Origin of the sequence: Barnesiella sp. An22, from assembly GCF_002159975.1 — a bacterium.
GTDB lineage: Bacteria > Bacteroidota > Bacteroidia > Bacteroidales > Barnesiellaceae > Barnesiella > Barnesiella merdigallinarum.
Window position 1 is genome coordinate 1 of record NZ_NFJR01000006.1, and the last position, 57,671, is coordinate 57,671.

Sequence of the window (57,671 nt, forward strand, 5' to 3'; positions counted from 1 at the left end):
AGTAAACCAGCCCTTCCCGGAGACTTCCTGCTCCGGTAAAAAGTAATGTGGTCATCTTTTTCTATAATAAAACAAAGAGACCGCCCAAAATCTCTTTTGGGTCGGCCTCACTCCAATCAAAGGAATAAGGTTAATTATTTCACTACCACCTTTTGCGAGCGGTTGCTCGTGCGCACCACATAGACTCCCGCATCGGCAAGCTGCACGGTAGCGGCGTGGCCCTCATAAACCAGCTGCCCCGTGGCCGTATAGACCCGGTAGTCCCCATCGATATTCTCTACATGCAGCGTGCGATTTACCACATAGATATTCACACCGATCGACTGGGTCTCTACACCGGTAGCGACAGCCTCAAACTCGGCTACCAAGTCAATCAACCCGGTGACAACCACCGTGCGCGGATTCTCGGTATTCCCGTCGTTCCACCGGGCAAAGCGGTAACCCTCCTGGGGAATAGCCGTCAGTATGGCCGTCACACCACCCATCGCATCGTCAATCGAGCTGACCGTCAACCGACCCGAGGCCGAGAACTCGGCCATGAGCGATACATCTTCGGTCACCGTAATCTGGCGTGGATTCTCCATGTTGCCGTCGCTCCACTGTACAAAGCAATAGCCACTGGCCGGTATGGCGGCCAAAGTAACCACGGTACCTTCGGCATACTCACCACCGCCCATGACGGACCCCATCGACTCGTCCGACGAATAGCCCTCGACCGTATACAAAGCTACACCCGTTTCCTGAATATCGGTGAAATTGCGCCAGTATTTGGCCGCCTGATATTTCGACTTACACCCGGCCGGTACATAGAGCGGCATACCGTAGTCGTCGAAGGTATTCGACCAAATCTCGGGCGGTGTAACCGCATGAATCGTTACCGTCTCCAACCGATTACACCCGGCAAAGACAGCCTCTTTTATACTTGCGACCGACTTGGGTATTATCACAGAAGTCAAACCAATCATATTCAAACAAAGAGAATCGGGAATCTGCTCCACACCGTCGCCAAAAGTAAATGATGTGATTGTATTTTTGCTGTCGCTAAAAGGTTCATTACAATCGACACAGGCTCGAGCATTCCAAGTAATCGTGGTCAAACCTGTACATCCCGAGAAGGCACTTACTCCAATACTCGTCACCGACTCGGGAATCGTAATAGCCGTTAAGCCACTCATTCCCGAACAAATCTTTTGAGGTATCTTCTCTACCTGATTCCCAAAAATAAACGTCGATATATTATCACAATCATTGAAAACATAAACAAAATTACTGCTTTTATAAGCCCGAGCATTCCACGTGACAGAGGTTAACCCCACACATCCCTCGAAAGCTCTACTACCGATAATAGTAACCAACTCAGGAATTGTAACCGTGGTCAAACCCGTACAGTTTTGAAATGAGCGATTTCCAATATTCGTTACAGATTGACCAATTGTAATTGCAGTCAAGCCCGTACAACCCGAGAATGCGTCATCTCCAATTTCCTCTACCTGATCGGGAATCGTGATTGAGGCTAATCCCGTACAGCCCGAAAATGCGTCATCACCAATCCACTCTACCTGATTGGGAATCGTAATTGAGGTCAAATTACAACACTGATAGAAGGCCTCATACCCGATACTCGTCACCGACTCGGGTAGCGTAATTGAGGTCAAGCCCGTACAACCCGAGAATGCGACATCTCCAATTTCCTCTACCTGATCGGGAATCGTGATTGAGGCTAATCCCGTACAGCCCGAGAAGGCTCCTCTACCTATACTCGTCACCGCCTCGGGTAGCGTAATTGTGGTTAATTCCTTACAGCCCAAGAAAGCATAATCACCGATACTCGTTAACGACTCGGATAGCGTAATTGTGGTTAACCCCGTACAACCTGAGAATGCATTGCTACCGATACTTGTTACCGACTCAGGTAGCGTAATTGAAGTCAGACCACTACAATCCTCAAAAGCCCTGCTACCAATACTCGTTAACGACTCGGGTAGCGTGATTGTGGTCAAACCACTCATTCCTTGACAAAGGTAATCGGGTATCTGCTCTACCTGGTCGCCAAAAGTAAAGGTCGTTATTCTTGTATAGTTATCGCCAAAAAGATTGCTAACGCTACTACATGCCCGGGCATTCCAAGTAACAGAGGTTAACCCCGTACAACCTGAGAATGCATTTCTACCAATACTCGTTAACGACTCGGGTAGCGTGATTGTGGTCAAACCCGTACAACCCTCAAAAGCACGATTACCGATACTCGTTAACGACTCAGGTAGCGTAATTGAAGTCAAGCCACTCATTCCTTGACAAAGGTAATCGGGTATCTGCTCTACGCTATCGCCAAAAGTAAAAGTCGTTATGGTATTATTATAGTTCTCGCCAAAAAGATAGTCTCCACTACCACAAGCACGAGCATTCCATACCATCGAAGTCAACCCTGTACAATCCACGAAAGCATAACTACCAATCCACCTTACTGACTCGGGTAGCGTAATTGAGGTTAACCTCGTACAGCTCGAGAAAGCATTATCATCGATAATCGTTACCGGATAAGTCTTTCCTTCATAAGTAACCGATGCCGGAATAACCACATCGCCCGAATAAGAGCCATTCGAAACATATCCACCCGATTCATTGGTAACCGTAACTTCCTCGCCATTGATTTCATAATAGATTCCATCTACTTGAAAATCATACGCACTTGCCGGGAATACACCCCATAAAGTGACCATGAACAGAAGCCACCCCGATAAATAAGATTTCATAGCATCATATTTTCTGTCACTCTGCCCCCTGGAGTAGACATTTAAAAAAACGAAAGCGTAGGGAACATTTTTACCCTCTTGAATCGAGTAATACGCTTTTATAGAATTATTTCGCAAAATTAAGGTATTAATTGCTAAAACAGGTCAACCGGGCGTGTTTTTTTCATTCTTTCGCAATAAGATGCAAATGATTCCTGTCGATATTCCGTGGATTCCGCATCACGGTGCGGAATGACTCTCCCCGTCACCCCGCACAACGATGCGGGGTCCAGGAGGTGAATGAGTGGGAAATGACTCCTGCATGTATACTTATTTGCCGGTATTTTCTGGATTCCGCATCACGGTGCGGAATGACTCGTCGTATCACCACTCCCCGAACAGGCGGAAGGCATTGGCCGTGGTAGCCGCCTCGACCTCGACAAGCGTCACGCCCAGAATATCGGCTATGCGCTGGGCCATGCGAGGCAGATACGACGGCTCATTGCGCTTGCCCCGGTAGGGCACGGGGGCCAGATAGGGAGCATCTGTCTCGAGCAGGAGGCGGTCGATGCCTACCTCGCGCACCATCTCTTCGAGGTGGGCGTTCTTGAAGGTGACGATGCCGTTTATACCGAAGTAGTAGTCGCCCAACGTGCGCAGGGTACGCACCTCGTCGGCCGTGCCAGTGAAGCTGTGGAATACCCCCCGGAACGACGGCACCCGCCCCGACTGCAACAGCGCCACCATCTCGGCAAAGGCATCGCGGCAGTGGATAATCACGGGCAGGTCGAGCTCGACGGCCCAACCCGTCTGCACGACAAAAGCCTCCTCCTGCTCCCGGGCGAACGTCTTGTCCCAATAGAGGTCGAGACCGATTTCGCCCACGGCACAATAGTCGCCGGCCAGCAGCAACCGGTGCGTCTGGTCGAGCCGCTCGCGATAGTCGGCATCGACCGAGGTGGGGTGCAACCCCATGGCCATGCGGCAATAGCCGGGGTAAAGGTCGTGGGTGGCCTGCATGGCCGCTACCGTATCGAGGTCGACATTGGGCAGTATCACCCGCTCCACACCTGCCTCGCGGGCACGGCGCACCACTTCAGCGCGGTCTTCGTCAAACTCTTCGAGATAAATATGGGTATGTGTATCAATCATTTTCGGGTCGTTTTTCGCCGCTCCGGTAATAGTAGACGATGCCGTAGGTCTGGCAGCGGGCCAACCGCTCGGCCGGCGGAAGTGCGGCATAATAGGCTTCCACCTGGTTCCAGAGGTTGAGAATGATTCGGTCGGCCTCCTCGCGCAGCACATCGAGCCCCGACTGCGAGCGGGTAGTGTTGAGCTTGTAGTTCTGCTGCTCGCGGTAGGCATCCTTGAAAATATCGTAGTGCACCGAAACCTTGGCAATCGTAGGGTTGTAGATGGGTGCCCCTCCGTGCGAAAGCCGCTCGCGCTCCCCCTCGATCAGGCGTTCGCCCCACATGAGGATATGCTTCTCGCTCGTGAGGTCGGGCACGGCAAAGTCGTCGGGGTCGAGGCCGTAGAAGAGCTTGTGCTCCTTGCGCACCTCGTTGCGGACCACCGCCAGGTTGAGCACCTGGATGAAGTGCGAGATGTAGAGCCGCGCCGTCTTCAGATGCTCCTGATACCGACGGTTGGCCTCGGCCTGGGCCGTATAGCAATACTGAAACTGCTCTACGGCACTCTTGAAGCGCCGCAACAGGACCCGCGCCTCGTTCAGGGTCTTGTACGAAGCCGCCTGATGCTCCACATCACAGGCGTGCTCCATCGCCACCGCCTTCTCGAGGGCGGCGATGCGGGCTTTGTCGGTATTGGGCAATCGGCGGTATGGCATGACGATACGGGGATTTCGGTAAAAAGGTGAATCAATGGTCTCGTTTGATAAGCGACCGGGCCAGGTCGTACAACGGCTGTTTGGCGGCCTCGGGCACGGCAATCTGCTGCAACGCCTCGATGGCCCGACGGCTGTAGTCGTCGACCTGTTGCAGACACAGTTCGCCCACGCCCAGACGGTTGTAGAGGGCGGTCACGGCCGCAATCTTCCCGGCCGGGTCGTAATCGGTAGCCGACAGCCAGCGCGACAGCTCCCCGGCATCGGTACCCTGGGCTCTGCGCTGGGCATTGATGAGCATGTAGGTCTTCTTGTTGTTGAGAATATCGCCGCCTATCTTCTTGCCGAAACGGGCCGGGTCGCCATAGACATCGAGCCAGTCGTCCTGCAACTGGAAGGCCAGCCCCAGCGATTCGCCGAAGCGGTAGATGCGGTCGGCATCGTCGGCCCCCGCGCCGCCTATGATGGCGCCAATCTTCAGGGCACCGCCCAGCAATACGGCCGTCTTGAGGCGTATCATCTCGATGTATTCGGCCTCGGTCACATCGTCGCGGCTTTCAAACTCCATGTCGAACTGCTGCCCCTCACAAATCTCGAGGGCCGTCTTCAGGAACCAGTCGATGACAGCCGCCGTGTGCGGAGCCGGTGTGCGGGCTATATAGCGGAAGGCGATAATCTGCATGGCATCGCCCGAGAGAATGGCCGTATTCTCGTCCCACACCTTGTGTACCGTAGGCTTGCCCCGGCGCACATCGGCCTTGTCCATCACGTCGTCATGCAGGAGGGTGAAGTTGTGAAACACCTCCAGCCCCACGGCGGCATCGATGGCCCGACGGCAATCGCCGCCAAACATCTCGCAGGCCAGCAACGCCAACAACGGGCGCACCCGCTTGCCCCCCAGCGACAATTCGTAACGCACCGGCGCATACAGCCCGTCGGGCGACGGGGCATACTCTATCTGAGACAGGGCACTCTCTATCGTGTCGAAATATTTTTGCAAACCTTCCATAAATTTTCTTTTCCGATTTTTGATGTTTTACATAGAATGGAGGTCAAATTTAATCATTTCTGTCGAGTCGAACAAGCGGGAGCCCGATAAGTTTACCCACAAACCGCCGGGGCGATATACTTTATTCTCCTTTTTTGCGTTATTAAACCGTGGGGAACCGCTTACCCCGGTTCCTTTACAGGAAGATAGAGGACGGCCCGAGACAGAAAATATTCGAAACCAGTTTCGATATTTCATTTTCCCCTCGCCTCTCGCTATCTTTGTTATACGAAAACAGGAGGCGGCCCTGTCAAACTTGAAAACAGGTTTTCCGTTTGCCTTGGCTCTCGCCTTTCACTATCTTTCCAGAAGAAAGGAGGCGGCTCGGCCCTGTCAAACTTGAAAAACAAGTTTTTCCGTTTGCCTCGGCTCTCGCCTTTCACTATCTTTCCAGAAGAAAGGAGGCGGCTCGGCCCTGTCAAACTTGAAAAACAAGTTTTTCCGTTTGCCTCGGCTCTCGCCTTTCACTATCTTTGCACGCCGAAAAGAATTATGAGATACGCGCTTCGATACATATCGGTACTGCTGGCACTGGTCATCTGCCTGACCGGGCGGGGACAGGAGGGGACAAGCTCGTTCGACTTCCTCAACATCCCCACCTCCACCCACGCCTACGCGCTGGGCGGCACCAACATATCGGTTATCGACGAAGACATCAACCTCGTCAACCAGAACCCCGCCCTGCTGGGGCCCGAATCGGACCTGCAACTGGGACTCAACTACATGAAGTATGTGGGCGGCATCAACCTGGCCGGGGTCACCTTCGGCAAGGCGGCCAGCGAACGCAGCGCCTGGGCGGCCGGTATCCAGTACTACGGCTACGGCAAGATGAAGAGCGCCGACGAGACGGGCGTCATCACCGGCGAGTTTTCGCCCAAAGACATCGTCTTCAACGGCATCTACTCGCACGACATCACCTCCACGCTGCGCGGCGGCGTCAACGCCAAGGTCATCTACTCCTCCTACGAGCAATACACCTCGTGGGCCCTGGCCGTAGATCTGGGCCTCAACTACTACAACGCCGACAACGACCTGTCGCTCTCGCTCGTGGCCCGCAACCTGGGAGGCCAGATCAAGCGCTACAACGAGACCTTCGAACGCATGCCCTTCGACCTGCAACTCGGTTACACCCAGAGTCTCGAGCATGCCCCCATACGCATCTCGGTCACGGCCCGCAACCTCACCCGCTGGAAGCTGCCCTACCCGACCATCGAGAACAGCGCCTACACCGGCAACTCCGATATTGTCGAGAAGAGCGGCTTTGCCGACAACCTCTTCCGCCACCTCATCTTCGGCGTGGAGTTCCTGCCCACCGACCGCCTCTACTTCGGGGTGGGATACAACTACAAGACCCGCACCGACATGAAGACGGCCAGCCGCAACTTCCTCTCGGGATTCAGCATCGGCGGCGGCATCAAGGTGCGCATGTTCGGCCTCGGCATAGCCCTGGCCCAGCAACACACGGGAGCCACCACCCTCATGGTGAACCTCTCGCTCAACCTCTTTGAATTCAAAAAATAGCAATCATCTATGGATAAACCTCGTATCACCATCGCCATCGACGGATTTTCGTCTTGCGGCAAAAGCACCATGGCCAAGGCCTTGGCCCGCCGCATCGGCTACATCTATATCGACAGCGGCGCCATGTACCGCGCCGTCACCCTCTACTGCCTCGACCACAACCTCATCGACGGCGACACCGTCGACACCGAAGCGCTGCGGTCGCGCATGGACGACATCCACATCGACTTCCGCCCCGACCCCGCCTCGGGCAAGACCCACACCTTCCTCAACGGCCGGGACGTGGAGCAGGAGATTCGCTCCATGCGGGTATCGGACAAGGTGAGCCCCGTGAGCGCCATCCCCTTCGTACGCACCGCCATGGTGGCCGCCCAGCAGAAGATGGGCGAACGCAAGGGCATCGTCATGGACGGCCGCGACATCGGTACCACCGTATTCCCCCACGCCGAGCTGAAGATATTCGTCACCGCCTCGGCCGAGACCCGCGCCCAACGCCGGGTCGACGAGCTGCAAGCCAAAGGCGTGGCCGTCGATTTCGACGAAGTGGTGGCCAACATCAACAAGCGCGACCACATAGACCAGACCCGCCAGGAGAGTCCCCTGCGCCGGGCCGATGACGCCATCCTGCTCGACAACTCGCACATGACCCTCGACGAGCAGGACGCCTGGCTGCTGGCCCGATACGAAGAGGCCGTAGCCAAACAACAATAACCCCCGACCCAAACGAAAGGAGAGAGACAAGATGGCACGCATAGAAATCGACGAACACTCGGGATTCTGCTTCGGAGTAGTCACCGCCATACGCAAGGCCGAGGAGGAGCTCGACCGCACCGGTCACCTCTACTGTCTGGGCGACATCGTCCACAACAGCAACGAGGTGGAGCGGCTCAAGGCCAAGGGGCTCATCACCATCGACCACGAGCAGCTCAAGCAACTGCACGACGTGAAGGTGCTGCTGCGCGCCCACGGCGAGCCTCCCGAAACCTACCGCATCGCCGCCGAGAACCACATCGAGATTATCGACGCCACCTGCCCCGTGGTGCTGCAACTGCAACGCAAGATAAAGACCGCCTACGACTCCAACCCGCCCGGCGAGGCCCAAATCGTCATCTACGGGAAAAACGGGCACGCCGAGGTGAACGGCCTGGTGGGCCAGACCCACGGCGAGGCCGTTGTCATCGAGGGCAGCAACGACCTCGACAAAATCGATCTCGACAAAAAGTTGCTCCTCTACTCGCAGACCACCAAGTCGGTCGAGGGCTTCCGCCACATCGTCGACGAAATCAAGCACTTGAAACCCGACGGCCGTTTCGAGTCGTTCGACACCATCTGCCGACAGGTAGCCAACCGCATCCCCAACATCCGCGAGTTTGCCCGGCGCCACGACCTCGTGCTCTTCGTCTGCGGCAAAAAGAGCTCCAACGGCCGCGTGCTCTTCGGCGAGTGCCTGCAGGTCAACCCCCAGTCGCACCTGGTCTCCGACCTCTCCGAAATCGACCCCGCCTGGCTCGAGGGGAAAGAGAGCATCGGCATCTGCGGCGCCACCTCAACCCCCCGCTGGCTGATGACCGAAGTGCAGGACTATGTAGCCCGCCTGCTCGACGGGAAAGAGAGCGGGAAAACTGCCGACAAATAAGACGCGAACCTCACAAGCAAATGACATTCTACCCCACCGAATAAAAAATCGGCCCGGGGGTAAACATTTATTTACAACTATCGTTAACTATTCAGCATCGGTAATTCGATTTTTATCTTTATCTTTGCCAACAACTAAACATTACAGGTTATGTCGCAAATTAAATGTATAGGTATTTTGACTTCCGGAGGCGATGCTCCCGGAATGAATGCGGCTATTCGCGCGGTAACCCGTGCAGCCATCTACAACGGATTTGAGGTAAAAGGTATTTACAGAGGTTACAAAGGTCTGATCACCGACGAAATAGCTCCTTTCAAAACGCAAAATGTAAGTAACATCATACAGCAGGGCGGTACCATCCTGAAGACAGCCCGCTGCCAGGAATTCAAAACTCCCGAAGGCCGTAAGATTGCCTACGACACCCTTGTCAAAGAGGGCATCGACGCACTTGTAGTCATCGGCGGCGACGGTACCCTCACCGGTGCCCGCATCTTTGCCACCGAATACAACTACCCCATCGTGGGTCTGCCCGGTACCATCGACAACGACCTCTTCGGTACCGACACCACCATCGGTTACGACACGGCTCTCAACACCATCATGGAGGCCGTCGACAAGATTCGCGACACGGCCACCTCGCACGAGCGCCTCTTCTTCATCGAGGTCATGGGCCGCGATGCCGGTTTCCTCGCCCTCAACGGTGCCATCGCTACCGGTGCCGAGGCTGCCATCATCCCCGAGATTTCGACCGAGGTCGACCAACTCGAAGAACTCATCAAAAACGGATTCCGCAAATCGAAAAACAGTAGTATCGTACTCGTGGCCGAAAGCCCCATCACGGGCGGTGCCATGCACCTGGCCGAGCGCGTACAGAAAGAGTATCCGCAATACGACGTGCGCGTTACCATTCTGGGCCACATCCAGCGCGGTGGTTCGCCCACGGCCCACGACCGCATCCTGGCCAGCCGCATGGGTGCCGCAGCCATCGACGCCCTGCTCGAGGACCAGCGCAACGTCATGATCGGTATCCGCAACAACGAAATCGAATACATCCCCTTCAACAAGGCTATCAAGAACGACAAGCCCATCGACCGCGAGCTGCTCAACACCCTGCGCAAGCTCTCGATCTGATACCGGGCAAGGAGCTTTAACAAAGATAAAACAAGCGAGAGAAAAGGAGGCCGGAACGCTGTCCTCCCCCTCTCACCCTCATCCATACCGAGGCCTGTCGGGCAACCGCCCGACGGGCCTTTGTTTTTGTGTGCCGCAAGACTGGTACCCATGGTGCACAACCGACTGAAGCCGATTCATCGGAGCCCCGCCCCTATCTGCCCCACCGCTGCCGACTTATCAAAATGGTACATTTTCATTCGGTTTGGGTATGAGACAATCGGTCCCGGTTTCCGTACTTTGCAACCGACAGCAAACCTGTAAAAGCGACGAGCCATGAGCCACTGTATCAAATCGTTTATCCAGAACCTGAATATCGTCATCGGGTGTACCATCGGATGCAGCTATTGCTATGCCCGCAACAATTGCCGGCGCTTCCATATCACGGACGACTTTTCCGTACCCGAATACATGAGCCGCAAGCTGCGGCTGCTCGACAATCCCCGCCCGCACAACTTCCTGCTCACCGGTATGAGCGACTTCTCCGACTGGCACCCCGAGTGGACCGACGAAATATTCGACCGCATAGCCCGTAATCCGCAGCACGCCTGCCTCTTCCTCACCAAACACCCCGAACGGATAAACTTCCACACCGACCTCGACAACGTATGGATGGGAGTCACCGTCACCTGCGAGGCCGAGAAGAGACGCATCGCCGACCTGCGCCGGCACATCGGGGCCCGTCACTACCACGTCACCTTCGAACCCCTCTTCGGCGACATACCCGACCTCGACCTCGAGGGCATCGACTGGGTGGTCATCGGTACCGAAACCGGGCGGCGCAAGGGAAAAATCGAGGCAAATCCCCAATGGATAGCCCACATTGCCAACCAGGCCAAAGCCTGCGGGATACCCCTGGTTATGAAGGAAGAACTCGTCCCGATCATTGGCGAAGAGAAGATGATTCAAGAATTACCGCAATCGTTTATACACCAAAGACTATGAACACAGAACCCGAAATCAGAGAAATCGAAGTACGCAGCATCATGACCCAGTCGACCCTCCCGGTCGGCGGCTATTCGGTCAATCCCTACGTAGGTTGCACCCATGCCTGCCGGTACTGCTACGCCTCCTTTATGAAACGGTTTACGAAACACCCCGAACCCTGGGGCTCGTTTCTCGACGTGAAAACATGGGACCCTATCAAGAACCCCGGCAAGTACAACGGCAGCCGCATCGTCATCGGCTCGGTGACCGACGGCTACAACCCGCAGGAGGCCACCTTCCGCCGCACGCGGCGCATCCTCGAGGAGCTGCGCGGCTGTACGGCCGAAATCATGGTCTGCACCAAATCCGACCTCGTCTTGCGCGACCTCGACCTGCTCAAGCAATTCCCCAAAACCACCGTATCGTGGTCGATCAATACACTGGACGAGGAGTTCAGGGCCGACATGGACCACGCCGCCACCATCGCCCGCCGCATCGAGGCCATGAAACAGACCTACGCCGCCGGCATCCGCACCGTCTGTTTCATCTCGCCTATCTTCCCGGGTATCACCGACGTGAAGGCCATCATCGAGCAAGTGAAAGATTTTGCCGACCTCATCTGGCTCGAGAACCTCAACCTGCGCGGACAGTTCAAAGGCAGCATCATGAGCTACATACGGGAGAAGTATCCCCACCTGCTGCCCCTCTACGAAGAGATTTACAACCGCAAGCGCACCGATTACTGGAAAGGTCTCGAGGCCGACATCGCCCAATATGCCCGCCAGCACGACTATCCCTACCGCATAAACGACCTGCCATACGGCCGCTCGCAACAGGGAAAACCGGTTATCGTCAACTATTTCTACCACGAGAAAATACGACTCGACAAGGGTAAATAACCGCCCGACTGTCACAGGCCGGACAACCACCGAACCACCCCTTACCAGGCAGGCATCCTCCTCATGGTAAGGGGTTTGTAGTATTCGGCAGGGATTTTAAGCAGAACCGCTCGGCAAAATATAAAATTTATTTGCATTTACAGTCGACATCCTTTATCTTTGTCTATCTCACTAAGATCTCAAAGTTATGGAACCGTCCGACCAAGCATACACCAACGAAGAGCAACTGATCGAAGATAAATTCCAGGAACTGCTCAATGGCTATCTCAACTCCAACCACCGCAAGAAAGTCGAGATTATCGAGCGTGCATTCAAGTTTGCCAAAGAGGCCCACAAGGGTATCCGCCGCCGTTCGGGCGAGCCTTACATCCTCCACCCCATTGCCGTGGCCCGCATCGTGAGCCAGGAGATAGGGCTGGGCTCCACCTCGATATGCGCCGCTCTGCTCCACGACGTGGTCGAAGACACGGAGTATACGGTCGAAGACATCGAAAACCACTTCGGCAAAAAGATAGCCTCGATTGTCGACGGGCTCACCAAGATTTCGGGCGGTATCTTCGGCGACCAGGCATCGGCCCAGGCCGAGAACTTCCGCCGGCTGCTGCTCACCATGTCGGAAGACATCCGCGTCATCCTCATCAAGATGGCCGACCGCCTGCACAACATGCGCACCCTCGGCTCCATGCTCCCCAGCAAGCAATACAAGATTGCCGGCGAAACGCTCTACATCTACGCTCCGCTGGCTCACCGCCTGGGACTCTTTGCCATCAAGACCGAACTCGAAGACCTCGCTTTCAAATATGAACACCCCGAGGCCTACAACCAGATAAAACAGAAGATTGCCGAGACCGAAGAGTCGCGCCAGCAAATCTACAACAACTTTGCCAAGCCCATCGTCGCCAAGCTCAAGGAGCTGGGATTCGACTTCGAGATGAAGGCCCGCGTCAAATCCATCTACTCCATCTGGAACAAGATGGAGTCGAAGCACATCCCCTTCGAGGAGGTCTATGACCTCTACGCCGTGCGCATCATCTTCAAGTGCCCCAACGAGGCCGACGAGAAGAAGGAGTGCTGGACCATCTACTCGGTCATCACCGACATCTACAAGCTGCATCCCGAGCGCACGCGCGACTGGGTGAGCCGCCCCAAGGCCAACGGCTACAAGGCCCTGCACCTCACCGTCATGGGCCCCGACGGCAACTGGATCGAGGTACAGATACGCAGCGAGAAGATGGACGAAATCGCCGAGCGCGGTTTCGCCGCCCACTGGAAGTACAAGGTAGGCAACTCCGACGAAGAGTCGGAGCTCGACATCTGGCTCAAGACCATCAAGGACATACTCGAGCACCCCGAACCCAACGCCATCGACTTCCTCGATACCATCAAGCTCAACCTCTTCAGTACCGAGATATTTGTCTTCACCCCCAAGGGCGACCTCATCACCCTGCCCAAGGATGCCACGGCCCTCGACCTGGCCTTCACCCTGCACTCCGACCTGGGGTTCCACTGCATCGCCGCCAAGGTGAACCACCGCCTCGTACCGCTGAGCCAGAAGCTGCACAGCGGCGACCAGGTCGAGATTCTTACCTCCAAGTCGCAGACTCCCAAGGAGGAGTGGCTCAACCTCGTCACCACCGCCAAAGCCCGCAGCCGACTCCTGGCCGCCCTGCGTAAGGACCGGCGCAAGATTATCGCCAAGGGCGAGGCCCAGCTGAAAGAGTTTCTCGAGAGCAACCACATCGAGCTCAACAACGAGCTGATGACCAAGATACTGAGCAATCTGGGGTTGCAACATCGCGACGACCTCCTCTTCAAGATCGGCAACGAAGAGATTACCCTCAACGAGAACATCAAGAAAATCATCAAGGGCAAGAGTCTGAACCCCTTCATGCGATACCTCAAGCTCTCGTTCGGCAACAGCAACAAGAACGAGCAACCCAAGGCTCCGGCCCCGCAACAGCCCACCATCGACCGCAAGCAGACCTATATCCTGCGCGACGAGAACGGCGTGAAGAACTACAAGGTGGCCGACTGCTGCTGCCCCATACCCGGCGACGATGTGCTGGGCTATGTCGAGGACGACGAGACGGTTGTGGTGCACAAGCGCGAGTGCCCCGTGGCCATGCGCCTCAAGTCGAGCTTCGGCCCCCGCCTGGTATCGACCCGGTGGGAGGCCAGCGAGGCACTCTCCTTCCCCGCCAAAATCGAGATACAGGGCATCGACCGCATGGGTATCCTCAACGAGATTACCCGCGTCATCTCCAACGAGTTGATGATCGATATGAGAGGCTTGTCCATACAAGCCAACGAAGGCGTGTTCAACGGCACGGTCAACATCATGGTGCACGACACCCGCGTAGTCGAGTCGCTGTGCAACAAGTTACGTAAAATCAAAGGCGTACAGAAGGCTGCACGCTGCAAAGAATAACCCCTTAAAATCATGGATCAATCCCGTATACAAAAGATTCTGTCGAGCAAACGCGTGCTGCAGTTTGTCTTTTTCATAGCCGCAGTTACCCTGGTAACCTATTTCTTCCCCGGCGAGGGGAAATTCCGCTACTCCTTCCAGGAGGGCAAGCCTTGGAAATACGGCCTGCTCACCGCCCCCTTCGACTTCCCCATCTACAAAGACGAGGCCGTCATCCAGCAAGAGAAAGACAGCATCATGCTCGGCTTTCAGCCGGTATTTTCATTCAACGAAGCCATAGGTGCCAAATCGACCGCCGACTTCGAGAAGTCGCTCACCAGCCGCCCCGGCCTCACCATTACGCCAGCCCTACGCCGAAACCTGGTACAAGCCCTGCGCGAAACCTACCACAAGGGCATCATCTCGTCCGACGACTACACCCGGCTGCAATCGGGAACCACCAAAGAGATACGCATCGTACAGAACAACGTAGCCCGCGAAATGCCCGTGGCCGAACTGCAGTCGCCCCGCGAAGCCTACGAGAACATCATCAACCGCTTCCCCGACTCCTATTCGCACCATGTGCTGCAAAACTGCAACCTCAACGACTACCTCAACACCAACATCACCTTCGACAGCATCACCACCGACCGGCTCAAGGATAACCTGCTGCAACGCATCGCCCTCTCCGACGGCATCGTGCAGGCCGGCGAACGCATCGTAGACCGGGGCGAAATCATCACCCCGCAAACCTACCGCATACTCAAGTCGCTCGAGACCGTATCGCTCAAGAAGAGTACCGGCAACGACCACCGGGGCTACACCATCGTGGGACAGATTATCGTCTTCGCCTGCCTCTTTGCCTTCTTCTACCTCTTCCTGGCCCTCTTCCGGCCCCAGACCTTCAACGAGATGCGCACCCTCGGGTTTATGATGATGCTCATCACGGGTATCTCGCTCATCGCCTTCTTCCTCTCCGAAGTGCGAGTTCAGGGCATATACCTCGTGCCCTTTGCCATCATACCCATCATTGTCGTCACCTTCTTCGACTCCCGCACGGCCCTCTACGTACACCTCATCACCGTACTCATCTGCGCCTTCACCGCCCCCTTTGCGCTCGAGTTCATCTTCCTGCAGCTCATCGTGGGCATGACCGCCATCGACAGCCTCAGCGACCTGTCGCGACGGTCGCAACTCATGCGCTGCGCCGTGCTCGTCTTCCTGGCCTACTGCTTTGCCTACGTAGGCTACACGCTCCTCTCCGAGGGCGACCTGTCGAAGATCAGCTACAACATGTTCATCTACTTCGGCATCAACTGCGTGTTCCTGCTCTTCGCCTACCTGCTCATCTACATCTTCGAGAAGACCTTCGGATTCATCTCTACCGTTACGCTGGTCGAGCTCTCCGACGTGAACAACCCCATACTGCGCCAGCTCTCCGAAGAGTGCCCCGGCACCTTCCAGCACTCGCTGCAGATCTCGAACCTGGCAGCCGAAGCGGCCAACAAAATCGGGGCCAAGGCCCAACTGGTACGTACCGGCGCCCTCTATCACGACATCGGCAAACTGAAGAACCCCGCCTTCTTCACCGAAAACCAGTCGGGATTCAACCCCCACACGCCCCTCTCGTTCGAGCAGAGCGCACAGATTGTCATCTCGCACGTCGTCGACGGCCTCAAGATGGCCGACAAACAGGGACTGCCCCAGGCCATCAAAGACTTCATCGCCACTCACCACGGCAAAGGCAAGGCCAAGTTCTTCTACAACTCCTACCGCAACAAATACCCCGACCGCCCCGTCGACGAGTCGAAATTTACCTATCCCGGTCCCAACCCCTTCACCAAGGAGACGGGTATCCTCATGATGGCCGATGCCGTCGAAGCCGCCTCGCGCAGCCTTAAGGAGTATACCAACGAGAGCATCTCGCAACTCGTCAACCGCATCATCGACTCGCAGATTGCCGACGGCCTGCTGCGCGATACGCCCCTCAGTTTCCGCGATGTGGAGACCATCAAGGCTACCTTCATCGAGAAGCTCAAGACCATCTACCACACCCGCATCAGCTACCCCGAGCTCAACAAGCCCGAGAAGCCTCGCGAGGAGAAGCCGGCCGAGAGTCCCGCCGAGGCCCCTGCTCCTGGAAACCCGACTCCCGAAAGCCAACCGGGGGCCGATACCCCTGCCACGAAATAAGGCAACTCACATAAACCCGAGACCTTTGCTCTCGGGCAAAAGGAAACCCGGCGTTTCTTCCGCCGGGTTTCCTTTTATCCACCTCTCCCGGGCAGAACCCGCTCAAGCCCCCTCGCCACCACCTTTTATTACCCTGCCATAAACCCGGGGGCTGGCGATATTTCTTTTGCAGAAAATAGCGAAAGAGATGGCGATTGTACAACACGACGAAACGATAACGGTTGAAGCCAACCGACTGAGAAATGAGAAACTGAAACGATACTATTCACCCGAAACCGGCGAGGGGAGCGACACAGGCGACCGCCGTCCGATACGGCTCGCCGACGCTCCGCTGCCCCTCCAGTATATCCCGGCTGCCATGTTCGACGAACCGCTGGTGCAGCAGCTTGCCCGGGCGGGCAGTCTGGCCGGACATCTGCGGCAGCAGGGGGTCGAGGTACCCGACGGCTGCTCCACCCCGGCGGTCGACGGCGAGAAAGAGGAGGGCGACCTCTCGCCCTTCGATACCCTCTGGCGCGAGTGGATACGGCTGCGCATCCGTTACGATTTCGAGTTCTGGGCCTTCTGCTTCGTGCGCATCAAAGACAAGCTGGGCGCCAACGACATCCCCTTCAGGCTCAACCGCCCGCAACGCCGCATCCTGGGCATGCTCGAGGCGATGCGCACACACGACCGCCCCATCCGCCTCATCCTCCTCAAGGCCCGCCAGTGGGGCGGCTCCACCCTCATACAGATTTACATGGCCTGGATACAGCTGGTGCACCGCCGCAACTGGAACAGCGTGATTTGCGCCCATATCAAGGAGTCGGCCGCCAACATCAAGGGCATGTACAGCAAGCTGCTGGCCAACTACCCCGACTGGCTGCTCGAGGGGGGCAGACCCAAATTCCGCCCCTTCGAGCGCATGGCCAACACCTCGGTCATCGTCGGGCGCGACTGCCGGGTCACCATCGGCTCGGCCGAGAGCCAGGAGTCGGTGCGGGGCATCGATGCCGCCATGGCCCACCTCTCCGAGGTTGCCTTCTGGCGCAACAGCCGTATGAAGTCGCCCGAGCAGCTGGTGCGCTCGGTCTGCGGCTCCATCATGCTGCTCCCCTACTCGATGGTGGTGATGGAGAGCACGGCCAACGGCACCGGCTCCTACTTTCACCAGGAGTGCGAGCGGGCCAAGCGGCACGAGAGCGACAAGCAGTTTGCCTTTGTCCCCTGGTTCGAAATCGAGATGTATGCCATACCCGTCGACGATTACGAGTCGCTCATCGCCACTCTCACCGACTACGAGCGCATGCTCTGGAGTCGAGGCGCCACCCTCGAGGCCATCGCCTGGTACCGGCAGAAACGCAAGGAGTATGCCCGCCACACCGACATGATGGCCGAGTATCCCAGCGACGACATCGAGGCCTTCTGCTACTCGGGCGAACGGGTATTCGACCCTACGCTGGTCGAAAAGTTGCGGCGCGGCTGCTGCGCTCCCCGATTCGTGGGCGACATCCACGGCCGCGAGCTCACCGGCCACGATGCCCTCGAGGGTATCGAACTGGAGGTCCGCCCCGGCGGACCGCTACAGGTGTGGGAATACCCGGCCGAGAAGCACGAGATTCGCGACCGCTACCTGGCCGTAGTCGACATCGGCGGCCGCTCCGACGCGGCCGACTACTCGGTCATCGCCATATTCGACCGCTACTGGATGCTCGAGGGGGGACCGGCCGAGGTGGTGGCCCAGTGGCGCGGACACATCGACCACGACCTGCTCGCCTGGAAGGCCGCCCAACTGGCCGCCTACTACCAGAATGCCCTGCTGGTCATCGAGAGCAACACCCTCGAGACCGAACACGACGACAGCGAACACTCGGCCTACCTGCTCGACACACTGTCGCGCTACTACGACAACCTCTACGCCCGGCAGGCTCCCCCCGACAGCATCGGGCAGCGCCCCTCCTCGCGCTGGGGATTCCACATGAACCGCGCCACCAAGGTGCTGGTCATCGACGCACAGCGGTCGGCCCTGCGCGAAGGGGCCTACATCGAGCACGACGCACAGGCCTGCTACGAGCACGACGTGTTCGAGCGCAAACCCAACGGCAGCTACGGAGCCATGGAGGGGCACCACGACGACATCCTCATCACCCGCTGCATAGGCAACTACATCTGCAGCCGCGACCTGCCGTCGTATATCCTCCCCACCACCCACCGGGGCGGCTCCATCGTCAACGAGTCGTCGATATAGTCCGCCCGACTCGCCGGCCCCGTCGCGGCCCGCCATCGGCCTCCTTACGCTCCGTAAGAAACCCTAATAATCTGAAAAATAGCTCCTCCGCCTGCGGCTTTCTGTGACAAACCTCGTATCTTTGTCGCCGGAAAGTCACGACGGGGGAGCGCGGCTTTTCCCCACCTGCCCGACGGCTTGGCCCGGGGCAGCAGCACCTCCGCCCGATGTCAAACACGCAACCCGATACTCATTATGAACGTAAAACACCTGTTGGGAATAACCCTCGCCTGCCTGCCCTTTTTCTTTGCCTGCCAGGCCAAGGAGCAACCGGCCCAACCCGAAAAGAGCGCAAAAGTACAAACCGTAAAACCCCGCCACCTGACCAAGGCCGAGTTCCTCGCCAAGGTGGCCAACTTCGAGAAGACCCCCGACCGCTGGGAGTTCCTGGGCGCCCGCCCCTGCATTGTCGACTTCTACGCCACATGGTGCGGACCCTGCCGCAAGCTGGCCCCCATACTCGAGGAGATAGCTACCGAATATGCCGGACAGATCGATGTCTATAAAATCGATGTCGACAAGGAACCGCAGTTGGCCGCCATCTTCGGGGTGCAAAGCATCCCCACCCTCCTCTTCTGCCCCATGAAGGACCAGCCCCAGATTGCAGCCGGACTCATGGACAAGGAGACCCTGCAACGAGCCATCAAAGAGGTGTTGCTTCCGTAAGGATGAGATAAGGGAAAGTCAATCGATTGAGCTTCGAAAGGAGCAAAAGGCCCCACTACTACCGAAGGCGCGGCTGTACGTCGTCGTCCGGCCACAACCGCATGGCAATGCGGGCACAACCCTCGGCATCGGCCAACGCGTTGTGATGGTGGTCGAAGGGGATACCCAGATAGGCACACACCGTGGGCAGCCGATAGTTCTCGATGGCCGTGCGCGGAATCACCCGCCGCGCCTGCGTGAGGGTGCAGAGGAAATTGCCATACACATAGTCGATGCCATACATGCGGCAGGTCGCCCGCAGCACCCGTTCGTCGAAAGCCTTGTTGTGCGCCACCAGCCGCAGCCCCTCGACCAGCGGCGACACCTCGCGCCACACCTGCCCGAAGTTGGGAGCATGGCAGGTATCGGCGGGGAAGATACCGTGAATCTCCTCCGAAAAACGGCGCACATAGTAGTCGGGCTCGGGGCACACCAGCCGATGCACCCGGTGCGTCACCTCGCCCCCGCGCACCACCACAAGCCCCACCGAGCAGATGCTCGTGGGTTCGTAATTGGCAGTCTCGAAATCTATGGCGACAAAATCTTTCATCGGTAAAAATATCCGGTGGCAAAAGTACGGAAAATTCCGGTGAAATCTTCACATCGCCCCGCGACGGTGAATTTCGCCACACAAATTTTGCGGTATGTGAGAATACCCCTACCTTTGCTCGAAAGAGAAAACAAGAAGATGAAAATAGGAATTATCGTAGCCATGCAGAGCGAGCTCGATTGCGTGCGTCGCCTGCTGGAAAATCCCCGCGAAGAGCGCTACGGCGCTTCGCTCTTTACCATAGGCACGAACGGTGCCCACGAGTTGATACTCACCCAGAGCGGCATCGGCAAGGTATCGTCGGCCATTCGGGCCTACGAGCTCATCGACCGCTACCACCCCGACTGCGTGCTCAACACCGGCGTGGCCGGCGGCATAGACGCCTCGATGCGAGTGATGGATATTGTCGTCGGGGCCGAGATTGTCTACCACGACGTGTGGTGTGGCGAAGGCAACGCCTGGGGACAGATACAGGGGCTGCCGCCCCGGTTCCACAGCGACCCGGCACTGGTCGAGAAGGCTCTGCAGGTAGAGACCTCGCTGCGCATCTACAAGGGGCTGGTATGCAGCGGCGACCGCTTCATCACCGACCCGGTCGAACTCTCCGAAATCAAGGCCCTCTTCCCCGAAGGCATGGCCGTCGACATGGAGTCGGGCTCCATTGCCCAGGTATGCTGCATGCGCGGTATCCCCTTCCTGAGCTTCCGCATCATCAGCGACACCCCGGGCATCGAGGGTCACCTGGCCCAATACAACCACTTCTGGGACGATGCCCCCCACCGCTCGTTCGAGGTGCTCACCAGCCTCATCGCCAAACTGTAATACATATCAATCCCTAATACATAACCCGATATGAAAAAGATACCCAGTTTTACCATAGACCACATTCACCTGCTGCGCGGCATCTACGTCTCGCGCAAGGATTATCTGGGCGACCACGTAGTCACCACCTTCGACATCCGCATGAAAGAGCCCAACCGCGAGCCCGCCATCGGCTACGGAGCCCTGCACACCATCGAACACCTGGCTGCCACCTTCCTGCGCAACCACCCGGTATGGGGCGACAAAATCGTATTCTGGGGGCCCATGGGCTGCTGCACCGGCAACTACTTTCTGGTGCAGGGCGACCTTGAGTCGCGCGACATCGTCGACCTCATGCGCGAGACCTTCCGCTTCATCCGCGACTTCGAGGGCGAGGTACCCGGCGCCGCTCCCCGCGACTGCGGCAACTACCTGCTGCACGACCTGCCCATGGCCCGCTGGGAAGCCGACAAATACCTGCGCGAGGTACTCGACGTAATCGAGGAGAAAAATCTCGTCTACCCGACGGTAGAGGAATAAAATAGCAATCGCATTTTTTTGATTTTGTCATAAATCAACATATATTTGCAAAGGCTCAAAAAGCTAAACAATTAGTCTTTTGAGCAGACATACGAACGGAAGCGTTTTTTAGATATTACTTTGTTCAAGAAAATCGCCAAATTTTCAAAACCGTACAGAGTAATACAACAGAACGCTCACGCCTTTGATATAGTCATATATCAATATAGGCGTGGGGCTGTTGTTTATTTGTATGGTGGGTGTTTGGCGATACCTCTTGAACAGATAAACTTTAAACAGTCTCCACGCTTTCCTTTTTTATTAACAGGCTAAATCTGGGGACTATTAGCACAAATAAACACGAAGCCTATGAAACAACTATAAAATCGCCAAATCGGAACAAAAAGGGGAAATCTATTCCAAAGACCTCAATTTTAATCATTTTCATAATAATACAATAGATGAAAAAGATACAGATTCTATTATTATGCTGCGGCCTGTTATTTTCAATATCGTGTAGCAGCTATAAATACGGAGCCAGCGCAGAGCCGACTCAAAAAAGTAATCTCACTTTTGGTGTTGTAAAATCAAAAATCATAAAAGGGAGTACTACTCAAGCCGAGATATTAGAAATCTTTGGAGCACCCAACCTGGTGTCGAAAAACAAATCGAACAACGAGGTATGGAGCTACAACAAAATGAGTACCGTAAACAAACAAGGAGGTACCGATTTCCTATTTGGAGCAAGAGCGTCACAAAGTAGCAGTGCTCAATCTTTCGACTTAATCATCACATTCGATTCCAACGATATAGTTTTAGACTATTCAGTGGTCTCAACCAGTTATTAACTCTAAAATTTTTACACAATGAAAAAATATATCGTCTTTTTACCTATTTTATTTATACTCATGTCGTGCGGAACCTCCAAACCGGCACTTTCACCTGCAGAGATAAAGTTGATGACCACTAAGCAATTCGAGGCCGATTACAACCTCGTTTTCGGTTCAGCCATTTCTCTGCTCCAATCCGAGGGCTTCTTGATAAACAGTACTGATAAAGAATCGGGACTCATTACCGCCAGCAAACAGATTGATAATAAGAATGCCGATTGGCAAATGGCTCTTTTGGGTAGTGCTACCGAAGCCTCTACTTCGCAAGCCTCTTTCTTCATTCAACCGCTTAACGACAACTTGACCGAGGTTAAGTTTACACTCTATGAAGGTAGTGTCACCTCAACTCTCAATCAATTCAGCAAGAGCACCCGAAACAAGAACAGCATGGTCGAAGACCCCACCATCTATGCCAACTGGTTCAACAACTTGCGTAGTGAAATCGAAAGGAGAAAAGCCCTTATGTAATAAGAGCAAAAGCTATTGACTTCTCATTGAACATTAAAACGGTGTCTCCTCCTTCTTCCCTAAGAAGCGGGGCTGCTTGTCGGTGAGGAGATCGAGAAACATTTTCACACGGGCGAGGTACTCTCGTCCGTGTATTTTTATATACTTCGCCCGGCGGGCTACGTCGCGGGCATTATAGCCGACGGCCGATATGCCGCTGCTCTTGGCCAGATAGATGGCCCGCTCGTTGTGAAACTTCTGCGAGATGATGGTGAGGCTGTCCTGCCCGAAAATCTCCTTGGCCCGCACGATGGAGTCGAGCGTACGGAACCCGGCATAGTCGAGCACGATGCGGTCGGCCGGTACCCCGTGGGCCACCAGAGAATCGCGCATGCAGGTAGGCTCGTCGTAGTCGCGGTCGTGATTGTCGCCACTCACCAGAATATAGTCAATCTTGCCCGCCTGGAACAACCGGGCCGCAGCCTCGATACGATAGTCGAAGTAGTAGTTATGGGCCCCCTGCGGAGTAATGGGCGCCGTACCCAACAGCAGCCCCACGGTACGGTGAGGTATCGCATCGGTCGTGTCGAACGTCTTGTCGCGGGCATACCCCTTTACCAAACCGTTACAAATTCCTATGACGGCAACCACCCCTATAACAAGAATCACCGCCACAACCATCACAATCATTCCAAATCTCCTTTTATTTTGTTTCATTATCGTCCCTGTTTTAGGCAACGAAGATAGTGAAAAATAGTGAAATACCTCACTTTTTCCCTCAAACTAAGTAGGCTTGGCGAGAAAACCCCTACATATAGGTATTGGCCGGCCGGGCCGCATGCCTTTACTTTGCCTCCGTAAAAACCAAACAACCGTTACGACGATGAAAAGAACAGGAATATTCTACGGCTCTTCGACCGGCATGACCGAGGGAGTAGCCCACACAATCGCCCAGAAACTGGGAATCGCCTCAGACGATATTCACGATGCGGCCCGACTATCGGCCGAGAGCATCGCCCCCTACGAGGCGCTGATACTGGGCTCCTCGACCTGGGGTTGCGGCGAACTGCAAGACGACTGGTACGATGCCGTAAAGGTGTTGAAAAGTGCCAATCTCACCGGCAAAACCATCGCCCTCTTCGGCTGCGGCGACAGCGAGTCGTACCCCGACACCTTCTGCGACGCCATCGGCCTGCTCTACGACGAACTGAAGGAGACAGGCTGCCGCTTCACCGGCAACCACGTGGCTACCGACGGCTACACGTTCTCCTCGTCGGTATCGGTAGTCAACGGCGATTTCGCAGGGCTCCCGCTCGACGAGACCAACGAAGCCGACCAAACAACCGCCCGCATAGAGGCCTGGGTAAAGAGCCTCGACCTGTAACCTCACCCAAACGCACTACGCCCATGATTACCTGCCAATCCTTCCCCGCCGAGCTGAAAGTATTCTTGAACCACGTCTATGAATACAAGAAGGGGGTGCGCCACATGGTACTCTACACCACCAACCGCCGCTACGAAGAGTTTGCCGTAGACCGGCTGAACAAACAGCGCATCGACTACTGCATACAGCCCATTGGCTGCAACAAAATAAACCTCTTCTTCGGCCGCCGCGAGTGTATCGAGGTGATTCAATCGCTGGCCTCGCGCCCCCTGAACGAACTCACCCCCGAGGAGGATTTCATCCTGGGTGCCCTGCTGGGCTACGACCTGTGCGGGCAATGTCAACGCTATTGTAAACGTAAAGCCAAATAGAAAAACTCTTTTCTCTCCTCCTGATCTAAATTGCAAAAGGGGAAAAGAATCCTAAAATTTGAAGTTTGTTTTTAGTTGTGACGAACCCACTACGCCGCGAGGCACGGTGGGTTCTGCTGTATCGCTGAAAGATTGGCCTTGTTTATACGCTACTGCAAGCCACTCAAATCGACTTTATAGTAGGTTGGCGCCGTATGGTCTCGCTCGAGAAACATCGTCATATACACAGGGGCATACACGATTTTCCCTTCAACACGCATATTGTCATTATTGAACACGATAGCCTCGGACAGATTATACTCCTTGCAATCCATAATATTGGAAAGAGCCCGATGCGACTCATAATCTTTCCCCGATTTCACCTCGACTGGCAGCACCTTCCCCCCCGATTCAATTACAAAATCGAGCTCGCCCCGCTTCTTGTTATTATAGTAATAGGGCTCCAGACCATGCGCCACCAACTCTTGCGCTACGGCATTTTCATAAACCGCCCCGTAGTTGATGTTTTTATCGCCCTTGATAATCTGCAACTGTATACCGTCGGCATATTGGGCAGCCAACAACCCTACATCGCTTTGAAACAGTTTAAAGAGATTTCTCGAACGCGACAACAACAGCGGTACCTTGGGCTCTTCGACATTATAAACCGGAAGTGCCACACCTGCATTTTTCAACCAAAGAAAACTGTTCCGATAGCGTTCGAACTTGGCATTCTCATTCAGCCGTTTCAATATAAATCGTTTGTTCTTCGCATTGAGTTCGGGAGGAATCAATTTGAAAATCTCCTCGATATACAGTTTATTATCCGGATCATATTGGGCTATATCCCGTTTGTACAACCGAATAATATCCTGCTGTACAGCCATCACCTCTTGCAGATTGTTCGTCTCGATATACTTGTCTACGGCTGCCGGCATGCCACCCACCACCAGATAGAGGCGAAACAGTTCCATCATTCTGGCATGGACAAAATCATCGACAGGTTTGCGACAGGTCCACGAATCCCGCAAAGAATCAATGACCCGATTGCCCACGCCTACACACGACACAAACTCCTCGAAATCGAGCGGATACATATCCTTGATACCCATATAGCCAACCGGCTCCGACCGAAGGTCCTTCAGCTCGACACCCAACAGAGAACCGCTCAAGATATACCGATACGATCCCTCGTCGACCAGAAATTTAATGGCTGTTACAATCTCGGGGCACCGCTGTACCTCATCGAAAAAGATAAGGGTCTCGCCTTTAATCAAGGGCTTGGTTGTCAACGCCGACAACCGAAGGAGAATGTCATCACTGCTCCGAGCCCCACGGAAGAGCTCCACCGCATCGGGATTCTCTATAAAATTGATTTCGATAAAACTCTTGAACGCCTGCCCAAACTCCCGTATCGAATAGGTCTTACCCGTCTGTCGGACCCCGGTTATAAGCAAGGCATTACGAGAGTTCGCATAATAGTTGCGAATATAGCTGTCTATCTTACGTTTAAGCATGCAGTTTCCTTTTATCTAATGCGAAAATAACGCATTTCCTCCACTTTTCCAAGGAATTTATCGCCTATTTTGCCGCTTTTCCAAGGTAAATTTCCCCACTTTCCTCCACTTTTCCAAGATTCAAAAGTCAAATACTACCTGTGCATCCCCCTCTCCCGGTGTTCAAGACAACAGATAAAAAGCCAAACCATACCTGCACAAAAACGGCCTCCTCGCCGATTCCCCACATCCGAGGCGACAAGGAGGCCGCACTATATTATCGTTGTCGATACTGTCGCTTATTTCAACCGGGCGAGCACCTCTTTCATGCGGCGCAGGGCCTCGGTGATATTCTCCTCGGAAGTAGCATAGGAGAGGCGCAGATAGTTGGGAGCCCCGAAGGCATCGCCCGCTACGGTAGCCACATGGCCCACCTCGAGGATGTACATGGCCAGTTCGGACGAAGTCTTGATGACGCGGTCGCCATCGGCCTTACCCAGATAGTAGCTAACCTCGGGGAAGAGGTAGAAGGCCCCGTCGGGGTTGTTCACCTTCAGGCCGGGAATCTCGCGGGCCAACCGTACCACCAGGTCGCGACGACGTTCAAAAGCCCGACGCATCTCCTCTACACAACTCTGGTCGCCGGCAAAGGCAGCGGCAGCAGCCTTCTGGGCAATCGACGAAGCGCCCGAGGTATACTGGCCCTGCAACTTGTTGCAAGCCTTGGCAATCCACAGCGGAGCGGCAATGAAACCGATACGCCAGCCCGTCATGGCATAACCCTTGGAGACACCGTTGACGATGATTACCCGGTCGCGCAGGGCGGGGAATTGGGCGATACTCTGGTGAGCACCCACGTAGTTGATGTGCTCGTAAATCTCGTCGGCCAGGATAAAGACTTGGGGATGACGCTCCAGCACGGCAGCTAAAGCCGCGAGTTCGTCGTGCGAATAGACGCTACCCGTCGGGTTAGAGGGGGTGCACAGAATCAGCATCTTGGTCTTGGGCGTAATGGCAGCCTCGAGTTGAGCGGCACTCATCTTGAAATCCTGCTCGATACCCGTCTCTACAATCACGCTTTTGCCCTCGGCCAACTTCACCATCTCGACATAGCTTACCCAGTAGGGAGCCGGCAGCACCACCTCGTCGCCCGGGTTGACGAGAGCGAGCACGGTGTTGCAAATCGACTGCTTGGCACCGTTCGATACCACAATCTGGTCGGGCGTAAAGTCGAGGCCATTCTCATTTTTCAGTTTTGCGCAGATGGCCTGGCGCAAATCCATATAACCCGGCACGGGCGAATAGTGCGAGAAGTTGTCGTCTATCGCCTTCTTCGCCGCATCCTTGATATGCTGAGGGGTATTGAAATCGGGTTCTCCTACACTCAGGTTGATTACATCGACACCCTGAGCCTTCAGTTCATTACTTTTCTGCGACATCGCAAGCGTTTGCGACGGTGCAAGAGCTGCCAAACGGTCGGATACTTGGTTCATGAGAATAGCTGTTTTTAGGTTTTATATACTCGTACAAAGGTAGTGAAAGTCGAGCGCCGAGGCAAATAAAAACGAAGTTTTCATTTGTACTGGGCCGAGACGCATCCTGCCTTCTGTAAAGGTAGTGAAAGTCGAGCGCCGAGGCAAATAAAAACGAAGTTTTCATTTACACTGGGCCGAGACGCATCCTGCACTACTTATCACCCACTATAAAGGCAGCAAAAGGCAGGCAACCCAAACAAATAAAAAAATACCTTCTGCCCGGAGTCTTATTGACAGCCCGACAGAAGGCATTAAACAAACACATAACGATACGAGAACCTTCGTATCTCCTATACAATCCCTTTATGGCATAACAACTAAATCGAAATCCCCTCTTTGCGTGGCCGTAAAACAGTTATGCGGCTTTGGTCAGTGCGGCAATCTCTTTCACCCGATCGCCGTCGTAGCTCATGGGCGACATCACCGGCTCGTAATCAAACGGGATAAACTCCGAAACCTGAGCCGTAGCAAAGCTCTGGTCGTCGTCGATAAAGAGGGTCAGCTTGGCTCCGGCCTTATGACCTACGGCACGAGGCAACGAACCTATCGACTGGAAGTTGCCGCTCTCGACCATCTGTTTCAAACGCGAAACCTCGCTGCTCTCGAAGAGGAGTTCGTGTTTCTTCAACACCTTACCGTTGGCCCGGCACACAGCCACCTTGTTGCCCACGGCCAATTTGATAAGACCGTAGATCAGGAAGCAAACGCCCACCACAATGAGGAACAGTTTCAACGACGACTGCGGGTCGGACAACACGGCCGAAGCACCAAAGGCCACCACGGCAACCACAACCGACCACACACCGGCCATCGACACTCTCTTTTTGATTTCTACATAGGGGTTTTCTGCAAATTTAGACACATGAGTCTCTTTCTCTTTATTTTCCATTTTTGTTTCAATGCTAATAGTCAGGGTAATATTGGTTTATAAAGTCATGCGCTGCCCCGCCGCGGCACGGCACGGCGACCTCATCCTGCCGCACACGCAGGCACGACAAGAGAGCCGGAAGCGGCAACCGGCTTCCGCAATCCGGACAGGGAACACCTGCCCGCCCTGCTAAATAAGCATTTGACAAAGCGAATAGAGATAATGCCCGTGTGAACACAACTGGGCCTTATACCCCTCGTAATCGTGTCTGATTGACTTTTCACGAAGGGTTATGAGTTGGCAGCAGCACTGCTGCGCCGAAGAGAATGCGGTGTGACTCCCTACCCGTTCGGCTACCGGCGACGAGGGGAACCGTACCGTATGGATTCCCGCCACCCGCTCGGCCGGCACAATGGCCTCAAAACTGGGCACCGGGACGAATGGCTGTCACTGTCGGTCAGCGTATAGGGGCTCTCGGTTTCGCTACTCTGCACCCATGCCGTCTCTGCCTCCGACACATAAAACAGCGTCGAGGCCCACCCCAGTATCAGGGCAAGCGAGACCATGAGCAGATGTTTCACAAAACCTTTCATGCTGCAAACATACACAAAAAAACGGGAGTTAGCACCCCATTCTCTACACTTTTTCGTTGTATCTTGCTCATTTTCACTTTCTTGCCAGCAACTACTCCCGGCCACAAAATCCGCTGTCGCCAACCAAGAATAGGGAGCAGCTACCCGCACAATACCTATAAAATGCGATTGTACACGTTTCGGGGTCGATATAATTTTGCAGCGAATTACTAAAGCAAACTTTTTTCGATGAGAACAATAATCAGCACACTCCTCGCGCTCTCTGTATACACGCTTTCACTCCTCGGGACTACGGCCCAGGCGCAGCACCGCCACCATCGGGAGGGGCACCCGGCCGGAGCCATCGTCTCGGGACAAGTCAGCACAACCGAATCGGGCCAGAAGCAAGCCGTCGATTTCGCTACCGTCTACCTCAAAGGGAGCTCATCGGGAGGCTCTACCGACGAGCAGGGCCGCTACCGCCTCAAGGCACAGGCAGGCGACTATACCCTGGTGGTTTCGGCCATCGGCTACGACCCGGTCGAACGGGCCGTCTCACTCAAACGGGGCGAACACCTCGAACTCGACATCGACCTCACCCCGCGAGCCCAGGCTCTCGACGAGGTAACCGTGGTCTCTACCGGAGTGAGCCGGATACAACGCTCGGCCTACAATACCGTGGCGGTCGATACCCGCGAGATGCGCAACTCGACCAAGAACCTGAGCGACGCCCTGGCCAAGGCCCCCGGCATGAAGCTGCGCGAATCGGGTGGCGTAGGCTCCGACATGCAACTCATGCTCGACGGCTTCAGCGGCAAACACATCAAAGTCTTTATCGACGGGGTGCCGCAAGAGGGGGTGGGCAGCTCCTTCAGCCTGAACAACATCCCCATCAGCTTTGCCGACCGCATCGAAATCTACAAGGGGGTAGTACCCGTAGGTTTCGGCACCGACGCCATCGGCGGGGTTATCAACATCGTTACCAACAAGCAGCGGCGCAACTGGTTTCTCGACGCCGCCTACTCCTACGGCTCGTTCAATACCCACAAGTCGCACGTCAACTTCGGGCAGAGCTTCAAGAACGGACTCACCTACGAAATCAACCTCTTCCAAAACTACTCCGACAACAACTACCTGGTCGATGCCGACCACGTGGAGCAGTGGAACGCCGACGGCTCGTCGATCATTACCGACGAAGTGTTTCGGGTAAAACGGTTCAACGACACCTACCACAACGAGGCTGCCGTGGCCAAGATAGGGGTAACCGGCAAACCGTGGGCCGACCGCCTCATGCTCGGCTTCACCTACTCCCGCATGTACAAAGAGGTGCAGACCGGCGTGCGGCAATACACCGTCTTTGGCGAGAAGCACCGACGCGGCCACTCGCTCATGCCCTCGCTCGAGTACAGCAAGCGCGACCTCCTCACCCGGGGGCTCGACCTCACCTTCACGGCCAACTACAACCGCAACCTCACCACCAATATCGATACCGCCAGCTACCGCTACAACTGGTTCGGCGAGCGCATCCGCAAAACCAACGGCCGGGGCGAGCAGAGCGAACAGTATGCCCGGGCCTACAACGACAACTGGAGTGCCACCCTCACCCTCAACTACCGCATCAACAAGGCCAATACCCTCACTTTTAATAATGTGTGGAATCTCTTCCACCGCACCAATGCTTCGCTGCTCACCGGCACCGAAATCGAGAACGAATTTGCCAAGGATACCCGCAAAAACATCGCCGGACTCTCCTACCGCCTCATGCCCTCCGACCGGTGGAACCTCTCGATTTTCGGCAAATACTACGACCAGCGGGTATCGGGTCCCATGGCGACCGACGACAAGGGTACCGACTATGTCATGGTCCACCGCTCCGTGCAACAGGCCGGCTATGGAGCCGCCGGTACCTGCTTCGTGCTGCCCGGTCTTCAGGCCAAACTCTCCTACGAGAAGGCCTACCGCCTGCCCACCATCGAGGAGATGTTCGGCGACGAGGACCTCGAGAGCGGACAGGTGAACCTCCGCCCCGAAAACAGCCACAACGTCAACCTCAACCTCAGCTACTCCCGCACCCTGGGCCGCCACTCGTTCTACCTCGAGGGGGGACTGCTCTATCGCAACACCCGCGACTACATACAGCGCAACATCCAGGACCTGAGCGGCGGCAAGGAGAATGCCACCTACACCAACTACGGCAAGGTGGTGACCAAAGGCTACACCCTATCGGCCCGGTACAGCCTGGCTCGGTGGCTGAGCCTCGGCGGCAACTTCTCGCACATGGACATACGCGACATGGAGAAGTACCAGATTGGCAGCACCGGCAACTCCACCCCCAACCTCACCTACAAGGCCCGTATGGCCAACGTGCCCTACATGTTTGCCGACAGCGACATCAGCCTCTACTGGCACGACCTGGGACGGAAGGGCAACCTGCTTACCCTCACCTACGACAACCAGTATCTGCACAGCTTCTGCTACAACTCCGAGGTGATAGGTACCAACAGCAGCGCCTACATGATTCCCGACCAGTTCTCGCACAACCTTGCAATCAGTTACAGCCTGCACAACGGGCGATACAACCTCTCGCTGGAGTGCCGCAACTTCACCGACGAGCGACTCTACGACAACTTCAGCCTCCAGAAAGCGGGCCGTGCCTTCTATGGCAAGATACGAGTCCACTTCGGCGACTGAACAACCCAGACCGACAACAAAAATTATTCACTTAAAATCATACACGCATGAAAAAGTTCTCCTTCATCCCCACCAGTTCGATACTTCTGACCGCGAGCCTGCTGCTCGCCTCGTGCCAGGAGGATGGCCCTGCCGTCCCTTCCGGGCTCACCGGCCTGACCGAAGTCTCCAAAGGCAACTACGTGATTGCCGCCACGGTAGGCACCGGCAACAACGAGACGAATGTGCTGCTCACGGCCGACCGCCTCGACGACCCCAACTACAAGGTGACCCCTACCGTACAGGGCACCCAGAACGACGGTGCCACCTACTGGGTATTCTACGGCGGGCAATCGCTCTTTGCCCTCAACTACAACCAGGGTGAGGCCGGGCAAACCGCCTCGTACAGCCTCAACACGGCTTTCGAGATGACCAAAGACCCGCGCACCTACCGACTGAGCCGGTTCACCACCTACGGCCTCTACAACGACTACATCATGACCACCTCGTCGGGCAGCGGCACCATCGACGCCCAAAGCTACACCTATACCGACAAGAGCGGCCAGAGCCTCACCGAAACCTACTATCCCAAACACTTCCTCCCCGCCTACATCGATGCCCGTAACCAGACGGCCAAAGAGGGCTCGGGGGCCGGCGACATCCGCCTGCGCGCCGAGAACTTCCTCGGCAACGGCGAGTATGTGACCCTCGCCGGGCTGGAACAGGTGGGCAACTACCTCTACTCGGCCGCCATCCCCATGGGGCTGAGCCAGTGGGGCTACATACAGACGGTCGACGGCCGCGAGCACGGCTATGTGCGCGAGGGGTACGACGACCTGGTCAAGACCGAGTCGGGCGGTTCGGGCAGCGGCGCCTATAACGCCAACGAACTGCAGTGGACCCAATACCCCGACGAGTGTTGGGTGGCTCTCTTCAAAGACGAATCGCTCACCGAGCACAAGGTTATCAAGAGCGACAAGATCAGCTACGCCTGCGGCCGCAACCGCTCGCAATACTACCAGATGGTGTGGAAGGCCGACGACGGCTACCTCTACGTGCTCTCGCCCAGCTATGCCAAGACCATGAGCGATGCCCGCCAGCAAACCACCCTGCCGGCCGGCGTAGTGCGCATCGACACCCGCGCCGCGTGGGACGAGATTGATTTCGACCCCACCTATTACAAAGCCTTGAAAAATGCCGATGGTACCGAAGCCGCCTTCCTGCGCAGCTGGTATATCGGGGGCAACTACTTCATGCTGCTGGCCTACGATGCCCAGGGATTCAAGGGCACAGCCAACCGCCTGGTCATCTTCGACACCCAGGGCGACGGTACCCTGCGCGAGGTCTCGGGCCTCCCCGCCGATATCAGTGCCTTGAGCAACACCCCCTATATCGACGAGAACGGGCACGCCTTCGTCGTGGTAAGCACCACCAGCGGCTACCCCACCGTATATAAGATAGACCCCGCCACGGCCTCCGCCTCGAAAGGGCTCACCATCGTAGCCACGAGCGTGGCTGGCGTAGGACAACTGCAAGCACGATAACCCCCGCCGACAAGCAAAAAAAGAGCCTGCCGATGAACCTTATTCTCGCAGGTTCTTTTTAATTTTACATGCTAAAAGAGAATTACACATGAAAAAAACATTCCGAAAAATCCACCTTTGGTTGGCGGTTCCCTTCGGTCTCATTATCACAATCATCTGTTTTACAGGTGCATTATTGGTTTTCGAGGATCAAGTCACCCAACTTACCAACCGCCACCTCTATTACGTAGAGAGCCCCGGCTCACAACCCCTTCCCGTAGGCACGTTGGTCGAGAAGGTCGAGAGTCAACTGACTAAAGGGGCAACCATAACCGGTGTCACCATCTATCCCCAACCCGACCGCTCCTACCAGGTGAACCTCTCGGCTCCCAAGGGCGCAGCGGTCTATATCGACCCCTATACCGGCGAGGTGCTGGGGCAATCGCAGCGCACCCCCTTTTTCCGCACCGTCTTTATGCTGCACCGCTGGCTGCTCGACAGCCAACCGGCCGACGGCGGCATCTTCTGGGGGAAACGCATTACCGGCATCAGCACGCTACTCTTCGTCATCATCTTGTTAAGCGGTATTGTCATCTGGTGGCCCCGCTCCCGCAAGGGATTGAAAAACGGCATACAGATAGCCCTGCGAAAGGGGAAGGCCCGCTTCTGGCACGACCTGCACGCGGCCGGCGGCATCTATGTACTGTTGCTGGTTCTGGTCATGGCTCTCACGGGGCTCACCTGGTCGTTCGACTGGTACAAAAACGCCTTTTATACCCTGTTCGGCGTAGAGACCACCGCACCGGCCAAAGGTCCTGCTCATAAAGAGAAGAGCCCACAAGGCCCTCAACCGGGCACAACGACCGAAGCCACCGCCCCGGTAACACCGTTTGCCTGCTGGCAACAGGTCTACAACCAAGTCGCTGCCGAGAATCCCGACCGCCTGAAAATCGAAATCACCGACGGCACGGCCAGCGTGTCGAACAACCGCTACGGCAACATACGCGGTACCGACCGCTACACCTTCGACCCGCAATCGGGCCAGATCACCGGTGCATCGCTCTACAAAGATACCGGCAACTCGGGCAAGATACGGGGCTGGATCTACTCGGTACACACGGGGGCCTGGGGTGGAAACCTCACCCGCATCATCTGGTTCCTGGCCGCTCTGTTGGGGGCCACGCTGCCCCTCACAGGATACTACCTGTGGATCAAGCGCCTTTACCGCAAACGCCACAACCGGGCAGTTCATTGACCGCAACCGGCCACACGACCCGGCCGCCTCTCAATCCTCGAACCGTCGGCTCCCAAGCCCACACATAAAAAAAGCACCGCGGGAACGCGGTGCTTTTTTTATGCTTGTATCACATGCTCCTTAGAACTTCTGCATGTCGACCAACCGCTTGTAGTAGCGGTCGAGTTTTATCAGTTCGTCATGACGGCCCCGCTCCACGATTTCGCCCTCGTGCATCACGCAGATGAGGTCGGCATCCTTGATGGTCGAGAGGCGGTGGGCAATCACCAGCGTGGTACGGTTGCGCATGAGGTTCTCGAGCGCCTCCTGCACGAGCCGTTCCGACTCGGTATCGAGGGCCGACGTAGCCTCGTCGAGAATCAGGATGGGCGGGTTCTTCAGGATGGCCCGGGCGATGCTCACCCTCTGACGCTGGCCGCCCGACAAGCGGCTGCCCCGGTCGCCGATGCAGGTGTTGTAACCATCCTCGGTAGCCATGATAAATTCGTGGGCATTGGCAATCTTGGCCGCCTCGATTACCTGCTCCATGGTGGCATCTTCGACGCCGAAGGTAATGTTGTTGTAGAACGAGTCGTTGAAGAGGATGGCCTCCTGGTTCACGTTACCCATCAGCCCCCGCAGGTCGTGCACCCTGAAGTTCTTGATATTGACACCGTCGATGTAGATGCCCCCCTCGTTCACGTCGTAGAAGCGCGGCAAGAGGTCGGCCATGGTCGACTTGCCCGAACCCGACTGCCCCACCAGCGCCACAGTCTGCCCCTTCTTGATGGTGAGGTTGACATGCTTCACCACATTCTCGGTATTGTAGCGGAACGACACGTCGCGATATTCGATGCCCTCTTTCATATCGGTCAGTTCGACCGGCTTCTCGGGGTCCTGTATCGGGTTCACGGCCGAGAGAATCAGGTCGACCCGCACCATCGAGGCCAAACCCTTCTGTATCGAGTAGGCCGCCTTCGACAGATCCTTGGCGGGGTTGATGATGCTGTAAAAGATAACCAGATAATAGATGAACGAAGCGGCGTCGATGCTGCTCGTGCCCGAGAGGATGAGCGAACCGCCATACCACAGCACGATGCAGATGGTGCAGGTACCCAGGAACTCGCTCATGGGGTGAGCCAGCGCCTGCCGGCGGTTGATGCGGTTCGATATTTTGTAGAAAACGTTGTTCTCGGCGTGGAACCACTTGATCATCTTGGCCTCGGCATTAAAGGCCTTGATGATGCGCAAGCCGCCCAGGGTCTCTTCGATAATCGACATCAGCTGTCCCCACTGGTTCTGCCCCTCGAGCGAGCGGCGTTTGAGCTTCTTGCCCACCTGACCCATGATGTAACCGGCCGTGGGCAGCAGAATGAGCACAAAGACCGTGAGTTGCCAGCTGATGGCAAACATCGTGCCCAGGCAGACGAGAATCATGATGGGGTTTTTGAACATCATGTCGAGCGAGGCCATGATCGAGTTTTCGATTTCGCCCACATCGCCCGACATGCGCGCCATCACATCGCCCTTCTTCTCACTGGTAAAGAAGCCGATGGGCAGGCTCACCACCTTCTCGTACACATAGTTGCGTATATCGCGCACGATGCCCGACCGCAACGGAATCATGAAGTGCGAACTCAGATAGGTGGCTGTCGTCTTGAAGAAGGTCATCACCATGAGGAACACCCCCAGGATGAGCAGTGCAAAACCGGCTCCCTGCTCATTGATTATGTTCGTAATGTAATAATAGAAATTATTGACCGCCACATCCTTGAGCGAAGCCGACCCCCACGGCATGAAGGTATAGGTAGCCTGCTTGAGCTTGAAAAGAATCTCCAGAATAGGGATGATGAGCGCAAAGGAGAAGAGCGTCAGTATCGACGCCAGTATGTTGAAAAAGATATTGAGAACAAGGTAATATTTATAGGGTGGTACAAACCGCCGAAGAATAGAAAAAAAATCTTTCATATATAGCTTGTTAGAACCCGGGAGAATGGCCGGGCGATTTATCGCTGCAAAGATAGTATAATTACATTCACGACCGAAGCCGGCGCCCGAAAAAGTTTTACCGGGCCGCCCGCCCCGTCCTCTCCGACAACGGTTTTCTCTGCCGGCCACACCTCTCGAGGTCCCGTCAAACCCCATACTTTCGCCGCAAATGCTTGCATAGCCAAAATTATTGTTCTACTTTTGCACCCGAAGCGGAAAAGCGGCATTATCTTTTTAGCCGATAGCAAGTTATGAATCAGACGTGTCACACATTATCGATTATCATTCCGGCATATAACGAAGAGAAGACTATTGCTGAACTGTTGCAACGCGTACTCGACGCCGACCTGGGCGAAGGTATCGACCGGGAACTGATTGTCGTGAACGACTGTTCGACCGACTCGACCGGACGCATCGTCCAATCCTTCATCGCCGCTCACCCCCAGGCCCCCATCACCTACCTCGTGCACGACCGCAACCAGGGCAAGGGCATGGCCGTGCGCACAGGCATACAGGCGGTTACCGGCGACTACGTGGTGATGCAGGATGCCGATCTCGAGCTCGACCCCAACGACTTCGCCCGGATGCTGCCGCACCTGCTCTCGGGCCAATACCGGGTGGTATACGGCTCGCGCTTCCTGGCCGAGGAGAACTCGCACACCTACTTCAGCTACCAGCTGGGCGGCAAGTTCCTGTCGGTGATGACCAACCTGCTCTACGACCAGCGCATTACCGACGAGCCCACCTGCTACAAGATGTTCGACGCCGGGCTGCTCAAGTCGATTCCGCTCGACTGCAAAGGTTTTGAATTTTGCCCCGAGGTGACGGCCAAAGTCTCGCGCCTGGGCTACAAGATAAAAGAGGTGCCTATCCGCTACTACCCCCGCTCGATCGAGGAGGGAAAGAAGCTGCGCCTGAGAGATGGACTGAAGGCTATCGGCACCTTGCTGAAATACCGTTTCTGGAAAAAAACCGTACAATGAAAAACAGGACCGCATCCTCCAAAAAGCAACCGGTTCGCAAAAACGACACCGCCGCCAAGACGGGAATCACCGCCACCTGGGTGGTCAAGAATCTGCTGGCCGTGGTCGTTGTCGCCTTCTTGCTGAACAAACTCGTACTCGGCCTGCAGCCGGGATACAACTGGGCCTACAACATGCTCAAGGGCAACCTCGAGGTGGCTCAACACTATGCCCAAACCACTACCGACGAACGGTACGAGATGAAGTTGGGCCTCTCGCACGTCTACCTGCGCTACCTCAAGGAGAACACCCCGCCCGATGCCGTCATCCTGCTGCCGGGCAAAGAGGCCTTCTACCCCGAGGGGCAGGAACGCATCTTCTCGGGCGAGCCCTACAACAAACTGTGGGCCTCCCGTTTCCTCTATCCGCGCCGGGTCATCATCCCCTCGGAACTGGGTGTAACCCCCTGGAGCAAAAAGATTACCCATGTAGCCATCGTCAACGGCATAGGCTACGAATACCTCGACTACGAGGTACCCAAGAAGGTCCCCTACATCGTACTGCCCGTTCACCCCAAACCGTAACGCCATGCTCACACTCGGAATCATACTTACCTGCCTCAACGGCATTTTGCTGACTGCGCTCGTCGGCTCGCGGTTTTCGTGGACCGAACGCATCGGCCTCTCGTTCCCCTTGGGAATGACCCTGCAAACCATCATCATGGCTCTGCTCGATTTGCTGCACATCCCCCTCACGGCCTCCTCGGTGCTGCTGGGCGGACTCCTCCTTTTCGCCCTGCTGCTGTTTGTCGTGTGGCGTTACCGCGGCATCGACAGCCTGCGCCTCACCCCGGCCATGCTCGACGACTGGCGACAGGCCAACCTGGTGTGGGTGCTGCTGCTCCTCATCATCGGCTACTGCGAATATATGAATTTCTCGAAGTGCATCTTCTTCCCGCCCAGCGACCGCGACAGCCTCGCCGCCTTCGACACTCTGGGCTTCGTGGCCGCCCACGACCACACCTACATGCGCATGAGCCTCTTCGACGCCGACTACAACCCCTCGATACACCGGGCGGGCGGCAGCATAGCCTATGCCCCCTTCGTGCAACTGAGCTACGCCTACGTCTACCTGCTGGGAGCCGAGACCTCCAAGGCCATCCCGGCCCTCATGTATCTCTTCTTCGTCGTTGCCTTCTACGGCATCCTGCGGCGCAACACGGGCAAGACCCTGGCCGCCCTGGCCACCCTCTTCATGATGATGGCTCCCGAGATGCTCGCCTTCTCGTCGCTCTCGGCCACCAACGTCATGCAGGCCATATTCGCCTCGCTGGGCATCGCCTATACCGCCAGCTGGCTGCGCAGCCGCCACGACCACGAACTCTATGCCGGAGCCTTGCTCCTGGGGGCCAACATGTGGTGCCGCAACGAGGGCATCGTCTTCATCGGTGCCGCCTGCATCGTGCTGCTCATCGACTGCATCCGCCGCAAGAGCTACCGCAAGGGGTGGTACTTCACCGGCCTGGCCCTGCTCCCGGCCGTCATCTGGTTTGTCTACATGAAGGTGGGCGGACTCTACACCGAGGGGATGGCCATCACCCGCCTCTTCTGGGACGGCGAGAAGGCCGGCCTCATCGTCAAGGGCTTCTGGGACCTCTTCGCCGCACCGCTCTACTACGGCTGGACCTTCCCGGCATTCGCCCTCTTCTTCATCGCCAACCTCTGGTTCATGGTCAAGAGCCGCGACAACCTGCCCCTGCTGGGCATGATTCTCCTGAGTCTACTCTTCTACGGGCTGGTCATCTACCACGTCGACTACGTGTGGGACTCGATACAGAACGTGCTGGCCTACTCGTCCAAGCGATTCTTTTTCTGCTTCGTACCCATGTGCTGGTATTTCATAGCCACCACCCGAATCGCCCGGACGGGCTCCGACTACATCGAGCGATACCTGTCGTTGAAATAAGATAAGCCAAGTGCCAGATAGCGGGGAGGGATGTTCCTCCTCGAGACAAGAGACAAGAGACTAACGCCCCACGGACAACCCACGGTTCGTGGCGGTCGGCTTTTAGAGAAAATTGACAGGTAAAAACAATCACTCTCTAAAAAAATGCAAAAAGACGGTGGGAGCATTTAAACCTTGACAAGATGTCGGGGTCTTATAGACATTGTAATCGAAGTGATCAATAGATTGGATTTTTTTAAGATGTATAAAAGAGGTATTTTTATCCTGTTTGCGTGTATTTCTTGCTTGCTGACGGCCCAGAGTGCCTGGGGTCAGTTCACGATTTCGGGCACTGTAAAAGATAAAACCGACGAATCGCCGCTCCCGCAGGTGAGCATCCGGCTGCTTTCGGCCCGCGACAGCTCCTTTGTCACCGGCGTATCGAGCAAAGACGACGGCACCTTTGCCATCACGGTCAAAAAGGCCGGCAACTACCTGGCCGCCTTCTCGTTCCTGGGCTACAAGACCACCTACGAACCTGTGCGACTCACGGCCAACCAGAGCCGGCGCAACATCGGCACGGTGCTGCTCGAGAGCAACGACATTCTGCTGCAAGAGGCCGTTGTCGTGGGGAAAGCACCCGAGGTGGTGGTGAAAGAAGATACCGTCGAATTCAATGCCGACTCCTATAAAACCCAACCCAACTCGGTCGTGGAAGACCTGTTGAAGAAACTGCCGGGTGTCGAGGTCGACAGCGAGGGCAAAATCACCCACGCCGGCAAGGAGATTACCAAGATTCTGGTCGATGGCAAGGAGTTCTTCTCCGACGACCCCAAGATAGCCACCAAAAACCTGCCGGTCGACATTGTCGAGAAGTTGCAGGTGGTCGACCGCAAGTCCGACCTCGCCCGCCTCACCGGCGTCGACGACGGCGAAGAGGAGACCGTCATCAACCTCACCATCAAGAAGGGGATGAAGCACGGCTGGTTCGGCAACGTCTCGGGCGGTTACGGCCTCGACGGACGCTACGAAGCCGGAGCCATGATCAACCGCTTCTTCGGCGACAACCAGATAACTATCCTCGCCGGGTCGAACAACACCAACAACATGGGATTCACCGACCTGGGCGGCAGCCGCTTCCGCCGATTCGGCGGCATGAACGGCATCAACACCAGCCACAACGTGGGAGTCAACTTCAACGTGGGCAAGGGCGAGGAGTTCCGCGTGGGCGGCGACGTGAGCTACAACAACAGCAACCGCAACGTGCTGCAACGCACCGAGCGCCAAAACCTCTTTGCCGACAGTACATCCTATTACAGCGGCTACAACAAGATGAATGACCACGGACAGAACATCCGCGGTAACTTCCGTATCCACTGGGAAATCGACTCGCTCAACACCCTCGAGTTCCGCCCCAAGTTTGCCGTGGCCCTCTCCCGCTCCGACAGCTACGACTCGGCCCTCACCACCGCCGGCGACCTGGCCCGCAGCAAAGTCAACTTCAGCGAAAGCGACAACTTCAACAAGGGTACCGGCTACGACCTCTCGGGCGAACTCATCTACAACCACAAGTTCCTCTCGCGTCCCGGCCGGTCGTTCAGTATCCAGGCCGAATACAAGTTCAGCGACACGAAAGAGGACGGCTGGACCAAAGCCCTCTACAAATACTACCAGCTGGCCACCGACAGCACCCTCGACCAGATAGACGACGACCACACCTGGAGCAACGGCTACGGGGCCCGACTCACCTGGACCGAACCGCTGGGCGACGTATCGAAAGGACGGTTCCTCACCTTCTCGTACCGCTTCCAGGCCAACTTCAACAACGCCGACAAATTTACCTACGACGTATTTACCGACCCGCTCACATCCCTGCCGCTCGATACCTTGCGCAACGACGACCTGAGCAACAGCTTCCGCAACGACTACTACATGCACCGGGCCCAGGTGGGATTCAAACAGGTGAAACCCACCTATACCTACGACGTGGGTGTGGCCGTGGAGCCGTCGTCGTCGCAATCGATCGACCGCATCAACAGCAACCGCAACATACCCAAGCGAACCGTATTCAACGTAGCTCCCTACCTGCGCTACCGCTACAAGATGGGCAAACAGACCTCGCTGCGCATCGACTACCGGGGCTCATCGTCGCAACCGACCATGGCGCAGTTGCAACCCGTGGCCGACGTCTCCGACCCGCTGCGTGTCGTTATCGGTAACCCCACCCTGAAACCCTCGTTCAAAAACACGCTGCGCGTGCGCTTCAACGACTACGACCAGGCTACCCAACGGGCCATCATGGCCATGCTCTTCGGCGGATTCACCACCAACAGCATCATCTCCGAAACCACCTACGATGCCACCACCGGCGGACAGACCACCACCTACCGCAACGTAAACGGCGTGTGGAACACCTCGGGTATGTTGATGTTCAACACCCCCTTCCGCAACAAGCACTGGCAGCTCAACAGCTTCAGCCGCCTCAGCTACAACAACAACGTGGGCTACAACAACGGCATGCGCAACGATGCCGGGTCGTTCAATGCCGCCGAAAATCTGGGCATCGCCTTCCGATCGGACTACTTCGATGTCGAGTTGCGCGGCAACTATCGGTATGCGCTCGCCACCAACAGCATGCAGAACCAGAAAGACCAGAGCACCCACAACTACGGCGGCACCTTCAACCTGAGCGGATACCTGCCCTGGTCCATCACCCTGGGTACCGACCTCACCTACAACGGCATGTCGGGATACTCGGCCGGATACAACACCGAGAGCTGGATCTGGAACGCACAGGCCTCCTACCAGTTCCTCAAAGGCAAAAACGCCACCATCGCCCTCAAAATCTACGATATTCTGGGACAGCGCAACAGCATACGCCGTACCGTCACGGGTAACTACATTCAGGATGTGGAGTACAACACCCTCAACACCTACGGTCTGTTGACCTTCACCTACCGCTTCAACACCTTCGGCGACAAACGCCCCGACATGGGCCCCGGTGGCCCCCGCGGCTACGGCCATCCCGGCCCTCCCCCGGGCGGTCCCGGTGGACACCGGCCCTTCTGATGAGACTGAAAATCCAATCAATAACAAAAAAAGGAGAGAGCCGAAGCCCTCTCCTTTTTTGTTTCTATCAGATACATATCGGCATACCCTCTATCGCTATTCTTTCACCTCTTTGACTACTTGTTCAAACAACGCTTTAGCCTCCTCTTCCGAGACCTCCTTACTAATAATATAAGTAGTTTCGCTCGAGGTTCTACCCCAGTTATTGCCCTTGAATCCACCCGAAGAGCCGCTTACTTCCGTAAAATTCCCCTCCAGCCGCCAACCTTGACTCGACAGGTAGTTCAGCGCACCCGGGAAAGAGAAAAAGCGCAGTTCCCTCCCGGCTTCATCCTTCAAAGGCTCGTATTTCTTCTCGGTTCCATAATTGATTTTCACCTTGTCTTCCGAATAGACGAATGCGGCGTAAATGCGGCAGGTCTGCGCCATGCTGCACAAGGCTGTGAAACAGAGCGCGACAGACAAAAAGAGTATTCTTTTCATATCCCGTTATTATCAACGATTTACAATTCAAACCCCTCTCAATGCACGGTCACCATCGTGGCCCCGAAACCATATTCGCGGAACGAGGCATCCTGGCAGGTGCAGTTCTTGTACTTGTCGCGTATCTCCTTGAGCAGCGCATTGCGCAGCACACCCTCGCCCTTGCCGTGGATAAAGACAATCTTGCGTCCCTTGGCATGCCGATACTGGTCGAGCGTCTCGCGCACCTTGTCGAGCTGATAGTTGAGGATGTCCGAATTGGAGAGTCCGGCCGTCGTGTCGAGCAGAGCCGAGGCGTGCAAGTCTACCTCGACGATGCCGGGCTTGTCGTCGTGCCGGGTCACCGGTTTGCGCACCGGAGTGTCGACCTGCTTCTTCATCTTCATGGCCCGCTCCAGATCGGTAGCGTCGAGCACCATGGGTCGCATGGGCACATCGTTCTTCACCAGGTCGATGCACCACGACGGCTCGTCGAAATAGAGGCTCTCGCGGAAGGTATGCAGTTTGTAGAACTTGGTAGTGTCGAGCCGGTACTCGACGGCCACCGGGCTCTTCAAGGCAAAGTGCTTGTCTTTCTTGAAGGCGATGTACTGGAAGCCGATGCGCTCGAGGGCATTGACATCCTCCTGCCCGAACTCCTCGAGCAGCAGCTGTATGTTGGGCTCTACCACCCCGGCATAGCGGGTGCGCCATCCCTTGTCGTCGCGGCTCAGGTAGGCAAAGTAGAGGTAGTAGTTGCTGTCGTTCACCAGGTAGCACGAGAAACGGGTGGTGTTCAGGTGCTTGCTCTCGTCGGGGATATAGGCCAGGGTGATGTTCAGCTTCTCGCCTTCGGGGCGCTCCTCGACAGCGAGCTCGTCCTCCTTGTCGGCAGCTTTAGAAGCCATCCCCTTCTCGACCGGCGGCAACTCCACCACCTTCGAGGCGGGTACCGGGGCACTCTTGCGGGCCGGTTCGGCCGGTTCTACCACCACACACTCCCGGGCCAGTACCGGGGTTTCGAAACCATCTTCATCGACATAGGCTATATCTTTCACTATTTTCACCACTACCCCGCCTCCTACGGCGTTGAGGTAGCGTACTCTGTCGCCAACTTTTACCATAATATCATCATTTTAAAGAGTCTCGCGATTCGCCGGCGACTTGCGATTTCGTCGTGGCGAACCGTGCTATATTCGGCAAAGTTGCTTATTTTTGCACGATATTCAAAACAGATTATGCAAAAAACACAAGATATTCGCATCGAGGATTTCAATTATCCGCTGCCCGACGAACGCATCGCCAAGTTTCCCCTCCCGCAACGCGACCACTCCAAACTGCTGGTCTACCGCCAGGGAGCCATCGAGGAACACCACTTCTACGACCTGCCCCGGGTACTGCCCCCCGACAGCCTGCTGGTCTTCAACAACACCCGGGTGATACAGGCCCGCCTGCACTTCCGCAAGGAGACCGGCGCCCTCATCGAGGTCTTCTGTCTCGAACCCCTCGAGCCGCACGAGTACGCCCTCTCGTTCCAGTCGACCCGCTCGTGCTCGTGGCTCTGCCTCATCGGCAACGCCAAGAAGTGGAAGAGCGGCCCCCTCACGCAGGAGGTCGAGATTGACGGCAAGCGGGTACACTTCACCGCCGAGCGGGGCCTGCCTCACGGCAATGCCTGCGAAGTGCGCTTCTCGTGGGACAACCCCGAGGTCACCTTCGCCGCCCTGCTCGACCATGCCGGCGAACTGCCCATACCCCCCTACCTCAACCGCGAGACCGAAGAGAGCGACAAGACCACCTACCAGACCGTCTACTCCAAAATCGAAGGGTCGGTAGCCGCCCCCACCGCCGGGCTGCACTTCACCCCCGAGGTGCTGGAGGCCATCCGGGCCAAGGGGATACCCGAGCTCGAGCTCACCCTGCACGTAGGCGCCGGCACCTTCAAGCCGGTGAAGAGCGAGACCCTCGAGGGGCACGAGATGCACACCGAGTACATCTCGGTAAGCCGCGACCTCATCGACACCCTGGCCCGCACCGACCGCCGCGTGATAGCCGTGGGCACCACCTCGGTGCGTACGCTCGAGAGCCTCTACTACATAGGCAAGATGCTGGCCGCCAACCCCGACGCCGAGCCGCACGACCTCGTCGTGGCCCAGTGGCAACCCTACGACGGAAGCCCCGACATCGACTCGCGCGAAGCCCTGCACCACATCGTCGACTACCTCGACCGCCACGGCATGACGCGCCTCGTCACCGCCACCCAGATTATCATCGCCCCGGGTTATCACTACCACATCGTGCAGGGCATGGTCACCAACTTCCACCAGCCGCAGAGCACGCTGCTCCTGCTCGTCTCGGCCTTTGTCGACGGACGCTGGCGCGAAATCTACGACTACGCCCTTGCCCACGACTTCCGGTTCCTCAGCTACGGCGACAGCTCGCTGCTGCTCCCCTGACATTCGCCCCGGCAGCCACACAATAAAACGGCAAAAAAAACGTATACTATAATAGTATCGGTACACACGAAAGGCAGGGCGGGACACGGTCGTCCGCTCGGGCCTTGTCGTCGCCCGCAAGGAAAAAAGGATGAAGATAAAGACGGTATTCTGGGGATTGGCTATGGCCGGCGTGTTGGCGTCGTGCTCGGGGGCAAAACTAAGCGTTGCCAACGAGCAATACGCCCGGGGCGAATTTTACGATGCCGCCCAGACCTACCGCAAGGTATACAGCAAGACCAACCCCCGCAAGGAGCGCAAGCTGCGCGGCGAGGTGGCCTTCAAGATGGGCGAGTGCTACCGCCGCATCAACATGGCGGCCCGCAGCTCGGCCGCCTACCAAAACGCCATCCGATACGACTACCCCGACAGCATGGCCCTCTTCTACCTGGCCCGCAGCCAGCAGTTCGAGGGGAAATACAAGGATGCCATCAAGAACTACCAGGCCTATCTCGAGACCAATCCGCAGAGCTCCCTGGCCAAAAACGGCATACGGGGCTGCAACCTGGCCGTCCAGTGGAAAGAGACGCCTACCCGCTATGTGGTGAAGAAGGCGACGATACTCAACTCGCGCCGCAGCGACTTCGCCCCCATGTATCTGGGGAAAGACTACGACCAGCTCTACTTCACCTCGTCGACCGAAAAGGCTCTGGGCAAAAACAAAAGCGGCATCACCGGTACCAAGAACTGCGACATCTACTTCTCAAAGAAAGACGAGCAGGGGGCCTGGCAGAAACCCGAACCCATCGAGGGCGACGTCAATACCGACGAAGACGAGGGCATCGTCAGCTTCAGCCCCGACGGTACCACCATGTACCTGAGCAAAGCCCGCCGCGAGCCCAACGCCGACACCTCGGTCGAGATCTACACCTCTACCCGTACGGGCGCTCAGTGGAGCCCGCCGCAAAAATACGAAATCACCGCCGACACCCTCTCGGCCTTCGGCCAGCCGGCCGTATCGCCCGACGGCGAATACCTCTACTTCGTCTCCGACATGCCGGGCGGATACGGGGGGAAAGACCTGTGGCGCATCTCGCTCACCGACAAGGAGGGGTCGCTCGAGAACCTGGGTGTACAAATCAACACCCCGGGCGACGAGATGTTCCCCTACATCCGCGACAACGGCGACCTCTACTTTGCCTCCGACGGTCACCCGGGCATGGGCGGCCTCGACATCTTCCGCGCCCGCATGAACGCTTCGGGCATGTGGCAAATCGAAAACATGAAATACCCCATCAACTCGTCGGCCGACGACTTCGGCATCACCTTCGGCGAGGAGGAGACCGGCTTCTTCTCGTCCAACCGCGGCGACGGCCGGGGCTACGACAACATCTACAGCTTCGAGCTCCCCTCGATACGCGTGTGGATAAGCGGAACGGTCATCGACAAGGACGACGAGCCGGTGCCCGACGCCATCATCCGCATCGTGGGCAACGACGGCTCGAATCAAAAGGAGTATGCCCGCAAGGACGGCAGCTTCCGCTTCAAGCTCGACCGCGGCGTGCACTACGTGATGCTGGCCTCCTGCCGCGGTTACCTCAACTCGAAGCAGGAGTTTATCTCCGATGCCGAAGAGAAGGATGCCGAATATGGCGTCAACTTCGTGCTCGCCTCCATCAGCAAGCCTATTCTCATCGAAAACATCTTCTACGATTTCGACCGCGCCACCCTGCGGCCCGAGTCGGAGACCTCACTCAACGAACTGGTGAAGATGCTCGACGACAACCCCAACGTGTCGATAGAGCTGGCAGCCCACACCGACTACAAGGGTAAGGACCAGTACAACCTGCGCCTCTCGGAACGGCGCGCCCAGTCGGTAGTCGATTACCTCATCAAGGCGGGTATCGACCCCCGCCGTCTGCAACCCAAGGGCTACGGCGAAAGCCAACCCAAGGTCATCACCAAGAAGCTGGCCACGCAATACCCGCAATTCAAGGAGGGCGACGTGCTCACCGAGGAGTACATCACCAAACTCTCGCCCGAAGACCAGGAGATTGCCAACCAGATAAACCGGCGCACCGAATTCCAGGTGCTCTCGATTACCTGGAACCTCTATTGATTCTGCATCGAAAGGGCATTTGAGGTGAAGGGGTGCATGCAACTCTCCATGCGGCCATCGAGTCAGGTCGCACACTGGAACTAAACTCCAAGAATATTGTAAGAATATGGAGTGAGCAGGAACGCCGGGCGCGCACCTGCCGCTCTTCAGCCTGCAACCGGCCCCTCACGGGGCGCGGAGCGACGGCGAAGCGCCACCCCTACCGCAGCTTCAAGGTATCGCCCACCGAGGGGATATAATCGTCGGGCAACTTGTTCATCTTGTAGAGGTTCTTCAGGCGGATGCCGTAACGCTGGGCAATCGAGTGCATTGAGTCGCCCGAACGCACCACGGCGTAGTCGTACCCCTTCTCGGCCTTCTTCTTTTTCTTCTCGAGGTAGACGATGTCGCCCGCTTCCAGCGGATAGTCGCGGGGTATCTCGTTATACCCGGCCAGCTTCTTGGCCGAGAAGCCGAACTCCTGAGCTATCGACTCGAGCGTGTCGCCGTCGCGGGCCTCGACATAGAGCAACCCCCACGAACGATAGACCGCATGCGGATTCTCCACCACGACCGGAGGCAGGTCTTGCGCCCGTATCGGCTTGAACTTCGGGCGGTCATATTCGTAGAGTTCATAGAGTTCGATGGTCTGTATCAGCTTGTTGGCATACGACCGGTCGGTGGCATAGCCGCACGCCTTCAGCCCCTTGGCCCAACCGCGGTAGTCGGTCACCTTCAGCTCGAAGAGCGAGGCATAGCGGGCCCGCTTCAAAAACTTGGCGTGGTCTTCATAGGAGTCTTCGGGCGAGTCGTATTTGCGGAAACAGTCGTCCTTGCGGTCGTCGTCATGATAGACCCGCTTCCCCTTCCAGTCGCTGTGGCACTTGATGCCAAAGTGGTTGTTCGACTTGCGGGCCAGTTCGCTGCGGCCGGCCCCCGACTCGAGCAGCCCCTGGGCCAACGTGATGCTGGCCGGTATGCCATACAGTTTCTGATGCTTGATGGCAATCGATTTGTATTGCTCGATATAGTCGAGATAGGCTTTGTTTTTGCGCTGGGCCGAGAGCGGCTCCAACGTAAGAACGAGGAGAAGAACGACAACGACGTATCTGAATTTCATCATGAATCTAAATTCTAAAAATGGACGATAAAAATTCCTGTTCTCAAAAATTTCCTTATCTTTGTTCCACGAAGAGAGGATGCGGTACGGCACAGCCCAAGTCGAGAAACCCGATTTCCTGGGTCACTGTACCCGCCTCCCGCTGTTTTTGCAGAAGTAGACACCCGTAAACCCGCTTAATGAGAGTTATGGAAAACAGGAATATCACCACAAAGATAATGGTTTGCTCGTATGAAGAGCTCACCGAAGCTGAGAAAAAATTGATCGACGCCGCCAAAGAGGCCTCCAACCGCTCCTATGCGCCCTACTCCCGTTTCCAGGTAGGGGCTGCCGTGCGTCTGGCCAGTGGAGTGCTGGTATCGGGCAGCAATCAGGAGAATGCCGCCTACCCCTCGGGGACCTGCGCCGAACGCACCACCCTCTTCTATGCCAATTCGCAATACCCCGACCGCGCGGTCGAGGCGCTGGCCATCGCCGCACAGACGGGCGGAAAGTTCATCGAGCACCCCACGGCTCCCTGCGGGGCCTGCCGCCAGGTGATACTCGAGACCGAAGAGCGCTACCGCTACCCCATACGCATCTATCTCTACGGCACCGACGAGGTCTATATCGTCGAGTCCATCCGCAGCCTGCTCCCCCTCTGCTTCGGGAAAAGCGACCTGCCCGAATAGAATCCGCGCAAAAAAGCGTATATTTGTAGGGCTCGAAAAGGCGGCTCGGACAGCTCGCCCCCTCTACTCGTGCACGACAGGCAGGGCAATTTGCCTCCCGAGTCATTGCCGCACGGAGTAAAAAGACATAGAACAGAACTTTAAAACACGATATGGACGACTATATTGTTTCGGCACGGAAATACAGGCCCTCGACCTTCCGGTCGGTGGTAGGTCAGAAAGCACTTACTCAGACCCTCAAAAACGCCATCGACTCGAAAAAGCTGGCTCATGCCTACCTCTTCTGCGGTCCCCGCGGCGTAGGCAAGACCTCGTGTGCCCGCATCTTTGCCAAGACAATCAACTGCTTCCACCCCACCGAGTCGGGCGAAGCCTGCAACGAATGTGAGTCGTGCCGCGCCTTCAACGAACAGCGTTCCTACAACATCATCGAGCTCGACGCCGCATCGAACAACTCGGTCGACGACATCCGCGTCCTCATCGACCAGGTGCGCATACCGCCTCAAATCGGGCAATACAAGGTCTTCATCATCGACGAGGTGCACATGCTCTCGACGGCGGCCTTCAACGCATTTCTGAAGACCCTCGAGGAGCCGCCCCACCACGCCATCTTCATCCTGGCCACGACCGAGAAACACAAGATTCTCCCCACCATCCTGTCGCGCTGCCAGGTCTACGACTTCCAGCGCATCACCACGGCCGACATCGCCGAACACCTGCAATATGTCGCTTCGCAAGAGGGCATCACCGCCGAACCCGAAGCGCTCAACGTCATCGCCCAAAAGGCCGACGGCGGTATGCGCGACGCCCTCTCGGTATTCGACCAGGTGGTGAGCTTCTCGGGCGGGCACATCACCTACAAGGCGGTAATCGACAACCTCAACATACTCGACTACGAATACTACTTCCGGTTGGTCGATGCCTTCCTGCAGGGCAACGTGCCGCAAGCACTCATGATTTTCAAGGAGGTGCGCGACCACGGCTTCGAGGGGCAGTTCTTCGTCAGCGGTCTCAGCCGCCACCTGCGCGACCTGCTGGTATGCAAAGACCCCACCACGCTACCCCTGCTCGAGGTGAGTGCCTCGGTGGCCCAACGCTATGGCGAACAGGCTCAGAAGTGCCCGCTCGCCTTCCTCTACCGGGCCATGGAGCTGAGCAACCGCTGCGACCTCGACTACCGCATAAGCAACAACAAGCAGTTCCTGGTGGAGCTGACCCTGATACAAATCTGCCAGATTCTTCACCCGGTCAGCGTCCCACCTCAGGAACCGCCGTTGCAAAAGATTACCCCGGCCGCTCCGGGCAGTGCACCGGCCGCACAACCGCATCAGGCTCAAGCCCCGGCTCAGCCGCTCCCCCAGGTACAGGCCGTGCCGCAACAGCCGCAACAGCAACAACCCCGGCCCAATCCGGCACAGGCACAAGCTCCGGCAGCACAGACGTCGGAACCGCAGGCCACCTATCGGGCCTCGACCATACGCCCCACAGCCCCGGCCCACAAACCAATGGCGCCGGCACAACCCAACCCGACGAAAAAGGCGGCCCCGGCACGCATCTCCATTCACCAGAAACCGGTCGAGGCGGCCCCGGAGCAACAGGCTCCCACGGTACAGCAGGAGGTGCTCGACACCCCCTTTACCGAAGAGGCGCTCAATGCGGCCTGGCTCGCCTATACCCAAACCATCCCTACCGAGGTGGTGCTGGTCAACACCATGAAGAGTTGCCTGCCCAAGCTGACCGACCCCCGCACGTTTGTCGTGTCGGTCGACTCGCAAATCCAGGTCAACGTCATCAACGAACACCTCTACGAGCTGATGACCTTTTTGCAGAAATCACTGAAGAACAACCAGTTTTCCATGCAACTGCGTGTCAACCAGCCCGGTGAGAAAGAGATTATCTTCAGCCCCAAAGACGTACTGATGAAGATGATCGAGAAGAACCCCGACATCAAAAACTTCTACGACACCTTCGACCTCGAAATCGCCTGATGCCGCCGGGACGTTTCACATCCCCTGCCCCAACCGGACAACCGCACCGCCCCGTCACAGGGGGATACCGTACTCGTGTTTCACCTCGTCCATCACAAAGGTACTCATGAGCGACCCCATGCTGTCGATGGTGCCCAACACGTTGAGGATGAACTCCTGGTAATATTTCATGTCGGGGGCATGAATCTTGAGCAGATAGTCGTAGTCGCCCGAGATGTTGTAGCACTCGGTCACCTCGGGAATCTCGCGCACGATGCGGGTAAACTCGAGGGCAATGTCGCGGTTGAGCCGACGCAACTTCACGCTGCAGAAGACCACGAAACCCCGGTTGAGTTTCTCGGGGTCGAGCACCGCCACATACTTCTTGATGTATCCGTTGGACTCGAGCCGCTTCACCCGCTCGAAAACCGGCGTGGGCGACAGGTTTACCTGCGCCGCCAACTCTTTGGTGGTGAGGCGCGAGTTACTTTGCAAGACCCGCAAAATCTGCAAGTCGGTTTTATCCAGTATCTCCATAGAATGCTATTCTCCGGGCCGTTGCTCTCGGCCTGTTAAACATGGGATTTATTCTTAATCAGTGGACAAATATAGATATATTTTCCATATTTCCGAATTTACTTGTTCGATATTTCCAGAAATCATAGTTTTGCAAGTACAAACATTTATACTCAACCGATAAAAACAGAACCGAATATGGACCCGAAGAAACTGCATTTCGAAACGCTCCAACTCCACGTGGGACAAGAGCAACCCGACCCGGCCACCGACGCACGGGCCGTACCCATCTACCAGACCACCTCGTATGTATTTGCCGACTCGGCCCACGCCGCCGCACGCTTCGACCTGAAGGAGCCGGGCAACATCTACGGCCGTCTGGGCAATCCTACCCAAGACGTACTCGAGCGACGCATCGCCGCACTCGAGGGGGGTGTCGCCGCCCTGGCCGTCGCCTCGGGAGCTGCCGCCGTCACCTATGCCATTCAGAATCTGGCCGTCGCCGGCGACCACATTGTCGCCGCCAACACCATCTACGGAGGCACCTACAACCTGCTCGACCACACACTCCCCGCCTACGGCGTGACCACCACCTTCGTCGACCCGTCCGACCTCTCGAACTTCGAACGGGCCATACAGCCCAACACCAAGGCGGTCTTCATCGAGACGCTGGGCAACCCCAACTCGGGCATCATCGACATCGACGCCGTGGCCGAGATAGCTCACCGCCACCGCATCCCGCTCGTCATCGACAACACCTTCGGTACCCCCTACCTCATCCGCCCCATCGAACACGGGGCCGACATCGTGGTACACTCGGCCACCAAGTTCATCGGCGGCCACGGCACCTCGCTGGGCGGTATCATCGTCGACTCGGGCCGCTTCGACTGGGCCGCCTCGGGCAAATTCCCCCAACTGAGCGAACCCGACCCCAGCTACCACGGCTCCCGATTTACCGACGTGGCCGGAGCCGCCGCCTACGTCACCCGCATCCGGGCCGTGATTCTGCGCGACACCGGCGCTGCCATCAGCCCCTTCAACGCCTTCCTGCTGCTGCAAGGGCTCGAGACCCTCTCGCTGCGTGTCGAACGCCACGTCGAGAATGCCCTGCGCATAGTCGATTTTCTGGCCCATCACCCCAAGGTAAAGAAGGTCAACCACCCGGCTCTGCCCGACCACCCCGACCACGCCCTCTACGAGCGCTACTTCCCCCACGGGGCAGGCTCGATATTCACCTTCGAAATCAAGGGGGGCGAAGCCGAAGCACACCGATTCATCGACAGCCTCGAAATCTTCTCGCTGCTGGCCAACGTGGCCGACGTGAAATCTCTGGTCATCCACCCCGCATCGACCACCCACGCCCAGCTGACCGACCGCGAGAAAGCCGAACAGGCCATCTACCCCGGCACCATACGCCTCTCGATTGGCACCGAACATGTCGACGACCTCATCGCCGACCTCTCGCAGGCTCTCGACCGGGTATAAACACAAACGGCACTACACACAAAATAAGGGTGTGCCCTCATTGGGTACACCCTTTTACTTTCAAAATCGAATATTTTTCTGGATTCCCTGTCAGGCCCAGAATGACCAACCGCCTTACTGCTGATTGAGCAGGAAGTGCTTAAAGGCGTTGAAGCCGACAGGCATCAGGATGCTCTGTTTCTCGCCCTGCATGAATTTGCGCAACTTCTCGGGCATGGCAATCGTCTCGCCTACGGCGTCGCTCACGGTATCGAGGAACTTGGCGGGCGAAGCGGTTTCGAGGCAGATGCCTATTTCGCCAGGTTGCAAGCCATCGACCAAGGCCTGGTAACCGCAGGCACCGTGGGGATCGAGCAGGTATTGCTCGCGACGGAAGGTGTCGCGCATAGTGCGGCGTATCTCGTCGTCGGTATAGCTTACGCCGCTGATGTCGGCACAGATGGCCTCGTGCGAATGGCTGTAAAGGTCGAGTATGCGGGCAAAGTTGCTGGGGTCGCCCACATCCATGGCGTTGGCGATGGTGGCAATCGAGAGGCGCGGGTCATACGAGCCCGTGCGCAAGTATTGCAGGAATACGTCGTTGCGGTTGTTGGCGGCGATGAAACGCTTCACGGGGAGCCCCATGCGCTTGGCTATGAGTCCGGCAGTGAGGTTGCCGAAGTTGCCGCTGGGCACGCTGAACACCACCTGCTCGGGGTGCTCGACCATGCCGCACAACTGGGCATAGGCATAGAAGTAGTAGAAGGCCTGGGGCAGGAAGCGGGCCACGTTGATGGAGTTGGCCGAGGTGAGGTAGAGTTTCTCGTTCAGCTCGGGGTCCATGAAGGCACTCTTCACCAGCGCCTGACAGTCGTCGAAGGTGCCGCTCACCTCCAGGGCGGTGATGTTGTGGCCCAGCGTGGTGAACTGTTTCTCCTGTATCTTACTCACCTTGCCCTGCGGATAGAGCACGAAGACCTTCACGCCGGGCACGTCGAGGAAACCGTTGGCCACGGCACTGCCCGTATCGCCCGAGGTGGCGACCAGCACATTGACCTGCCGTTTCTCCTGCCGGTTGAAGTAGCCGAGCAGACGTGCCATGAAGCGGGCCCCCACATCCTTGAAGGCCAGCGTGGGGCCGTGGAAGAGCTCCAGGCTGTACCGGTTGTCGGCCACCCGCACCAGGGGAATATCGAAGTTGAGGGCGTCGAACACGATCTCTTGCAGCTTGTCGGCCTCGACATCCTCGCCGAAGAAGGCTTCGGCCACCACAAACGAGATTTCGCGAAGCGTCATCTCCTTCATGTTTTGGTAAAAGGCCGGGGGAAACCGGCGAATCACCTCGGGCATGAAGAGCCCTTTATCGGCAGCCAGTCCCCTGACCACGGCATCGTGGAGAGAGACCGGCGAAGTTTTTTTGTTGGTACTATAAAATTTCATGGCTCATTTATTTACTCTCGAAAGAACGCTTTCATAAACTCGTCGCCAGCCAACGAACCATAGGCTCCACGAGCCGCGCTGAACTCGTCGTAACGGGTTACATCGTCGGGCTCGACTCCGGGCTTGCAAATCACGAACGGCACGGGGGCCGCCGTGTGGGTGCGCACCCGGCAAGGCGTGGGATGGTCGGGCAAGAGGGCGATGGCTACCGGCTCGTCCATGCGGGCAACAGCCTCGATAAGCGGTTTCAGCACGCGGTGGTCGAGATACTCGACCGTGCGGAGCTTCAGCGCCACATCGCCTTCGTGGCCTGCCTCGTCGCTGGCCTCGATATGCAAATATACAAAATCGTGTGCATATAACGCATCGATTGCGGCCTGAACTTTTCCTTCATAATTGGTATTGTAGAGTCCCGTGGCTCCCTCGACCTCGACGGGCTGCAAACCGGCATAGACGCCGATACCCCGGATGAGGTCGACGGCCGAGATAACCACCCCGCTGCGTATGCCGTAGCGTTGGGCCAAGGTCTCCATGCAGGGCTTGTAACCCGGCGACCAGGGCCAGATGCTGTTGGCGGGGTCTTTCCCCTCGGCCACACGCCGCAGGTTCACGGGGTGCGAGGGCAAAATCTGCTGCGAGCGCAGAATCAGCTCGTTCAGGCGGTCGGCTGTAGCCGTGGCCTCGGGCACCAGAGGGCGCACCATCACGTCGCGGAAGGGGGTACCGGGCACATCGTGCGGCGGGGTGCAGTCGACCCGCTTGTCGCCCCCCTTGAGCTTGAGCAGATGGCGATACGATACCCCGCGGTAGAAATTGGCATCGCCGCCTCCCAACTCCCGTTGCAGGAAATCGACGAGTTCGCCGGCCTCGGCGGTCGTGATGTGACCGGCCGAGTGGTTCTTGATGAGGCCGTTTTCGATACAGACGAGGTTGCAGCGCATGGCCATCTCGCCCGGCTCGATGTCGACCCCCATACTGGCCGCCTCCAGCGAGCCCCGCCCCTCAAATACGCGGTCGAGGTCGTAGCCCAGCACCGCCAGATTGGCGATTTCGCTGCCGGGATGGTAGCCTTCGGGTACGGTTTTCAACATTCCGCAACGACCGTGAGCGGCCAGCCAGTCCATGGCGGGCGTATCGGCAGCCTGCAGGGGCGTGCGTCCGCCCAGTTCCTCGATGGGCTCATCGGCCATGCCGTCGCCCAATACTATGATGTGTTTCATGACAAACTCCTTTTTTATCGAATGTTGGCAATTCCTATTATATCGGCAAAGACACCGGCAGCCGTCACCTCGGCCCCGGCTCCGTAGCCCTTGATAACCATGGGATACTCGCGGTACCGCTCGGTGGTAATGGAGATGACGTTGTTGCTCCCCTCGAGGTGGTAGAAGGGATGGGCCGAATCGACCTCGCGCAGCCCCACCTCCACCTTGCCGTGGTCGAGCGTGGCCACAAAGCGCAGCACCCGACCCCGCTCGGCCACCTGCCGGCGATAGGCCTCGAAGGTGGCATCGTAGTCGGGAATCGCCCGCCAGAAGTCGTCGAGGCTCCCGGTGAAGTACGATTCGGGAATGAAGAGATGCTTCTCTACATCGCTCTGCTCCACCCGATAACCGGCCTCACGGGCCAGTATCACCAATTTGCGGATGACATCCTGTCCGCACAGGTCAATACGGGGATCGGGCTCGCTGTACCCCGCCTCCTGCGCCATGCGCACGGCACGGCTCAGGGGCACCTGCCCGCTCACCACATTGAATATGTAGTTGAGCGTACCCGAGACAACCGCCTCGATCTTGAGTATCTTGTCGCCGCTGTTGATGAGGTTGTTGATGGTATTGATGATAGGCAGCCCCGCCCCCACGTTGGTCTCGAAGAGGTACTTCACATCGCGCTTGCGGGCGGTCTGCTTCAGCTCGCGGTACAGGTCGTACGAACCCGAGGCTGCAATCTTGTTTGAGGCCACCACCGATACGTTGTGGTCGAGCAGCGAGCGATACAGCGCGGCAATGTCGGGGCTGGCCGTGCAGTCGACAAATACCGAGTTGAAGATGTTCATGGCGATAATCTCGTCCTTGAGCCGCTGGGGCGAAGAGGGTGTACCCTCGCGGTCGAGCAACTCGATGCCATGTTCGATGTCGATACCCTCGCGGTCGAAAAGGCATTTGCGCGAGTTGGCGATACCCACCAGCCGCAACTGCAAGGCCTTGGTCTCGAGCAGCCGCTGCTGCTGTTTGCAAATCTGTTTCAGCAGGTCGCGCCCCACGGTCCCCACCCCAGCCACAAAGAGGTTGAGCACCTGCGACTCGGAGAGGAAAAACGAATCGTGTATGACGTTGAGAGCCTTGCGCAGACTGTCGCGGGCAATGACAAACGAGATGTTGGTCTCCGACGCCCCCTGTGCACAGGCTATCACATTGATACCGTTGCGACCCAGCACGTTGAACAGCTTGCCCGCAATGCCGGGCGTGTGTTTCATGTTCTCGCCCACGATAGCCACGGTAGCCAGCTCCTTCTCGGCCTCGATCGAAGAGATTTCGCCCACGGCCATCTCGCCCTTGAACTCCTCGCGCAGCACCCGCACGGCCACATCGGCATCGGCATTGCGCACGGCAAAGGTGGTATTGTTTTCCGACGAAGCCTGCGACACCAGAAAGACACTGACCCCCGACCGGGCCAAGGTGTTGAAGATGCGCGAGTTGATACCGATTACCCCCACCATGCCCATGCCCGAGAGGGTGATGAGGCAGGTGTCGTTGATCGACGAGATGCCTTTGATGGCTTTCCCCTCGAAGTGCGAATGGTCGGCCGAGATGAGGGTACCGGGGGCCGACGGGTTGAACGTATTCTTGATGAGGATAGGGATATTCTTGTGAAAAACCGGATAGATGGTGGGCGGGTAGATGACCTTCGCCCCGAAGTTACAGAGCTCCATCGCCTCGGTAAACGAGAGGTGCTCGATGACATAAGCGGTGTTGATAACCCGCGGGTCGGCCGTCATAAAGCCGTCGACATCGGTCCAGATTTCGAGTTGCGAGGCACCGAGCGCCGTAGCCAGGATGGATGCCGTGTAGTCCGACCCACCCCGGCCGAGGTTGGTCACATCACCTGTGATGCGGTCCGACGCAATGAAGCCGGGCACCACGGCCACCCGGGGCAACTCGGCAAAGTAGCGTTTTACCAGCTTGTTGGTCTCGTCGAAGTCGACAATGTGCTTACCATACTGGCGGCTGGTCTTGATGAAAAAGCGGGCATCGTAGTGAACCGCCCCCTCGATGACCCGACTCACGATGAGCGACGAGAGCCGCTCGCCGTAACTCACAATCGTGTCGAGCGTCTTGGTCGAGAGGT

The 57,671-nt window shown here is 56.8% G+C and carries 45 protein-coding genes (1 of these 45 running past the window's edge); 28 read left to right on the forward strand and 17 right to left on the reverse strand.

Translation table 11 applies throughout. The features are described 5' to 3' along the window. Window positions 1-134 precede the first annotated feature (134 nt). The 4 genes from B5F38_RS14330 to B5F38_RS07510 all read right to left on the reverse strand — a co-directional run bounded on the left by B5F38_RS14330 (window position 135) and on the right by B5F38_RS07510 (window position 5,587). Window positions 135-2,753, reverse strand: coding sequence for a leucine-rich repeat protein (locus B5F38_RS14330; protein ID WP_087408672.1), 2,619 nt, complete (start codon window positions 2,751-2,753; stop codon window positions 135-137). A gap of 363 nt (window positions 2,754-3,116) precedes the next feature. Beyond that, on the reverse strand, window positions 3,117-3,884 hold the full coding sequence (locus B5F38_RS07500) for a TatD family hydrolase (RefSeq protein WP_087408673.1): 768 nt from the start codon (window positions 3,882-3,884) through the stop codon (window positions 3,117-3,119). Then, entirely contained in the window at window positions 3,877-4,581 is a 705-nt protein-coding gene (locus B5F38_RS07505) for a hypothetical protein (RefSeq protein WP_087408674.1), read from the reverse strand. The genes B5F38_RS07500 and B5F38_RS07505 overlap by 8 nt, the downstream gene beginning before the upstream one ends. Before the next feature lie 31 nt (window positions 4,582-4,612). After that, window positions 4,613-5,587 (reverse strand): polyprenyl synthetase family protein, encoded by a 975-nt coding sequence (locus tag B5F38_RS07510; RefSeq protein ID WP_087408675.1) that lies wholly within the window; start codon window positions 5,585-5,587, stop codon window positions 4,613-4,615. 531 nt (window positions 5,588-6,118) lie between these two features. On the opposite strand from B5F38_RS07510, the gene porQ reads away from it, so the two are divergent. From porQ to trxA, 10 genes are all read left to right on the forward strand, one after another. Beyond that, complete coding sequence (gene porQ / locus B5F38_RS07520) at window positions 6,119-7,147, forward strand: type IX secretion system protein PorQ (RefSeq protein WP_087408677.1); 1,029 nt, start codon at window positions 6,119-6,121, stop codon at window positions 7,145-7,147. 9 nt (window positions 7,148-7,156) lie between these two features. Beyond that, on the forward strand, window positions 7,157-7,858 hold the full coding sequence (gene cmk, locus B5F38_RS07525) for a (d)CMP kinase (RefSeq protein ID WP_087408678.1): 702 nt from the start codon (window positions 7,157-7,159) through the stop codon (window positions 7,856-7,858). A 31-nt stretch (window positions 7,859-7,889) separates the two neighbouring features. Next, on the forward strand, window positions 7,890-8,783 hold the full coding sequence (locus B5F38_RS07530) for a 4-hydroxy-3-methylbut-2-enyl diphosphate reductase (RefSeq protein WP_087408679.1): 894 nt from the start codon (window positions 7,890-7,892) through the stop codon (window positions 8,781-8,783). Window positions 8,784-8,933: 150 nt separating this feature from the next. Then, complete coding sequence (gene pfkA, locus B5F38_RS07535; protein WP_087408680.1) at window positions 8,934-9,914, forward strand: 6-phosphofructokinase; 981 nt, start codon at window positions 8,934-8,936, stop codon at window positions 9,912-9,914. 315 nt (window positions 9,915-10,229) lie between these two features. Then, window positions 10,230-10,898 carry a radical SAM mobile pair protein A gene (locus B5F38_RS07540; protein ID WP_087408681.1) on the forward strand — a complete coding sequence of 223 codons (669 nt, stop codon included), beginning with the start codon at window positions 10,230-10,232 and terminating at the stop codon, window positions 10,896-10,898. Next, the gene (locus tag B5F38_RS07545) at window positions 10,895-11,779 is read left to right on the forward strand and encodes a radical SAM mobile pair protein B (RefSeq protein ID WP_087408682.1); all 885 of its coding nucleotides are present in this window, start codon (window positions 10,895-10,897) and stop codon (window positions 11,777-11,779) included. The genes B5F38_RS07540 and B5F38_RS07545 overlap by 4 nt, the downstream gene beginning before the upstream one ends. A 187-nt stretch (window positions 11,780-11,966) precedes the next feature. Continuing rightward, complete coding sequence (locus tag B5F38_RS07550) at window positions 11,967-14,207, forward strand: RelA/SpoT family protein (RefSeq protein WP_087408683.1); 2,241 nt, start codon at window positions 11,967-11,969, stop codon at window positions 14,205-14,207. Between the two features lie 12 nt (window positions 14,208-14,219). Beyond that, window positions 14,220-16,379: an HDIG domain-containing metalloprotein gene (locus B5F38_RS07555; protein ID WP_087408684.1), complete on the forward strand. Its 2,160-nt coding sequence runs from the start codon at window positions 14,220-14,222 to the stop codon at window positions 16,377-16,379. Between the two features lie 187 nt (window positions 16,380-16,566). Next, window positions 16,567-18,606 carry a hypothetical protein gene (locus B5F38_RS07560; protein WP_087408685.1) on the forward strand — a complete coding sequence of 680 codons (2,040 nt, stop codon included), beginning with the start codon at window positions 16,567-16,569 and terminating at the stop codon, window positions 18,604-18,606. 234 nt (window positions 18,607-18,840) lie between these two features. Then, window positions 18,841-19,311 carry a thioredoxin gene (trxA, locus tag B5F38_RS07565; RefSeq protein WP_087408686.1) on the forward strand — a complete coding sequence of 157 codons (471 nt, stop codon included), beginning with the start codon at window positions 18,841-18,843 and terminating at the stop codon, window positions 19,309-19,311. Between the two features lie 58 nt (window positions 19,312-19,369). Here trxA and B5F38_RS07570 read toward each other — a convergent pair whose 3' ends face one another. After that, a complete protein-coding gene (locus tag B5F38_RS07570; RefSeq protein ID WP_087408687.1) occupies window positions 19,370-19,900 on the reverse strand; it encodes a 3'-5' exonuclease in 531 nt (176 codons plus the stop codon). A gap of 138 nt (window positions 19,901-20,038) precedes the next feature. Between B5F38_RS07570 and B5F38_RS07575 the strand changes: the two genes are divergently transcribed. The 4 genes from B5F38_RS07575 to B5F38_RS07590 all read left to right on the forward strand — a co-directional run bounded on the left by B5F38_RS07575 (window position 20,039) and on the right by B5F38_RS07590 (window position 22,578). Continuing rightward, on the forward strand, window positions 20,039-20,722 hold the full coding sequence (locus B5F38_RS07575) for a 5'-methylthioadenosine/adenosylhomocysteine nucleosidase (RefSeq protein ID WP_087408688.1): 684 nt from the start codon (window positions 20,039-20,041) through the stop codon (window positions 20,720-20,722). Between the two features lie 30 nt (window positions 20,723-20,752). Continuing rightward, entirely contained in the window at window positions 20,753-21,241 is a 489-nt protein-coding gene (locus B5F38_RS07580) for an S-ribosylhomocysteine lyase (RefSeq protein ID WP_087408689.1), read from the forward strand. Between the two features lie 440 nt (window positions 21,242-21,681). After that, entirely contained in the window at window positions 21,682-22,068 is a 387-nt protein-coding gene (locus B5F38_RS07585; RefSeq protein ID WP_087408690.1) for a hypothetical protein, read from the forward strand. A 111-nt stretch (window positions 22,069-22,179) separates the two neighbouring features. Then, a complete protein-coding gene (locus tag B5F38_RS07590) occupies window positions 22,180-22,578 on the forward strand; it encodes a hypothetical protein (RefSeq protein ID WP_143240934.1) in 399 nt (132 codons plus the stop codon). A gap of 33 nt (window positions 22,579-22,611) precedes the next feature. Here the strand turns inward: B5F38_RS07590 and B5F38_RS07595 are convergent, their stop codons facing one another. Further along, window positions 22,612-23,274 (reverse strand): ElyC/SanA/YdcF family protein, encoded by a 663-nt coding sequence (locus B5F38_RS07595; RefSeq protein WP_241147828.1) that lies wholly within the window; start codon window positions 23,272-23,274, stop codon window positions 22,612-22,614. A gap of 166 nt (window positions 23,275-23,440) precedes the next feature. Between B5F38_RS07595 and fldA the strand changes: the two genes are divergently transcribed. Both fldA and B5F38_RS07605 read left to right on the forward strand, forming a co-directional pair. After that, on the forward strand, window positions 23,441-23,941 hold the full coding sequence (gene fldA, locus B5F38_RS07600; protein WP_087408693.1) for a flavodoxin FldA: 501 nt from the start codon (window positions 23,441-23,443) through the stop codon (window positions 23,939-23,941). A gap of 23 nt (window positions 23,942-23,964) precedes the next feature. Beyond that, window positions 23,965-24,312 carry a DUF2023 family protein gene (locus tag B5F38_RS07605; protein WP_087408694.1) on the forward strand — a complete coding sequence of 116 codons (348 nt, stop codon included), beginning with the start codon at window positions 23,965-23,967 and terminating at the stop codon, window positions 24,310-24,312. A 149-nt stretch (window positions 24,313-24,461) separates the two neighbouring features. On the opposite strand, the gene B5F38_RS07610 is transcribed toward B5F38_RS07605, so the two are convergent. From B5F38_RS07610 to B5F38_RS07620, 3 genes are all read right to left on the reverse strand, one after another. Further along, window positions 24,462-25,808 (reverse strand): AAA family ATPase, encoded by a 1,347-nt coding sequence (locus B5F38_RS07610; protein WP_087408695.1) that lies wholly within the window; start codon window positions 25,806-25,808, stop codon window positions 24,462-24,464. 278 nt (window positions 25,809-26,086) lie between these two features. Beyond that, complete coding sequence (locus B5F38_RS07615) at window positions 26,087-27,280, reverse strand: pyridoxal phosphate-dependent aminotransferase (protein ID WP_087408696.1); 1,194 nt, start codon at window positions 27,278-27,280, stop codon at window positions 26,087-26,089. Between the two features lie 397 nt (window positions 27,281-27,677). Next, window positions 27,678-28,184: a hypothetical protein gene (locus B5F38_RS07620; protein WP_143240935.1), complete on the reverse strand. Its 507-nt coding sequence runs from the start codon at window positions 28,182-28,184 to the stop codon at window positions 27,678-27,680. 827 nt (window positions 28,185-29,011) lie between these two features. On the opposite strand from B5F38_RS07620, the gene B5F38_RS07625 reads away from it, so the two are divergent. The 3 genes from B5F38_RS07625 to B5F38_RS07635 all read left to right on the forward strand — a co-directional run bounded on the left by B5F38_RS07625 (window position 29,012) and on the right by B5F38_RS07635 (window position 34,210). After that, window positions 29,012-31,453 (forward strand): TonB-dependent receptor, encoded by a 2,442-nt coding sequence (locus tag B5F38_RS07625; RefSeq protein ID WP_087408698.1) that lies wholly within the window; start codon window positions 29,012-29,014, stop codon window positions 31,451-31,453. Window positions 31,454-31,500: 47 nt separating this feature from the next. Beyond that, a complete protein-coding gene (locus B5F38_RS07630; RefSeq protein ID WP_087408699.1) occupies window positions 31,501-32,976 on the forward strand; it encodes a DUF4374 domain-containing protein in 1,476 nt (491 codons plus the stop codon). Window positions 32,977-33,064: 88 nt separating this feature from the next. Further along, the gene (locus tag B5F38_RS07635) at window positions 33,065-34,210 is read left to right on the forward strand and encodes a PepSY-associated TM helix domain-containing protein (RefSeq protein ID WP_087408700.1); all 1,146 of its coding nucleotides are present in this window, start codon (window positions 33,065-33,067) and stop codon (window positions 34,208-34,210) included. 120 nt (window positions 34,211-34,330) lie between these two features. On the opposite strand, the gene B5F38_RS07640 is transcribed toward B5F38_RS07635, so the two are convergent. After that, window positions 34,331-36,157 (reverse strand): ABC transporter ATP-binding protein, encoded by a 1,827-nt coding sequence (locus B5F38_RS07640; protein WP_087408701.1) that lies wholly within the window; start codon window positions 36,155-36,157, stop codon window positions 34,331-34,333. 272 nt (window positions 36,158-36,429) lie between these two features. Between B5F38_RS07640 and B5F38_RS07645 the strand changes: the two genes are divergently transcribed. The 4 genes from B5F38_RS07645 to B5F38_RS07660 all read left to right on the forward strand — a co-directional run bounded on the left by B5F38_RS07645 (window position 36,430) and on the right by B5F38_RS07660 (window position 42,153). Further along, on the forward strand, window positions 36,430-37,161 hold the full coding sequence (locus B5F38_RS07645) for a glycosyltransferase family 2 protein (RefSeq protein WP_087408702.1): 732 nt from the start codon (window positions 36,430-36,432) through the stop codon (window positions 37,159-37,161). After that, entirely contained in the window at window positions 37,158-37,724 is a 567-nt protein-coding gene (locus B5F38_RS07650; protein ID WP_087408703.1) for a hypothetical protein, read from the forward strand. The genes B5F38_RS07645 and B5F38_RS07650 overlap by 4 nt, the downstream gene beginning before the upstream one ends. Window positions 37,725-37,728: 4 nt before the next feature. Next, a complete protein-coding gene (locus B5F38_RS07655) occupies window positions 37,729-39,105 on the forward strand; it encodes a glycosyltransferase family 39 protein (protein WP_087408704.1) in 1,377 nt (458 codons plus the stop codon). Window positions 39,106-39,345: 240 nt separating this feature from the next. Beyond that, window positions 39,346-42,153 carry a TonB-dependent receptor gene (locus B5F38_RS07660; protein WP_087408705.1) on the forward strand — a complete coding sequence of 936 codons (2,808 nt, stop codon included), beginning with the start codon at window positions 39,346-39,348 and terminating at the stop codon, window positions 42,151-42,153. 96 nt (window positions 42,154-42,249) lie between these two features. Here B5F38_RS07660 and B5F38_RS07665 read toward each other — a convergent pair whose 3' ends face one another. After that, complete coding sequence (locus B5F38_RS07665; protein ID WP_143240936.1) at window positions 42,250-42,636, reverse strand: hypothetical protein; 387 nt, start codon at window positions 42,634-42,636, stop codon at window positions 42,250-42,252. A gap of 38 nt (window positions 42,637-42,674) precedes the next feature. After that, a complete protein-coding gene (locus B5F38_RS07670; RefSeq protein WP_087408707.1) occupies window positions 42,675-43,739 on the reverse strand; it encodes a DUF2027 domain-containing protein in 1,065 nt (354 codons plus the stop codon). Between the two features lie 111 nt (window positions 43,740-43,850). Here B5F38_RS07670 and B5F38_RS07675 point away from each other — a divergent pair, with 111 nt between their 5' ends. Together B5F38_RS07675 and B5F38_RS07680 are read left to right on the forward strand one after the other, a co-directional pair. After that, window positions 43,851-45,071, forward strand: coding sequence for an S-adenosylmethionine:tRNA ribosyltransferase-isomerase (locus tag B5F38_RS07675; protein ID WP_206422486.1), 1,221 nt, complete (start codon window positions 43,851-43,853; stop codon window positions 45,069-45,071). Window positions 45,072-45,201: 130 nt separating this feature from the next. Then, window positions 45,202-47,169: an OmpA family protein gene (locus B5F38_RS07680; RefSeq protein WP_087408709.1), complete on the forward strand. Its 1,968-nt coding sequence runs from the start codon at window positions 45,202-45,204 to the stop codon at window positions 47,167-47,169. Window positions 47,170-47,368: 199 nt separating this feature from the next. Here B5F38_RS07680 and B5F38_RS07685 read toward each other — a convergent pair whose 3' ends face one another. Continuing rightward, window positions 47,369-48,268: a glucosaminidase domain-containing protein gene (locus B5F38_RS07685; RefSeq protein WP_087408823.1), complete on the reverse strand. Its 900-nt coding sequence runs from the start codon at window positions 48,266-48,268 to the stop codon at window positions 47,369-47,371. Between the two features lie 188 nt (window positions 48,269-48,456). On the opposite strand from B5F38_RS07685, the gene B5F38_RS07690 reads away from it, so the two are divergent. Further along, on the forward strand, window positions 48,457-48,939 hold the full coding sequence (locus B5F38_RS07690; RefSeq protein ID WP_087408710.1) for a cytidine deaminase: 483 nt from the start codon (window positions 48,457-48,459) through the stop codon (window positions 48,937-48,939). A 152-nt stretch (window positions 48,940-49,091) separates the two neighbouring features. Further along, window positions 49,092-50,927: a DNA polymerase III subunit gamma/tau gene (locus B5F38_RS07695; protein ID WP_087408711.1), complete on the forward strand. Its 1,836-nt coding sequence runs from the start codon at window positions 49,092-49,094 to the stop codon at window positions 50,925-50,927. A 54-nt stretch (window positions 50,928-50,981) separates the two neighbouring features. Here the strand turns inward: B5F38_RS07695 and B5F38_RS07700 are convergent, their stop codons facing one another. After that, window positions 50,982-51,443, reverse strand: a complete 462-nt coding sequence (locus B5F38_RS07700) for an Lrp/AsnC family transcriptional regulator (protein ID WP_087408712.1) — start codon at window positions 51,441-51,443, stop codon at window positions 50,982-50,984. Window positions 51,444-51,620: 177 nt separating this feature from the next. Here B5F38_RS07700 and B5F38_RS07705 point away from each other — a divergent pair, with 177 nt between their 5' ends. Next, complete coding sequence (locus tag B5F38_RS07705) at window positions 51,621-52,907, forward strand: O-acetylhomoserine aminocarboxypropyltransferase/cysteine synthase family protein (protein WP_087408713.1); 1,287 nt, start codon at window positions 51,621-51,623, stop codon at window positions 52,905-52,907. A gap of 114 nt (window positions 52,908-53,021) precedes the next feature. Here B5F38_RS07705 and thrC read toward each other — a convergent pair whose 3' ends face one another. The 3 genes in view from thrC to thrA are tightly spaced (at most 14 nt apart) and all read right to left on the reverse strand, a layout consistent with a single transcriptional unit that may run on beyond the window. After that, window positions 53,022-54,326, reverse strand: coding sequence for a threonine synthase (thrC, locus tag B5F38_RS07710; protein WP_087408714.1), 1,305 nt, complete (start codon window positions 54,324-54,326; stop codon window positions 53,022-53,024). An 11-nt stretch (window positions 54,327-54,337) separates the two neighbouring features. Further along, on the reverse strand, window positions 54,338-55,546 hold the full coding sequence (locus B5F38_RS07715) for a cofactor-independent phosphoglycerate mutase (protein WP_087408715.1): 1,209 nt from the start codon (window positions 55,544-55,546) through the stop codon (window positions 54,338-54,340). A gap of 14 nt (window positions 55,547-55,560) precedes the next feature. After that, window positions 55,561-57,671, reverse strand: partial view of a bifunctional aspartate kinase/homoserine dehydrogenase I gene (gene thrA, locus B5F38_RS07720; protein WP_087408716.1) — the 3' portion only. 325 nt of this gene lie beyond the right edge of the window; 2,111 of the gene's 2,436 nt are visible here — the last part of the coding sequence; its start codon lies beyond the right edge, outside the window — the gene reads right to left on this strand; the stop codon is at window positions 55,561-55,563.

What these genes read in the sequence shown, in the direction of transcription:
- thrC (WP_087408714.1), bottom strand. Translation starts at nt 54,326, where the DNA reads ATGAAATTTTATAGTACCAACAAAAAAACTTCGCCGGTCTCTCTCCAC.
- B5F38_RS07680 (WP_087408709.1), top strand. Translation starts at nt 45,202, where the DNA reads ATGAAGATAAAGACGGTATTCTGGGGATTGGCTATGGCCGGCGTGTTG.
- B5F38_RS07660 (WP_087408705.1), top strand. Translation starts at nt 39,346, where the DNA reads ATGTATAAAAGAGGTATTTTTATCCTGTTTGCGTGTATTTCTTGCTTG.
- B5F38_RS07650 (WP_087408703.1), top strand. Translation starts at nt 37,158, where the DNA reads ATGAAAAACAGGACCGCATCCTCCAAAAAGCAACCGGTTCGCAAAAAC.
- B5F38_RS07665 (WP_143240936.1), bottom strand. Translation starts at nt 42,636, where the DNA reads ATGAAAAGAATACTCTTTTTGTCTGTCGCGCTCTGTTTCACAGCCTTG.
- B5F38_RS07505 (WP_087408674.1), bottom strand. Translation starts at nt 4,581, where the DNA reads ATGCCATACCGCCGATTGCCCAATACCGACAAAGCCCGCATCGCCGCC.
- B5F38_RS07640 (WP_087408701.1), bottom strand. Translation starts at nt 36,157, where the DNA reads ATGAAAGATTTTTTTTCTATTCTTCGGCGGTTTGTACCACCCTATAAA.
- B5F38_RS07610 (WP_087408695.1), bottom strand. Translation starts at nt 25,808, where the DNA reads ATGCTTAAACGTAAGATAGACAGCTATATTCGCAACTATTATGCGAAC.
- fldA (WP_087408693.1), top strand. Translation starts at nt 23,441, where the DNA reads ATGAAAAGAACAGGAATATTCTACGGCTCTTCGACCGGCATGACCGAG.
- B5F38_RS07595 (WP_241147828.1), bottom strand. Translation starts at nt 23,274, where the DNA reads ATGAAACAAAATAAAAGGAGATTTGGAATGATTGTGATGGTTGTGGCG.
- B5F38_RS07695 (WP_087408711.1), top strand. Translation starts at nt 49,092, where the DNA reads ATGGACGACTATATTGTTTCGGCACGGAAATACAGGCCCTCGACCTTC.
- B5F38_RS07630 (WP_087408699.1), top strand. Translation starts at nt 31,501, where the DNA reads ATGAAAAAGTTCTCCTTCATCCCCACCAGTTCGATACTTCTGACCGCG.
- B5F38_RS07570 (WP_087408687.1), bottom strand. Translation starts at nt 19,900, where the DNA reads ATGAAAGATTTTGTCGCCATAGATTTCGAGACTGCCAATTACGAACCC.
- B5F38_RS07645 (WP_087408702.1), top strand. Translation starts at nt 36,430, where the DNA reads ATGAATCAGACGTGTCACACATTATCGATTATCATTCCGGCATATAAC.
- B5F38_RS07510 (WP_087408675.1), bottom strand. Translation starts at nt 5,587, where the DNA reads ATGGAAGGTTTGCAAAAATATTTCGACACGATAGAGAGTGCCCTGTCT.
- B5F38_RS07550 (WP_087408683.1), top strand. Translation starts at nt 11,967, where the DNA reads ATGGAACCGTCCGACCAAGCATACACCAACGAAGAGCAACTGATCGAA.
- trxA (WP_087408686.1), top strand. Translation starts at nt 18,841, where the DNA reads ATGAACGTAAAACACCTGTTGGGAATAACCCTCGCCTGCCTGCCCTTT.
- B5F38_RS07560 (WP_087408685.1), top strand. Translation starts at nt 16,567, where the DNA reads ATGGCGATTGTACAACACGACGAAACGATAACGGTTGAAGCCAACCGA.
- B5F38_RS07625 (WP_087408698.1), top strand. Translation starts at nt 29,012, where the DNA reads ATGAGAACAATAATCAGCACACTCCTCGCGCTCTCTGTATACACGCTT.
- B5F38_RS07690 (WP_087408710.1), top strand. Translation starts at nt 48,457, where the DNA reads ATGGAAAACAGGAATATCACCACAAAGATAATGGTTTGCTCGTATGAA.
- B5F38_RS07705 (WP_087408713.1), top strand. Translation starts at nt 51,621, where the DNA reads ATGGACCCGAAGAAACTGCATTTCGAAACGCTCCAACTCCACGTGGGA.
- B5F38_RS07585 (WP_087408690.1), top strand. Translation starts at nt 21,682, where the DNA reads ATGAAAAAGATACAGATTCTATTATTATGCTGCGGCCTGTTATTTTCA.
- B5F38_RS07530 (WP_087408679.1), top strand. Translation starts at nt 7,890, where the DNA reads ATGGCACGCATAGAAATCGACGAACACTCGGGATTCTGCTTCGGAGTA.
- B5F38_RS07580 (WP_087408689.1), top strand. Translation starts at nt 20,753, where the DNA reads ATGAAAAAGATACCCAGTTTTACCATAGACCACATTCACCTGCTGCGC.
- B5F38_RS07545 (WP_087408682.1), top strand. Translation starts at nt 10,895, where the DNA reads ATGAACACAGAACCCGAAATCAGAGAAATCGAAGTACGCAGCATCATG.
- B5F38_RS07605 (WP_087408694.1), top strand. Translation starts at nt 23,965, where the DNA reads ATGATTACCTGCCAATCCTTCCCCGCCGAGCTGAAAGTATTCTTGAAC.
- B5F38_RS07685 (WP_087408823.1), bottom strand. Translation starts at nt 48,268, where the DNA reads ATGAAATTCAGATACGTCGTTGTCGTTCTTCTCCTCGTTCTTACGTTG.
- B5F38_RS07635 (WP_087408700.1), top strand. Translation starts at nt 33,065, where the DNA reads ATGAAAAAAACATTCCGAAAAATCCACCTTTGGTTGGCGGTTCCCTTC.
- B5F38_RS07500 (WP_087408673.1), bottom strand. Translation starts at nt 3,884, where the DNA reads ATGATTGATACACATACCCATATTTATCTCGAAGAGTTTGACGAAGAC.
- B5F38_RS14330 (WP_087408672.1), bottom strand. Translation starts at nt 2,753, where the DNA reads ATGAAATCTTATTTATCGGGGTGGCTTCTGTTCATGGTCACTTTATGG.
- B5F38_RS07715 (WP_087408715.1), bottom strand. Translation starts at nt 55,546, where the DNA reads ATGAAACACATCATAGTATTGGGCGACGGCATGGCCGATGAGCCCATC.
- B5F38_RS07590 (WP_143240934.1), top strand. Translation starts at nt 22,180, where the DNA reads ATGACCACTAAGCAATTCGAGGCCGATTACAACCTCGTTTTCGGTTCA.
- B5F38_RS07615 (WP_087408696.1), bottom strand. Translation starts at nt 27,280, where the DNA reads ATGAACCAAGTATCCGACCGTTTGGCAGCTCTTGCACCGTCGCAAACG.
- B5F38_RS07575 (WP_087408688.1), top strand. Translation starts at nt 20,039, where the DNA reads ATGAAAATAGGAATTATCGTAGCCATGCAGAGCGAGCTCGATTGCGTG.
- B5F38_RS07555 (WP_087408684.1), top strand. Translation starts at nt 14,220, where the DNA reads ATGGATCAATCCCGTATACAAAAGATTCTGTCGAGCAAACGCGTGCTG.
- B5F38_RS07655 (WP_087408704.1), top strand. Translation starts at nt 37,729, where the DNA reads ATGCTCACACTCGGAATCATACTTACCTGCCTCAACGGCATTTTGCTG.
- porQ (WP_087408677.1), top strand. Translation starts at nt 6,119, where the DNA reads ATGAGATACGCGCTTCGATACATATCGGTACTGCTGGCACTGGTCATC.
- cmk (WP_087408678.1), top strand. Translation starts at nt 7,157, where the DNA reads ATGGATAAACCTCGTATCACCATCGCCATCGACGGATTTTCGTCTTGC.
- B5F38_RS07540 (WP_087408681.1), top strand. Translation starts at nt 10,230, where the DNA reads ATGAGCCACTGTATCAAATCGTTTATCCAGAACCTGAATATCGTCATC.
- pfkA (WP_087408680.1), top strand. Translation starts at nt 8,934, where the DNA reads ATGTCGCAAATTAAATGTATAGGTATTTTGACTTCCGGAGGCGATGCT.
- B5F38_RS07700 (WP_087408712.1), bottom strand. Translation starts at nt 51,443, where the DNA reads ATGGAGATACTGGATAAAACCGACTTGCAGATTTTGCGGGTCTTGCAA.
- B5F38_RS07670 (WP_087408707.1), bottom strand. Translation starts at nt 43,739, where the DNA reads ATGGTAAAAGTTGGCGACAGAGTACGCTACCTCAACGCCGTAGGAGGC.